At 75.3% G+C, this 57671-nt stretch carries 45 protein-coding genes (2 of these 45 cut by a window edge); 10 read left to right on the top strand and 35 right to left on the bottom strand.

Going from position 1 to position 57671, the window contains the following annotated elements; genetic code table 11:
- Both GYH36_RS00475 and GYH36_RS00470 read left to right on the top strand, forming a co-directional pair.
- On the top strand, positions 1–2217 hold the 3' portion of the coding sequence (locus GYH36_RS00475) for a glycoside hydrolase domain-containing protein (RefSeq protein ID WP_115943669.1). The gene continues 27 nt to the left of window position 1, outside the view; 2217 of the gene's 2244 nt are visible here — the last part of the coding sequence; the start codon falls outside the window, past its left edge; it ends in the stop codon at positions 2215–2217.
- A complete protein-coding gene (locus GYH36_RS00470) occupies positions 2214–3539 on the top strand; it encodes a glycosyltransferase (protein ID WP_024840205.1) in 1326 nt (441 codons plus the stop codon). The genes GYH36_RS00475 and GYH36_RS00470 overlap by 4 nt, the downstream gene beginning before the upstream one ends.
- Here the strand turns inward: GYH36_RS00470 and GYH36_RS00465 are convergent.
- The 27 genes from GYH36_RS00465 to GYH36_RS20175 form a co-directional block, all read right to left on the bottom strand.
- Positions 3511–4380 carry a nucleotidyltransferase domain-containing protein gene (locus GYH36_RS00465; RefSeq protein ID WP_024840204.1) on the bottom strand — a complete coding sequence of 290 codons (870 nt, stop codon included), beginning with the start codon at positions 4378–4380 and terminating at the stop codon, positions 3511–3513. The two genes, GYH36_RS00470 and GYH36_RS00465, sit on opposite strands and share 29 nt — an antisense overlap.
- A 377-nt stretch (positions 4381–4757) precedes the next feature.
- A complete protein-coding gene (gene pyk, locus GYH36_RS00460) occupies positions 4758–6188 on the bottom strand; it encodes a pyruvate kinase (protein WP_024840203.1) in 1431 nt (476 codons plus the stop codon).
- A 112-nt stretch (positions 6189–6300) separates the two neighbouring features.
- A complete protein-coding gene (locus tag GYH36_RS00455; RefSeq protein WP_024840202.1) occupies positions 6301–7767 on the bottom strand; it encodes a glutamate synthase subunit beta in 1467 nt (488 codons plus the stop codon).
- A complete protein-coding gene (gene gltB, locus GYH36_RS00450) occupies positions 7760–12343 on the bottom strand; it encodes a glutamate synthase large subunit (RefSeq protein ID WP_162288797.1) in 4584 nt (1527 codons plus the stop codon). Before gltB ends, GYH36_RS00455 begins: the two co-directional genes overlap by 8 nt.
- Positions 12344–12481: 138 nt before the next feature.
- Positions 12482–13495 carry a prolipoprotein diacylglyceryl transferase gene (gene lgt, locus GYH36_RS00445; RefSeq protein ID WP_034603912.1) on the bottom strand — a complete coding sequence of 338 codons (1014 nt, stop codon included), beginning with the start codon at positions 13493–13495 and terminating at the stop codon, positions 12482–12484.
- Positions 13492–14406: a tryptophan synthase subunit alpha gene (gene trpA / locus GYH36_RS00440; RefSeq protein ID WP_162288796.1), complete on the bottom strand. Its 915-nt coding sequence runs from the start codon at positions 14404–14406 to the stop codon at positions 13492–13494. Before trpA ends, lgt begins: the two co-directional genes overlap by 4 nt.
- A complete protein-coding gene (gene trpB / locus GYH36_RS00435; protein ID WP_312028443.1) occupies positions 14403–15671 on the bottom strand; it encodes a tryptophan synthase subunit beta in 1269 nt (422 codons plus the stop codon). Before trpB ends, trpA begins: the two co-directional genes overlap by 4 nt.
- A gap of 127 nt (positions 15672–15798) precedes the next feature.
- Positions 15799–16611, bottom strand: coding sequence for an indole-3-glycerol phosphate synthase TrpC (gene trpC, locus GYH36_RS00430; protein ID WP_162288795.1), 813 nt, complete (start codon positions 16609–16611; stop codon positions 15799–15801).
- A gap of 175 nt (positions 16612–16786) precedes the next feature.
- A complete protein-coding gene (locus tag GYH36_RS00425; protein WP_034603911.1) occupies positions 16787–17218 on the bottom strand; it encodes a DUF2752 domain-containing protein in 432 nt (143 codons plus the stop codon).
- Positions 17219–17228: 10 nt separating this feature from the next.
- Positions 17229–17804, bottom strand: a complete 576-nt coding sequence (locus tag GYH36_RS19965; RefSeq protein ID WP_162288794.1) for a DUF4190 domain-containing protein — start codon at positions 17802–17804, stop codon at positions 17229–17231.
- Positions 17801–18052 (bottom strand): HGxxPAAW family protein, encoded by a 252-nt coding sequence (locus GYH36_RS00415; RefSeq protein WP_162288793.1) that lies wholly within the window; start codon positions 18050–18052, stop codon positions 17801–17803. The genes GYH36_RS19965 and GYH36_RS00415 overlap by 4 nt, the downstream gene beginning before the upstream one ends.
- A gap of 108 nt (positions 18053–18160) precedes the next feature.
- Entirely contained in the window at positions 18161–18790 is a 630-nt protein-coding gene (locus GYH36_RS00410) for a Trp biosynthesis-associated membrane protein (RefSeq protein WP_162288792.1), read from the bottom strand.
- Positions 18787–20364, bottom strand: coding sequence for an anthranilate synthase component I (locus tag GYH36_RS00405; RefSeq protein WP_024840192.1), 1578 nt, complete (start codon positions 20362–20364; stop codon positions 18787–18789). Before GYH36_RS00405 ends, GYH36_RS00410 begins: the two co-directional genes overlap by 4 nt.
- On the bottom strand, positions 20361–20726 hold the full coding sequence (gene hisI / locus GYH36_RS00400) for a phosphoribosyl-AMP cyclohydrolase (protein WP_246209083.1): 366 nt from the start codon (positions 20724–20726) through the stop codon (positions 20361–20363). Before hisI ends, GYH36_RS00405 begins: the two co-directional genes overlap by 4 nt.
- 196 nt (positions 20727–20922) lie before the next feature.
- On the bottom strand, positions 20923–22794 hold the full coding sequence (locus tag GYH36_RS00395; protein ID WP_115942628.1) for an ABC transporter ATP-binding protein: 1872 nt from the start codon (positions 22792–22794) through the stop codon (positions 20923–20925).
- On the bottom strand, positions 22791–24692 hold the full coding sequence (locus GYH36_RS00390) for an ABC transporter ATP-binding protein (protein ID WP_115943671.1): 1902 nt from the start codon (positions 24690–24692) through the stop codon (positions 22791–22793). The genes GYH36_RS00395 and GYH36_RS00390 overlap by 4 nt, the downstream gene beginning before the upstream one ends.
- A gap of 290 nt (positions 24693–24982) precedes the next feature.
- On the bottom strand, positions 24983–25753 hold the full coding sequence (gene hisF, locus GYH36_RS00385) for an imidazole glycerol phosphate synthase subunit HisF (RefSeq protein WP_024840188.1): 771 nt from the start codon (positions 25751–25753) through the stop codon (positions 24983–24985).
- Positions 25750–26778 carry an FKBP-type peptidyl-prolyl cis-trans isomerase gene (locus tag GYH36_RS00380; RefSeq protein WP_312028439.1) on the bottom strand — a complete coding sequence of 343 codons (1029 nt, stop codon included), beginning with the start codon at positions 26776–26778 and terminating at the stop codon, positions 25750–25752. Before GYH36_RS00380 ends, hisF begins: the two co-directional genes overlap by 4 nt.
- 13 nt (positions 26779–26791) lie before the next feature.
- Complete coding sequence (gene pafA, locus GYH36_RS00375; RefSeq protein WP_024840186.1) at positions 26792–28153, bottom strand: Pup--protein ligase; 1362 nt, start codon at positions 28151–28153, stop codon at positions 26792–26794.
- 6 nt (positions 28154–28159) lie between these two features.
- Positions 28160–28957 carry a proteasome subunit alpha gene (gene prcA, locus GYH36_RS00370; RefSeq protein ID WP_024840185.1) on the bottom strand — a complete coding sequence of 266 codons (798 nt, stop codon included), beginning with the start codon at positions 28955–28957 and terminating at the stop codon, positions 28160–28162.
- Complete coding sequence (gene prcB, locus GYH36_RS00365; protein ID WP_024840184.1) at positions 28954–29889, bottom strand: proteasome subunit beta; 936 nt, start codon at positions 29887–29889, stop codon at positions 28954–28956. The genes prcA and prcB overlap by 4 nt, the downstream gene beginning before the upstream one ends.
- A 19-nt stretch (positions 29890–29908) precedes the next feature.
- On the bottom strand, positions 29909–30109 hold the full coding sequence (locus GYH36_RS00360; protein ID WP_024840183.1) for a ubiquitin-like protein Pup: 201 nt from the start codon (positions 30107–30109) through the stop codon (positions 29909–29911).
- Between the two features lie 151 nt (positions 30110–30260).
- On the bottom strand, positions 30261–31898 hold the full coding sequence (dop, locus tag GYH36_RS00355) for a depupylase/deamidase Dop (protein ID WP_034603909.1): 1638 nt from the start codon (positions 31896–31898) through the stop codon (positions 30261–30263).
- A gap of 143 nt (positions 31899–32041) precedes the next feature.
- Positions 32042–33700 carry a proteasome ATPase gene (gene arc / locus GYH36_RS00350; protein ID WP_024840181.1) on the bottom strand — a complete coding sequence of 553 codons (1659 nt, stop codon included), beginning with the start codon at positions 33698–33700 and terminating at the stop codon, positions 32042–32044.
- Between the two features lie 182 nt (positions 33701–33882).
- Positions 33883–34914 carry a tRNA (adenine-N1)-methyltransferase gene (locus GYH36_RS00345; protein ID WP_376739796.1) on the bottom strand — a complete coding sequence of 344 codons (1032 nt, stop codon included), beginning with the start codon at positions 34912–34914 and terminating at the stop codon, positions 33883–33885.
- A 206-nt stretch (positions 34915–35120) separates the two neighbouring features.
- A complete protein-coding gene (locus GYH36_RS20180; RefSeq protein ID WP_162288791.1) occupies positions 35121–36299 on the bottom strand; it encodes a site-2 protease family protein in 1179 nt (392 codons plus the stop codon).
- Between the two features lie 51 nt (positions 36300–36350).
- Positions 36351–39077, bottom strand: coding sequence for a helix-turn-helix transcriptional regulator (locus GYH36_RS20175; RefSeq protein ID WP_162288790.1), 2727 nt, complete (start codon positions 39075–39077; stop codon positions 36351–36353).
- A gap of 126 nt (positions 39078–39203) precedes the next feature.
- Here GYH36_RS20175 and GYH36_RS00330 point away from each other — a divergent pair, with 126 nt between their 5' ends.
- Both GYH36_RS00330 and GYH36_RS00325 read left to right on the top strand, forming a co-directional pair.
- Positions 39204–40298: a class I SAM-dependent methyltransferase gene (locus tag GYH36_RS00330; RefSeq protein ID WP_162288789.1), complete on the top strand. Its 1095-nt coding sequence runs from the start codon at positions 39204–39206 to the stop codon at positions 40296–40298.
- 40 nt (positions 40299–40338) lie between these two features.
- Positions 40339–42561, top strand: a complete 2223-nt coding sequence (locus tag GYH36_RS00325; RefSeq protein ID WP_162288788.1) for an alpha/beta fold hydrolase — start codon at positions 40339–40341, stop codon at positions 42559–42561.
- Between the two features lie 60 nt (positions 42562–42621).
- Here the strand turns inward: GYH36_RS00325 and GYH36_RS00320 are convergent, their stop codons facing one another.
- The gene (locus tag GYH36_RS00320; RefSeq protein ID WP_312028438.1) at positions 42622–43365 is read right to left on the bottom strand and encodes an HAD family hydrolase; all 744 of its coding nucleotides are present in this window, start codon (positions 43363–43365) and stop codon (positions 42622–42624) included.
- A gap of 151 nt (positions 43366–43516) precedes the next feature.
- Between GYH36_RS00320 and GYH36_RS00315 the strand changes: the two genes are divergently transcribed.
- Positions 43517–44383 carry a PAC2 family protein gene (locus GYH36_RS00315; RefSeq protein WP_024840174.1) on the top strand — a complete coding sequence of 289 codons (867 nt, stop codon included), beginning with the start codon at positions 43517–43519 and terminating at the stop codon, positions 44381–44383.
- Between the two features lie 79 nt (positions 44384–44462).
- On the opposite strand, the gene mshC is transcribed toward GYH36_RS00315, so the two are convergent.
- Positions 44463–45737 carry a cysteine--1-D-myo-inosityl 2-amino-2-deoxy-alpha-D-glucopyranoside ligase gene (gene mshC / locus GYH36_RS00310; protein WP_024840173.1) on the bottom strand — a complete coding sequence of 425 codons (1275 nt, stop codon included), beginning with the start codon at positions 45735–45737 and terminating at the stop codon, positions 44463–44465.
- A gap of 140 nt (positions 45738–45877) precedes the next feature.
- Complete coding sequence (locus GYH36_RS00305; RefSeq protein WP_115942633.1) at positions 45878–46753, bottom strand: undecaprenyl-diphosphate phosphatase; 876 nt, start codon at positions 46751–46753, stop codon at positions 45878–45880.
- 199 nt (positions 46754–46952) lie between these two features.
- Here GYH36_RS00305 and GYH36_RS00300 point away from each other — a divergent pair, with 199 nt between their 5' ends.
- The gene (locus GYH36_RS00300) at positions 46953–47921 is read left to right on the top strand and encodes an aldo/keto reductase (protein WP_024840171.1); all 969 of its coding nucleotides are present in this window, start codon (positions 46953–46955) and stop codon (positions 47919–47921) included.
- Between the two features lie 63 nt (positions 47922–47984).
- Here the strand turns inward: GYH36_RS00300 and GYH36_RS00295 are convergent, their stop codons facing one another.
- Positions 47985–48299, bottom strand: a complete 315-nt coding sequence (locus tag GYH36_RS00295) for a hypothetical protein (RefSeq protein ID WP_024840170.1) — start codon at positions 48297–48299, stop codon at positions 47985–47987.
- A 101-nt stretch (positions 48300–48400) separates the two neighbouring features.
- Here GYH36_RS00295 and GYH36_RS19435 point away from each other — a divergent pair, with 101 nt between their 5' ends.
- Positions 48401–48634 carry a DUF5703 family protein gene (locus tag GYH36_RS19435; RefSeq protein ID WP_024840169.1) on the top strand — a complete coding sequence of 78 codons (234 nt, stop codon included), beginning with the start codon at positions 48401–48403 and terminating at the stop codon, positions 48632–48634.
- A gap of 10 nt (positions 48635–48644) precedes the next feature.
- Positions 48645–49472, top strand: a complete 828-nt coding sequence (locus tag GYH36_RS00285) for a fructosamine kinase family protein (RefSeq protein ID WP_312028437.1) — start codon at positions 48645–48647, stop codon at positions 49470–49472.
- 10 nt (positions 49473–49482) lie between these two features.
- On the opposite strand, the gene GYH36_RS00280 is transcribed toward GYH36_RS00285, so the two are convergent.
- The 3 genes from GYH36_RS00280 to GYH36_RS19155 form a co-directional block, all read right to left on the bottom strand.
- Positions 49483–50859: a M20/M25/M40 family metallo-hydrolase gene (locus GYH36_RS00280; RefSeq protein WP_162288786.1), complete on the bottom strand. Its 1377-nt coding sequence runs from the start codon at positions 50857–50859 to the stop codon at positions 49483–49485.
- A 155-nt stretch (positions 50860–51014) separates the two neighbouring features.
- Positions 51015–52778, bottom strand: a complete 1764-nt coding sequence (locus GYH36_RS00275) for a multicopper oxidase family protein (RefSeq protein ID WP_081772277.1) — start codon at positions 52776–52778, stop codon at positions 51015–51017.
- Positions 52779–52958: 180 nt separating this feature from the next.
- Positions 52959–53579: a hypothetical protein gene (locus tag GYH36_RS19155; protein WP_203231434.1), complete on the bottom strand. Its 621-nt coding sequence runs from the start codon at positions 53577–53579 to the stop codon at positions 52959–52961.
- A 166-nt stretch (positions 53580–53745) separates the two neighbouring features.
- Between GYH36_RS19155 and GYH36_RS20170 the strand changes: the two genes are divergently transcribed.
- On the top strand, positions 53746–55008 hold the full coding sequence (locus GYH36_RS20170; RefSeq protein ID WP_024840164.1) for a sensor histidine kinase: 1263 nt from the start codon (positions 53746–53748) through the stop codon (positions 55006–55008).
- On the top strand, positions 55005–55712 hold the full coding sequence (locus GYH36_RS00260) for a response regulator (RefSeq protein ID WP_162288785.1): 708 nt from the start codon (positions 55005–55007) through the stop codon (positions 55710–55712). Before GYH36_RS20170 ends, GYH36_RS00260 begins: the two co-directional genes overlap by 4 nt.
- A 21-nt stretch (positions 55713–55733) precedes the next feature.
- Here GYH36_RS00260 and GYH36_RS00255 read toward each other — a convergent pair whose 3' ends face one another.
- Positions 55734–57671 carry the 3' portion of a M3 family metallopeptidase gene (locus GYH36_RS00255; protein ID WP_162288784.1) on the bottom strand. 216 nt of this gene lie beyond the right edge of the window, so the window shows 1938 of its 2154 coding nt (coding positions 217–2154); its start codon lies beyond the right edge, outside the window — the gene reads right to left on this strand; it ends in the stop codon at positions 55734–55736.

The raw sequence follows: 57671 nt of genomic DNA, 5'->3' as shown, positions 1-57671 counted from the left end.
GGCACGGCCGCGACCGACCTCCCGCCGCCGACCGGGCTCGCGGCCACGTGGTGGTCGCCCAAGCCCCTCGTCGGCAACACGCACCCGGGGGCGACCTACCCGCTGGGCATGGTCTCCGCGTGCGCCTACTCGGGCGCCTACCCGACGGGGTACGGCCGCTACGACCTCAGCACCGAGGGCGTGCCCTCGACGCTCTTCGACAATCCCGTCGCGTCCGGGTTCACGCACTTCCAGCAGTCCGGCACGGGCGCGATCCGCAAGTACTACAACTACGTGCGCGTCACGCCCATGCTCGAGCCGCTCGACGCGCTCGGGGCGCGGTGGGACCTGCTCGACGAGGAGGCGTCCCCCGGCCGGTACGCGGCGACGCTGGGCAACGGCGTGCGGTGCGAGATCACCGTCGGTCCCAAGAGCGCGGTGCACCGCTACACGTTCCCTGCGCACGCGGACGCGCGGCTCGTCGTCGACCTGTCGCTCGGGGGGCTCGCGATCGCGCACGGCGCCACGGTCCCGCTGCGGGCCCACCTCGCGACGCTCGGCCCGGGGACCGCGGCGGGCGAGGTCGTCGTGGAGGGAGCGCCCCTCGCCGTCCATGTCGAGTGCGACGCGCACCGCTGGCGGCAGATGCTCTGGTACGACCGCCGCCTCATGCCGGGCAGCACGCGCCTCGACCTCGGGGGCATCCGGCCCACGACGCTCCGGCCGTTCGGGCTGCTGTGGGCCGGCCCGACGACGGCGGGCCAGGTCGTCGAGGTCCGGCTCGGCTTCTCGCTGCGCGGGCCCGGCCAGGCGCGCACCAACCTCGCCGCCGACTGCGGCCCTGGCCCGGCGTCTTTCGACGCGCGGCACGCGGCCACGACCCGGGCGTGGGACGAGCACCTCGGCCGGATCGAGGTCGAGTGCCCGGACCCGGCGCGCCGCTCGGTGTTCGCGACGGCGCTCTACCACGCGTTGCTCAAGCCGTGCCTCGCGCCCGGCGAGAGCCCGTTCTGGCCCGGCGACACCCCGTTCGCGTTCGACCTGTCGACGATGTGGGACGTCTACCGCACGCAGCTCCCGCTGCTCACGACGTTCTGGCCGGACCGCGCCGTCGAGCTCGCGACGGCCCTGCTGCACGTCTGCGAGGAGGAGGGGAACTTCCCGATCGGGTACCGGATGGCGCGGGGCGCCGACCGGTTCTCGCGCCAGGCGAGCGCGCTCGCCCAGACGTTCCTCGCGGACCTGTGCGCGCTCGACGCGCCCGGCGTCGACTGGGACTGGGCGCTCGTGCACATGCACAACGACCTGCGGCGCACCTACGGCGAGGACTACCTCCTGCACGGCGTGGCGCACCCGGTCAGCCACACGCTCGACCTCGCGTTCGGCTACTGGTGCACCGGGCGCGTCGCGCGCCGCGTGGGCGACCACGCGCTCGCCGACGAGCTCGCGCGGTACGCGCGCGGCTGGACCGCCGCGTTCGACCCCGCGACCGGGCTCCTGCGCGACTCGACGTTCTACGAGGGCGGGCGGTGGAACTACTCGTTCCGGCTCGTGCACGACATGGCGGGGCGGATCGCGCTCGCGGGCGGCGACGAGGCGTTCGTCGCGCTGCTCGACCGCTTCTTCGGGTTCGGCGCGGCGCCGGTGGTCCAGCCGGGCGAGCGGCCGGACGCGGCCGAGATGGCCGCCGGGTATGCGCTCGACCGCTTCGAGGGCCTGAACAACGAGCCCGACATGGACGCGCCCTGGGCCTACCACTACGCGGGCCGGCCCGACCGGACGGCGGAGGTCGTGCACGGCGTGGTGCACCAGCGCTTCGGCACCGGGCCGGGCGGTCTGCCGGGCAACGACGACTCCGGCGCGCTCAGCTCCTGGTACGTCTGGGCGTCCCTCGGGCTGTTCCCCGTCGCCGGGCAGTCCCTCTTCCTCGTCAACGCACCGTCCTTCGCCGAGTCCCGCCTGCACGTGCCGGGCGGCGTGCTGACGGTCGAGACCACCGGCTTCGCCGAGCCCGGACCCGGCACCTCGCCCCGGTACGTCCGCGCCGCGTGGCTCGACGGGCAGCCCCTCGACCGGACCTGGCTCCCCGCCGCGCGCGTGCGCCGCGGCGGACGCCTGCTCCTCGAGCTCGGCCCCGAACCCGCCGGGTGGGGAACCGCGCCCGAGCACCGACCGCCGTCGTACCCCGACGGGACCGCAGCACCCCACCCGACCGACCCGACCTCGGAGACGCCATGACCCTCACGCCCCACGCCGCCCCGCGCCGCCTCGTCGTCGTCGTGCGCGCCGACCCCGTGATCTGCGGCCACTCCGGGGAGGCGCGCAACCTCGCCGAGGCCGCCCTGCGCCAGGGCTTCACCGAGGTCCGGATCGTCACCTGGCCCGTCGAGCGCCTCGCGACCGCCGGCCTCCCGCTCAAGCCCCTCGACTCGGTGCTGCCCTACAGCCCCGGCATCGAGGTCGAGCGGCCGGAGCCCGTCGGGGACGACAAGGTGCCCGACGGCCGGTACCTCGCCGGGCTCACCGGCCGCCTCGTCGAGCTGTTCACGGACGGCGTGCCCACCGTCTGCCTGTCGCTCTACCTCAGCCCCCACACGACCGCCGTGACCGACGCCGTCCGCGTCGCCCGGAGCACCGGGCTGCCCGTCGAGGTCGCGACCGTCGCGGAGGCGGTCGGCTCCGACGTGACGAACGTCGTCCGCTCGTGCGTCGCGGAGGGGCGGTTCGGCGCCGCCGCGCACGTCCTCGCGGGCTACCTCGCGAACGACCTGTGCGTCGCCGTCTCGCGGTACACGCGCGACCTCCTCGTCGCGTGCGCACGCCAGGTCGACGACCGGCACGGCACGTTCTTCGCCGAGCAGTGCGCGGAGCGCGTCCAGGTGTCCTACCCCGCGATCGACACGAGCGCGTACACCGACCTCGACCCGGCGGTCACGCACGACGTGCTCGCGCGGCGCGGGCTCGACGACCGGCCCTACGTGCTCTTCCTCTCGCGTCTGGCCGCGGCGAAGGGCGTCGACGACCTCGTCGACGGCTTCGCCCGCTCGTCGGCCGCGAGCGGTGCCCGGCTCGTCGTCGCGGGGCGCGGTCCGGCCGAGGCCCAGCTCCGCGCCCGCGCCGCCGCGAGCACGGCCGCCGACCGCGTCGTCTTCCTCGACGACGTCGACGACGCCACGAAGCCGCACCTCATGGCCGGCAGCGCCGCGTTCGTCCTGCCGAGCAAGCCGCGCCCCGAGTTCGTCGAGACCTTCGGCATCGCGCTCGCGGAGGCGATGCTCGCGGGCGGCGGACCGGTCGTCACGACCGACACGGGTGGCATCGGCGAGGCCGTCGGGCCGCACGCGACGATCGTCCCGCCGCGCTCCCCCGCCGCGATCGCCCGCGCGCTCGACGACGTCCTCGCGCTCGACGACGACGCCCGGCGGTCCCGCGCCGCCGCGGCCCGCGCCTACGCGCTGCAGTTCGACCGGACCGCCGTGCTCGACGCGATGCTCGCGCGCCTCGCCACCGCGCCCACGGCCCCGCGGTGGGTCAGCGACCTGCGCCCCGTGCGGGCGTGAGCGCGCCCCGGGCCGTGCCGGCCCGCGGCGCGGCCGGGCCGTACCGCGCGACCGCCGCCCGGAAGAACCGCGCGGCCTCCTCGCGCGCGGCCGCGCGCCCGGCGGCAGGCGCCGCCGCGACCGCGGACGCGCGCGCCAGCTCGTCGTCGACGAACGCCGCGAGCGCACCCGGCACCGGGCCGGAGCCGGTCTCGCGCGTCACGGCCTTGCGCGCGACGAGCGCCGACGCCTCCCGCACCACACCGCCGGGTGCCTCACCCTCCGCGAGCAGTGCGGCGAGGTCCATCGGCGGGACGACGTCGCCCGGACGCACCCGCAGCCACCGCAGCGTCGCCGCCGGACGCAGCGCGTAGAACACCTTCTTCAGCGGCACCTCCGACCCGGCCCACCACCGGTCGCGCTGCCCGAGCCCGACGTGCAGGTAGTGCCGCCGCAGCGCGTCACGGTCGACGACGCGCTCCGCGACCGCCAGCAGCTCGGCACGGAACGCGTCGTCGGCGCGGTACACGATCGGCGACCGCGCCCACTCGAGCACCGTCGCGTTGCCCTTCACGAGCAGCCGGACCGCCTTGAGCAGGTCCCACCCGTTCACGTCGAGCACCGCGTCGAGCGGGGTCTCGACGACGTCGCGCCGCGGCCACGGGTCGAGGTACTCCGCCTCCGCACGGACGTAGACGAACCGGCAGTCGTAGTCCGAGTCCGGTGACGGGAACCCCCACGCCCGGCTCCCGCTCTCCACCGCGAGCGGGACCGCGACGCGCTCGTCGCGCACGACGCCGTCCAGCCGCGCGTCGACCTCACGCACGACCGCAGGGTCCAGGGAGAACGGCACGGCACGCATCCCAGGAGGCTAGAGCCCGGACCCGCCGCACGTCTCCGTCTTTGCGGCGGGCCACAGCGGGCACGCGCGGGTCGCCGCGGGGTCGCCGGGACGACTCGGGTGCTCGGGCTTGCGCGCCCGTCGCCCCGGTCCGTCGTGCTCGTCCCGGAGCACGGCTCTGACGCGCTTCTCACCCGACCCGTCCGGCGGCGGCACCGGGCCGCCCACCCACAGCGTGCCCGCTCGACGGCGACGGGAGCAGGGCCCGCAGAGGAGGGGGGCGCCGCGGGAGGCGACCCCGGCGGACCCACCCCGGGGACGACGAACGGCGACGCCCCGGGAGGGGCGCCGCCGTCGGGCGTCAGGTGCCGGTCCGCGCCGTCAGGGGCGCGGGCGGGTCACTTGCGCAGGTCGGAGTGGTCACCGATCTTGTGCACGAGGATCGAGTTCGTCGTGCCGGGCTGGCCCACCGGGGCGCCCGAGACGACGACCACGAGGTCGCCGACCTCGGCGAGGCCGTTGGCCTGCAGGGTCGTGTCGACCTGGCCGACCATCGCGTCGGTGTTCTCCACCTCGGGCACCTGGTACGTCTGGGTGCCCCACGTGAGCGACAGGACGTTGCGCACGTGCTCGCGCGGCGTGAACGCGAGCAGCGGGATCGACGAGCGCAGGCGCGACATGCGGCGCGCCGAGTCGCCCGACTGCGTGAACGTCGCGAGGTACTTCGCGCCGAGGATCTCGCCGATCTCGGCGGCGGCGCGCGTGATGGCGCCACCGCGCGTGTGCGGGGTCGAGCCAAGCGGCGCGATGCGCTCGCGGCCGGCCTCCTCCGTCGCCTCGATGATGCGGGCCATCGTCTGGACCGTGAGGATCGGGTACTCGCCCACGCTGGTCTCGCCGGAGAGCATGACCGCGTCGGCGCCGTCGAGGACGGCGTTCGCGCAGTCGGACGCCTCGGCGCGCGTCGGGCGCGGCGAGTTCGTCATGGACTCGAGCACCTGCGTGGCGACGATGACCGGCTTGGCGTTGCGACGCGCGAGCTCGACGATGCGCTTCTGGACCAGCGGCACCTGCTCGAGCGGGAGCTCGACGGCGAGGTCGCCGCGGGCGACCATGACGCCGTCGAACGCGTCGACGATCTCGGCGAGGTTCTCGACGGCCTGCGGCTTCTCGATCTTGGCGATGACGGGGACCGTGCGGCCCTCCTCGTCCATGATCCGCTTGACGTCCTCGAAGTCCTTCGCGGACCGCACGAACGACAGCGCGATGATGTCCGCGCCGAGCTGGAGGGCCCAGCGCAGGTCGTCCTGGTCCTTCTCGGACAGCGCGGGCACGGAGACCGCGACGCCCGGCAGGTTGAGGCCCTTGTTGTTCGACACCGGGCCGGCGACCTCGACGCGCGTCACGACGCGCGGGCCCTCGACGGCGGTGACGCGCACGAGCACCTTGCCGTCGTCGATGAGGATCGGGTCGCCGACGCGCGCGTCGCCGGGCAGGCCCTTGTGCGTCGTGGAGACGAGTTCCTTCGTGCCGACGACGTCCTCGGTCGTGATCGTGAAGGTGTCACCCTCCTCGAGCCAGTGCTTCTCGTCACCGGCGAAGCGGCCCAGGCGGATCTTCGGACCCTGCAGGTCGACGAGCACCGCGACGGACCGGCCCGACTGGGCGGCGGCCTCGCGCACGCCGTGGTAGACGGCCGCGTGCTCCTCGGCGCTGCCGTGGCTGCGGTTGATCCGCGCCACGTCCATGCCCGCGTCGACGAGCGCGCGGAGCTGCTCCTTCGACTCGGTCGCGGGTCCGATGGTGCAGACGATCTTTGCTCTGCGCATATCTCCAGCCTCTAGTCTTCCGACCGGCCGGGAGCCGGTCGTCGCGGGGTGCCCCTCCCTAGGATGCCCCGCTCATCGTCCCGGCGCCGGACACCCGACGTCGGGGTGCACGTCAAGCGCGCAAGGACACGGTGCTCGCGCGCACGGGCGCGGGCAGCTCGGTCCCTCCCTGAAGGTAGGCGTCGACGGATGCCGCCGCCGCCCGGCCCTCGGCGATCGCCCACACGATCAGCGACTGCCCACGCCCCGCGTCGCCGGCGACGAAGACCCCGGGCAGCGACGACCCGAAGTCGTCGCCGCGCGCCACGAGGCCGCGCCCCGTGAGGTCCGCGCCGGTCTGGTCCGTGATGGTCGCCGTCTCCGGTCCCGTGAAGCCCATCGCGACGAGCACGAGGTCCGCGGGGATCTCGCGCTCGGTGCCCTCCTTGGGCACGCGACGGCCGTCAGGCAGGTACTCGGTCTCCGCGACACGCAGCGCGCGCACCGCCCCGTTCTCGTCGCCGAGGAACTCGACGGTCGACGCGAGGAACTCGCGCTCGCCGCCCTCCTCGTGGGACGTGGAGACCTCGAACACGATGGGGTCCGTCGGCCACGGCTGCGTCGCCGACCGCTCGAGCGGCGGCCGCTTGCCGATCGCGAGCGTCGTGACGCTCGCGGCGCCCTGGCGCAGCGAGGTCCCGAGGCAGTCCGACCCGGTGTCGCCGCCGCCGATGACGATGACGTGCCTGCCGGTGGCGGTGATCTGGTCGGGGACCTCGCGCCCGGCCACGACGGCGTTCGCCTGGTGCAGGAAGTCCATGGCGAAGTGGATGCCGTCGAGCTCGCGCCCGGGGATCGACAGGTCGCGCGGCACGGTCGCGCCCGTGGCGACCACGACGGCGTCGTACCGCGCGCGCAGGTCGTCCCACGTGATGTCGACGCCGATCTCGACGCCGGGGCGGAACCGCGTGCCCTCGGCCTCCATCTGGGCGATGCGACGGTCGATGTGGTGCTTCTCGAGCTTGAAGTCGGGGATGCCGTAACGCAGGAGGCCGCCGATCGCGTCGTCCCGCTCGTACACGGCGACCGTGTGGCCGGCGCGCGTGAGCTGCTGCGCGGCGGCGAGGCCGGCGGGCCCGGACCCGACGACGGCGACCGTGAAGCCGGTGAGGCGCTGCGGCACCTGCGGCGTGACGTACCCGCGGGCGAACGCCTCGTCGATGATCGAGACCTCGACGTTCTTGATCGTCACGGGCGGCTGGTTGATGCCGAGCACGCAGCTCGACTCGCACGGCGCCGGGCACACGCGACCGGTGAACTCGGGGAAGTTGTTCGTCTCGTGCAGGCGGTCGATCGCGTCGGCCCACTGCTCGCGGTAGACGAGGTCGTTCCACTCGGGGATGAGGTTCCCGAGGGGGCAGCCCTGGTGGCAGAACGGGATGCCGCAGTCCATGCAGCGGCCCGCCTGCTCCTTGAGGAACGGCTGCCCCTCCTCGAGGTGCGCGTGCACGTCCTTCCAGTCCCGCAGGCGCACGGCCACCGGGCGGTTCGGCGGGAGCTCACGCTCCCGCACCTTCAGGAATCCGCGGGGGTCAGCCACGGGCCACCTCCAGAATCTGGTCCCACACGCCCGGCGCCGCGGGGTCGAGACCGGCCGACTCGGCCTTCTCGAGCGCCGAGCGCATGCGGGCGAAGTCGGTCGGCAGGACGCGCGTGAAGCGCCGCACGGCCGCGGGGAAGTCCTCGAGGAGCTCGGCCGCGAGGGGCGACCCCGTCTCCTCGTGATGACGACGGACGAGCTGCTCGACGAGCGCCACCTCGGCGTCCTCGAGCGGGCTCAGACCGAGCTCGCCCGTCGCGAGCGCGCTCGTGTTCACGGCGCTCTCGCGCAGGTCGAGCACGTAGGCCGTGCCGCCGGACATGCCGGCGCCGAAGTTGCGGCCCGTCGGGCCGAGCACGACGACCGTGCCGCCCGTCATGTACTCGCAGCCGTGGTCGCCCACGCCCTCGACGACGAGCGTCGCGCCGGAGTTGCGCACCCCGAAGCGCTCGCCGACGCGGCCGCGCAGGAAGATCTCGCCCGACGTCGCGCCGTAGCCGATGACGTTGCCGGCGACGACATTGCTCGACCCGGTGAGGACGGCGTTGCGGTCGGGCCGCACGATGATCCGCCCGCCCGACAGGCCCTTGCCCACGTAGTCGTTCGCGTCCCCGAAGAGGCGCAGCGTGACGCCGCGCGGGAGGAACGCGCCGAGCGACTGGCCGGCGGACCCGGTGAGGGTCACGTCGATCGTGTCGTCGGGCAGGCCCGTGCCGCGGTAGCGCTTGGTCACCTCGTGGCCGAGCATCGTGCCGACCGTGCGGTTGACGTTGCGCACGGGCAGCGAGATGCGCACCGGCTCGCCCCGCTCGAGGGCGTCCGCCGCGAGCGTCACGAGCTGGTTGTCGAGCGCCTTCTCGAGACCGTGGTCCTGGGTCGTCGTGTTGCGCAGCGACGCGCCCTCGACGGGCACGGGCTGCTCGAGGATCGGGCCGAGGTCGAGGCCCTGCGCCTTCCAGTGGTCGACGGCCTTGCGCGCGTCGAGCAGCTCGACGTGACCCACGGCCTCCTCGATGCTCCGGAAGCCGAGGCGCGCCAGGTACTCGCGCACCTCCTCGGCGATGAACTCGAAGAAGTTCACGACGAACTCGGGCTTGCCCGTGAACCGGGCGCGCAGCTCGGGGTTCTGCGTCGCGACGCCCACCGGGCACGTGTCCAGGTGGCACACGCGCATCATGACGCAGCCCGACACGACCATCGGCGCGGTGGCGAAGCCGAACTCCTCGGCCCCGAGCAGCGCCGCCACGACGACGTCGCGGCCGGTCTTCATCTGCCCGTCCACCTGCACGACGATGCGGTCGCGCAGGTTGTTGAGCACGAGCGTCTGCTGGGTCTCGGCGAGGCCGATCTCCCACGGCGTGCCCGCGTGCTTGAGCGACGTCAGCGGGCTCGCGCCCGTGCCGCCGTCGTGACCCGAGATGAGCACGACGTCCGCGTGCGCCTTGGACACGCCCGTCGCGACCGTCCCGACGCCGAACTCGGAGACGAGCTTGACGTGGATGCGCGCGGCCGGGTTCGCGTTCTTCGCGTCGTGGATGAGCTGCGCGAGGTCCTCGATCGAGTAGATGTCGTGGTGGGGCGGCGGCGAGATGAGGCCGACGCCGGGCGTCGAGTGCCGGGTCTTCGCGACCCACGGGTACACCTTGTGCCCCGGGAGCTGACCGCCCTCGCCGGGCTTGGCGCCCTGGGCGAGCTTGATCTGGATGTCGTCCGCGTTCGTCAGGTACTCGCTGGTGACGCCGAAGCGGCCCGACGCGATCTGCTTGACCTTCGAGCGACGCTCCGGGTCGTACAGGCGCTCCGGGTCCTCGCCGCCCTCGCCCGTGTTCGACCGGCCGCCCAGGCGGTTCATCGCGATCGCGAGGGTCTCGTGCGCCTCGGCCGAGATGGAGCCGTACGACATCGCGCCCGTGTTGAAGCGCTTGACGATCTCGCTCACGGGCTCGACCTCGTCGAGCGGCACCGGCGGGCGCTCGCCCTCGCGGAGCTCGAGGAGGCCGCGCAGCGTCATGAGCCGCGACGACTGCTCGTCCACGCGGTGCGTGTACTGGCGGAAGATGTCGAACCGGCGCTCGCGCGTGGAGTGCTGCAGGCGGAACACCGTCTCCGGGTCGAAGAGGTGCTCCTCGCTGTCGCGGCGCCACTGGTACTCGCCGCCCGTGGTGAGACGCACGTGCGGGCGGTGGTTGCCCGAGCGGGGGTAGGCGTCGACGTGACGCGCCGCGACCTCGGCCGCGACGACGTCGAGCCCGATGCCGCCGAGGCGCGACGTCGTGCCCGTGAAGAACGCCTGGACGAGGTCGTGCGAGAGCCCGACGGCCTCGAAGACCTGGGCGCCCCGGTACGAGGAGATGGTCGAGATGCCCATCTTGCTCATGACCTTGAGCACGCCCTTGCCGAGCCCCTTGATGAGGTTCGCGACGGCCTTGTCCGGGTCGACCGCGAGGTACCCGCGGCGCGCGAGGTCCTCGACGGTCTCCATCGCGAGGTAGGGGTTCACCGCGGCGGCGCCGTACCCGATGAGGAGCGCGACGTGGTGCACCTCGCGCACGTCGCCGGCCTCGACGACGAGCGACACCTGGGTGCGCGTGTGCCGGCGCAGCAGGTGGTGGTGCACGGCGCTCGACAGCAGGAGCGACGGGATCGGCGCGTGCTCGGCGTCCGAGTCGCGGTCCGACAGCACGATGAAGCTCGCACCGGCGGCGACGTGCTCGTCGACCTCGGCGAAGATCTCCTCGAGGCGCTCGAGCAGCGCCTCTCCCCCGCCGCCCACGCGGTACAGGCCCCTGATCGTCACCGCGCGGAAGATGCCCGCGAGGTTCGGGTCCTTGTCGACGCGGATGATCTTGGCGAGCTGGTCGTTGTCGAGCACCGGGAACGGCAGCATGAGCTTGCGCGCGTGCTCCGGGGTGTCCACGAGCAGGTTCGGCTCGGGGCCGATGGCCCCGCCGATCGAGGTGACGAGCTCCTCGCGGATCGCGTCGAGGGGCGGGTTCGTCACCTGGGCGAACATCTGCGTGAAGTAGTCGAAGAGCAGGCGCGGTCGCTTCGCGAGGACCGCGATCGGCGTGTCCGTGCCCATCGCGCCGAGCGGCTCCGCGCCCGTGTTGGCCATCGGGGTGAGGATGACCCGCAGCTCCTCCTGCGTGTACCCGAAGGCGCGCTGGCGGCGCTCGACGGACGCGGGGCTGTGCGCGACGTGCTCGCGCTCGGGGAGCTGGTCGAGGTAGACCGCGTTCTCCGCGACCCACCGCGCGTACGGGCGCTGCGCGGCGAGCTGCGACTTGATCTCCTCGTCCTCGACGATCCGGCCCTGGCCGGTGTCGACGAGGAACATGCGACCCGGCTCGAGGCGGCCCTTGCGCACGATCGTCGCGGGGTCGAGGTCGAGCACGCCCGCCTCGCTCGCGAGCACGACGAGACCGTCCTCGGTCACCCAGTAGCGACCGGGGCGCAGGCCGTTGCGGTCGAGGACGGCGCCGATGAGGGTGCCGTCGGTGAAGTTGAGGCACGCCGGCCCGTCCCACGGCTCCATGAGCGTGGAGTGGTACTCGTAGAACGCGCGCAGGTCCGGGTCCATCTCGGCGTGGTTCTCCCACGCCTCGGGGATCATCATGAGCACCGCGTGCGGCAGCGAGCGGCCCGACAGGTGCAGCAGCTCGAGCACCTCGTCGAAGCTCGCCGAGTCGCTGGACCCGTCCGAGCACACCGGCAGGAGCGGCGCGAGGTCGCCGAGGGCGTCGCTCGCGAGGGTGCCCTCGCGCGCGGCCATCCAGTTGCGGTTGCCGCGCACCGTGTTGATCTCGCCGTTGTGCGCGATCATGCGGAACGGCTGCGCGAGCGGCCACGACGGGAACGTGTTCGTCGAGAACCGCGAGTGCACGAGCGCGATCTCGCTCGCGTAGCGCGGGTCCGACAGGTCGGGGAAGAACGGCTCGAGCTGCGCCGTCGTGAGCATGCCCTTGTACGTGAGGGTGCGTGCCGAGAGCGAGGCGAAGAACAGGTCGAGCTCGTTCTCCGCGCGCTTGCGCAGGCGGTAGGTGCGGCGGTCGAGCTCGACGCCGGACAGCTCGCGCGCCGGGTCGGCCACGACGACCTGCCGGAACAGCGGCATGGACGCCCGCGCGCTCGGGCCGACGAGGTCGGCCGTCACGGGGACGTCGCGCCAGGCGAGGACCTCGAGCTTCTCCTCCGCGGCGATCGCCTCGACCCCGCGCACGGCGGCGGCGGCCGCGTCCGCGTCCTGCGGCAGGAACGCCATGCCGATGGCGTAGTGCCCGGCGGGCGGGAGCTCGGCGTCGACGACGTCGCGCACGAACGCGTCCGGGATCTGCGTGAGGATCCCGGCGCCGTCGCCGCTGTTCTCCTCGGCGCCGACGGCGCCGCGGTGGTCGAGGTTGAGCAGGGCCGTCAGGCCCGCGTCAACGATGTCGCGTCCGGGCGTGCCGCGGAGCGTCGCCACGAAGGCCACGCCGCACGCGTCGTGCTCGGCGGCGGGGTCGTAGAGACCGGATGCCGTGGGAGGGGCGGACAGGGCGGGTGCCCGGTGCGCGTCCCGATACTGCGGCGTGGTCATCAACACCGTCCTCACAGGCGCCCGACCATGACGGCCGAGCTGGTTCCAGCTGGGGGGTTCGGGACGTCATCGGCCCTATGGACATGACAGAACCCACCGGGCGGTCGCCCGGCGGATTCGCCTATGAATGACGGACGCTCAGCGACCGGGGTCTGGTCGCGCGGCATCTGCCTGCTCGGACTCCTCCGAGTCGTCGGAGTCCTCGTGCTTCTCGGCGTCCTCGTCGTCGGTCGACTCCTCGACCGGCTCCTCGGACCCCGCGGTGGGCGCCTCGTCCGGCACGTCGAGGGACACGGTCTCCTCGCGCCCGGGGTGGCGACGCCCGACAACGATAAACGCTATCAACGCACCGACGCCGACCACGATCGAGGTCCAGACGTTCAGCCGGAGGCCGAGGACGAGCTCGGCCTCGTCGATGCGCAGCATCTCGATCCACACACGACCGAGCGTGTAGACGAAGACGTAGAGCCAGAATACCCGACCATGACCCAGTCGGAACCGACGGTCCAGATAGATCAGGAGAAGGGCAGCCCCGATGTTCCAGATCATCTCGTAGAGGAACGTCGGGTGGAACAGGGTACCCGGCGGGTAGCCGGCGGCGGCCGCGACCGAGTCGTCGACGCGCAGGCCCCAGGGGAGCGTCGTGGGCGCCCCGAACAGCTCCTGGTTGAACCAGTTGCCGAGCCGTCCGACGGCCTGCGCGAGCAGGAGACCGGGCGCGAGCGCGTCCGCGAACGCGGGGAAGCTCACGCGCTGCCGGCGGCACCCGATGTACGCGCCGACGGCGCCCAGCGCGACCGCCCCCCAGATGCCGAGGCCGCCCTCCCACACGTAGAGCGCCCGCACGGGGTCGCCGCCCGGGCCCCAGTACGGGTCGGGCGTCGAGAAGACGTGGTACAGCCGTCCGCCGACGATCCCGAACGGGACGGCCCAGAACGCGATCTCCAGGACGTCGTCGGCCTCTCCCCCGCGCTCGACCCAGCGGCGCCGCGTGAGCCACAGCGCGACGCCGATGCCCGCGAGGATCGCGAGCGCGTAGGCCCGGATCGGGAACGGGCCGAGGTACCAGGTGTGCTGCGGGGGGCTCGGGATCGCCGCGGGCAGGACGCCCACCGCCTCGACGAGCTGCCCGGCCGCCAGCGCGGCGCTCATGCGTCCACCTCTCCGGGGGTCGTGGGTGCGTCGGTGGTCCGCTCGGCGCCGGACCGCGCGGACCGCACGCCCGCGGCGAGCTCGGCACCCACGGCACGCACGGCCGCGAGGCGCTCGTCCCAGGGCGCGTCGGCCAGCATCGGGCGCACGAACGCCGAGCCGACGATGACGCCGTCGGCGTACCGGCCCACCTCGGACGCCTGGCGGCCCGTGGACACCCCGAGGCCGACGCACACGAGGTCGGCGCCCGCGGCGCGCGTGTCGGCGACGAGCCGCGCGGCCTGCGGGCCCACCTCCTCGCGGACGCCCGTGACGCCCATCGTCGACGCCGCGTAGACGAAGCCGCGCGACGCACGCACTGTCAGGGCCAGGCGCTCGGGCGTCGAGCTCGGCGCGACGAGGAAGACGCGGTCCAGGCCGTGCTCCTCGGAGGCGTCGAGCCACGCGCGACCCTCGTCCGGGATGAGGTCCGGCGTGATGAGCCCGGCCCCTCCGGCCGCGGCGAGGTCGCGCGCGAACGCGTCGACGCCGTAGCGCAGCACCGGGTTCCAGTACGTCATGACGAGCACGGGGACGCGCCCCCCGGTGCGCTCGGTCACGGCGGCCACGACGCGGAACACGTCCGCGACGCGCACGCCGCCGTCGAGCGCCGCCTGGGCCGCCGCCTGGATGACCGGGCCGTCCATCACCGGGTCCGTGTACGGGACGCCGAGCTCGAGCACGTCGACGCCCGACTCGACGACCGCGAGCGCCGCCTCGATCGAGCGTTCGACCGTCGGGAACCCGACCGGCAGGTAGGCCACGAGCCCGGCGCGGCCCTCCGCGCGGAGCTCGAGCAGACGGCGCGCGGTGACGGAGCCCGTCGCCGCGGTCGACGCCCCGGGGGCGTCCTGGGTCGGTGCCGCGCTCACAGCTGTCCCTCCGTGCCCGTCGCCGTCTCGGCGATCGCCTCGTCGTCCACCAGGTCGAACCACCGTGCGGCGGTCGCGACGTCCTTGTCCCCGCGCCCGGACAGGTTGACCAGGATCACGTGGTCCGTGCGGCCGGCCTCCGCCGCCGCACGGCCGACGCGCAGCGCGCCCGCGAGCGCGTGCGCCGACTCGATCGCCGGGATGATGCCCTCCGTGCGGCACAGCAGCCGGAACGCCTCCATCGCCTCGGCGTCGGTGACCGGCTGGTACGTCGCCCGCCCGAGGTCGTGCAGCCACGAGTGGGCCGGGCCGACGCTCGGGTAGTCGAGCCCCGCCGAGACCGAGTGGCTCGGGAGGGTCTGGCCGTCGTCGTCCTGGAGCAGGTACGAGCGGGCGCCGTGCAGCACGCCCGGCGCGCCGCCGCTGAACCGGGCCGCGTGGCGGCCCGTCTCGATGCCCTCGCCGCCGGCCTCGAAGCCGTACAGCTCGACGCCCTCGTCGTCGAGGAACGCGTTGAACAGCCCGAGCGCGTTCGACCCGCCGCCCACGCAGGCCGCGAGGGCGTCCGGCAGGCGGCCGATGCGGTCGAGGATCTGCGTGCGGGCCTCCTCGCCGATGACCCGGTGGAACTCGCGCACCATCTCCGGGAAGGGGTGCGGGCCGGTCACCGTGCCGAGGAGGTAGTGCGTCGTCTCGACGTTCGCGACCCAGTCGCGCAGCGCCTCGTTGATCGCGTCCTTGAGCGTGCGCTGGCCGATCGTCACGGGCACGACCTCGGCGCCGAGCAGGCGCATCCGCGCCACGTTCAGCGCCTGGCGCCGCGTGTCCTCCTCGCCCATGTACACGACGCACTCGAGGTCGAGCAGGGCCGCCGCGGTGGCCGTCGCCACGCCGTGCTGCCCCGCGCCGGTCTCGGCGATGACGCGCGTCTTGCCCATGCGCTTCACGAGCAGCGCCTGGCCGAGCACGTTGTTGATCTTGTGCGAGCCCGTGTGGTTGAGGTCCTCGCGCTTGAGGAACACGCGCGAGCCGCCCGCGTGCTCCGCGAAGCGCGGCACCTCGGTGAGCGGGCTGGGACGCCCGGTGTACTCGCGCTGCAGGCGCGCGAGCTCGCCTACGAACGCGAGGTCGTCGAGGGCCTTGCGGTACTCGGTCTCGAGCTCGTCGAGCGCCGCGACGAGCGCCTCGGGGACGTAGCGTCCGCCGAACTCGCCGAAGTACGGGCCCTCCTGGGTCGCGAGGGATCGCGTCAGGTCGGCGCGCACCGAGTGCTCGGCGCCGCCGGGGGTGGTCGATGAAGTCAGGTCGGGCACGGGGCCGGTCCTCCTGCGTGATGGGGTGTGCTGGGCCGGGGCGCGGCCGCTGGGGCGTGACGGACGGTGCCGACGTGCCTCAGGGCCGCACGGACCACAGCGACGGGTGCGACCCGGCCGCGACGAGGTCGGCGACCGACGCGCGCGGCGCGTCGTCGGTCACGAGCGCCTCGCCCACGAGCACGGCGTGCGCGCCGGAGCGGGCGTAGTCCATGACGTCGTGCGGGCCGCGCACGCCGGACTCGGCGACGCGCACCACCTCGTCCGGGATCGCGGGCGCGAGGCGCGCGAAGGTCGTGCGGTCCACGTCGAGGGTCTTGAGGTCGCGCGAGTTCACGCCGACGACGCGCGCCCCGGCGTCGAGCGCGCGCGACACCTCGTCCAGCGTGTGCACCTCGACGAGCGCGGTCATGCCGAGCGAGTGGACGCGCTCGACGAGCGACGTGAGGACCGTCTGCTCGAGCGCCGCGACGATGAGGAGGACGATGTCCGCCCCGTGCGCCCGGGCCTCCCAGACCTGGTACGGCGTGACGACGAAGTCCTTGCGCAGCACCGGGACGTCGACCCGTGCGCGGACGGCGTCGAGGTCGGCGAGGCTGCCGTTGAACCGCCGCTGCTCGGTGAGCACGGAGATCGCGGCGGCGCCGCCCTTCTCGTACTCGCCCGCGAGCTCGGCCGGGTCGGAGATCGCCGCGAGCGCGCCCTTGCTCGGGCTCGAGCGCTTGACCTCGGCGATGACGGCGACGGCGTCGTCCGCCTTGAGGCGGCTCACGCACTCGAGGGCGCCGGGGACTCGGGCAGCACGTTCCTTCAGCTCGTCGAGCGAGGTCGCCGCCTGGCGCACCGCGATGTCCTCGCGCACGCCGGCGACGATGTCGTCCAGAACCGTCATCGTCCCACCACTCCCCGTGTCGTCCTGCCCCCCGGCCGGGCCGGTCGGCCGTCGTGCACCCACAGGTTCGGCCGACCCGTTGACAGGGAGGTACCTGCCATCGTAGGGCCGCCCCCGAGTGACGATGACCACGGTTCGAACCCCGAGACGAGCGCCGCGGGCCTTCCTGAGCGCGTCAGGACGCGACGGGGCCGAGCCAGGGCACGAGCGCGGGCACGTTCCGCAGCACCCCGAAGACCACGAGGACGCCGAGCGTCGCCCAGGCGACGCCGGCCGGGACGCGCGGCGCGGGGCGCCCGCGCCAGGCGCGCACGAGCCACACCGCCCAGAGGGCGACGAGGAGCGGCGCGGCGACGACCCAGAGCGGGTTCATGGACCACGCGCCCACGAGGTCGAGGTGCGCGAGGTCGTGCGTGGCGCGCAGGCCGCCGCACCCCGGGCACGCGAGGCCGGTCAGGGCGAGCAGCGGGCACGTGACGTAGTGGCCGGGACGGTTCGGGTCGACGACCGCGACGTAGACGGTCGCCGCGGCCACGAGCGCACCGACGGCGAGCGGTGCCCGCGCCGCGCGCGGCACCGGACGACGTCGCACCGCCTCGGTCGCCACCGATGCTCCGTCAGGACTGGTCGGGGATGGTCCCGACCCATGCGAACAGGGCCGGGAAGAAGACGAGGAGCAGCAGCAGGCCCACCGCGGAGAGCCCGATCGCGACCCAGCCCAGCACGATGCCGGCCGTCGCCATGCCCTCGTTGTCGGCCTGGCCCTCGGCGACCGCGCGCTTCGCCGCGTTGCCGACGATCACCGCCGGGATGCCCGTGACGAAGCCGCAGCTCAGCACGAACGACGCGATGCCCAGCACGAGCGACCAGACCGCGAGGCTGTTCTTCGGGTAGTACGGCGGGGCGTACGCGCTCGCCGGGTAGGCGCCGGCCGCGTACGGCGGCTGACCGGGGCTCTGCGGCTGACCGGTGTACGGCTGGCCCCCGTACCCGGGCTGGCCTGCGTACGGGGGCTGGCCCGACGCCTGCGGGGAGCCGTACGGCCCTGCCGGGTACGGCTCGCCGGCCGGGACTCCCGGGCCGCCGGAGGGGTGCTGCGGGGAGCCGCCGGGCTCCGCCGCGCCGTACGGCGCCTGCGACCCGTCGCCCGGGTTCGCGGGGTCGTACGGGGCGGGTCCCGGCGGCTGCGTCACCGCGAGACCTGCTTCTGCCCGTATCCCATGTTGCGGAGCACGAGGCCGCCGACGAGGGCCAGCGCGACGACGCCCATGCCGACCCAGAAGAGCCAGACCGCGGGGATGACGACACCGACGGCCGCGACGACCGCGCCCAGCATGATGCCGATCATGGTGAACCATGCGGCGACGGTGTGGCCGTGGTTCGTGGGCGGTGCCGCGGGCGGCAGGTACGCGATCTCGGTGGTCTTCTGGTTCTCGGCCATGAGGGTCGTGCCTTTCGTGAAGATGTGGTCAGAGCCTATCGGACCGGGCCGGTGCGCGTGGCCCCGCAGCCGCGGCCTCCCCCGCCCGCGCGGGGACGTCGGTGCTGCTCAGCGGTCGGTCGGGTCCTCGCCGCGCGACAGCGCGTCCCACGCGTCGTGGTCCGTGATCTCGTCGGCCGTCGTGGCCGTGCCCGCGCCGGGCGCGGGCTGCCCCGCGGTCCCGGTGGCGGCGTCGGTCGACGTCGCGCGCTCGTGGCGTGTCGAGGCCCCGCTCCACGACCGCGAGCCGACGGCGACCCAGACGACCGTGAGCACGGTCGCGACGCCGAGCACGGCCGCGAGCCACGGCGCGACCGTGAGCGTGACCGGCGCGGTGAGCTCGGTCACGCCCGTCGCGTCGGCCACCGCGGAGCGCGCGCTCGGCTCCGGGTCGAGCGCCACGCCCAGCGCCGAGACGGCCGCGACGACGCCGCTCGCCGCCGCGACGGTCAGGACGACCCAGCGGCCGACCCGGCCGACGAGCCCGAGCGCGAGCGCGGCCGCCACGAGCACGAGCGCCGAGGCGCTGACGCCGGGCGCGGCCGCCGTCCCGGCGACGGCGACCTCGACCTGCGGGTCGAGCGGCGTCGCGCCGGTCGTGCTCAGCCACGTGGGCACGGCCGCCGCGAGGGTGGCGCCCCCGAGCAGGAGGAGCACCCAGATCGCGGTCCGACGGCTCGGGCCGGCCGTCCGGCTCATGCGAGCCCCTTCAGCCGCGCGGCCACCTGCACGGCGCGCACCGCGGCCGCCGCCTTGTTGCGCGACTCGGCGTACTCCAGCGCGGGCACCGAGTCGGCGACGATGCCGCCGCCGGCCTGGACGCTCGCGCGACCGTCGCGGATCAGCGCGGTGCGGATCGCGATCGCCATGTCCATGTTGCCGTCGAAGTCGAAGTACCCCGCGGTCCCACCGTAGATCCCGCGCGACGCCGGCTCGAGCTCGTCGATGAGGGCGATCGCCCGCGGCTTCGGTGCGCCCGAGAGCGTGCCCGCGGGGAACGTCGCCCGGAACGCGTCGAGCGCGGTCGCGCCCTCGCGCAGCGTCCCGACGACCGTCGAGCACAGGTGCATGATGTGGCTGAACCGCTTGGTCGCCATGAACTCGACGACCTCGACGGTCGTCGGCTCGCACACCTTGACCAGGTCGTTGCGCGACAGGTCGACGAGCATGATGTGCTCGGCGAGCTCCTTCGGGTCCTGCAGGAGCTCCTCGCCGAGCGCGACGTCCTCCTCGGGCGTCGCGCCGCGGGGCCGCGAACCCGCGATGGGGAACGTCGTGACGCGGCCGTCCTCGACCTTGACGAGCGTCTCCGGGCTCGACCCGACGACCGCGAAGTCCCGCCCGTCGGCGTCGGTGAGCTGGAAGTAGTACATGTACGGGCTCGGGTTGATCGTCCGCAGCGCGCGGTAGACGTCGAGCGGCTCCGCCGGGCAGTCGAGGTCCAGGCGCTGGGAGAGCACCACCTGGAACACCTCGCCCTCCCGGATCGCGTCCTTGCCCGCGACGACGGACGCCTCGAACTCCTCGCGCGTCGAGCGGAACTCGAGCTCCGGCTCCGCCGCGTCCGGAGCCACGACCGACGCGACGTGCGCCCCGCCCGCGACGAGCCGCGCCTGCATCGCGTCGAGGCGCGCGACCGCGTCCGCGTACGCGTCGTCGACGCGCTCGTCGGTGTCGTCGAAGTTGATCGCGTTCGCGACGAGCCACACGCTGCCCTCCGCGTGGTCGACGACCGCGAGGTCCGTCGCGAGGCACAGCGTGAGCTCCGGGACGCCGAGCTCGTCGGGCGCGTCCGACGGGAGCGTCGGCTCCCAGTGGCGGATCACGTCCCAGCCGATCGCGCCCGCGAGGCCGCCCGTCAGCGGCGGCAGGCCCGCGACCGCGGGCGTGCGCAGCACGTCGAGGGTGGCCTCCAGCACGTCCACGACGTCGCCCTCGAGCGGGACGCCCGCGGGCACGTCGCCCGACCAGACGGCGCGGCCGTCGCGCGCGGTGAGCGTCGCGCGCGACGCGACGCCCACGAACGAGTACCGCGCCCAGCGGCCGTCCGACTCGGCGGACTCCAGGACGAACGTGCCCGGTCGCCCCTGCGCGAGGGTCCGGTACAGCCCGACGGGCGTGACGTCGTCGGCGAGGAGGCGACGGACGACCGGGATCACCCGGCGCGACGCGGCCAGCGCACGGAAGCCGTCGAGCACGGGCCACGTCTCGCCCCACGCGGGACCGCCCGCGGGGACGACGGTGGTCTCGGCCGGGTCGACGGTCGCGCTCACTGGTTCTCCTCCTCGGGGTCGGGGTCGGGCGCGGCCGGGGCGTCGTCGGCGCCGGCGGGCAGGTCGCCGACGACGGCGCCGAGGTCTCCCCCGGCCTCGAAGCACGTCCGCGTGCCGGTGTGGCACGCGGCCCCGACCTGGTGCACGCGCACGAGCAGCGCGTCGCCGTCGCAGTCGAGGGCGACCGAGCGCACGACCTGCACGTGCCCGGACGTGTCGCCCTTGCGCCAGTACTCCTGCCGCGACCTGCTCCAGAAGGTCACGCGCCCGCTCGTCAGCGTCCGGCGCAGCGCCTCGTCGTCCATCCAGCCGAGCATGAGCACCTCGCCCGTGTCGTGCTGCTGGACGATCGCCGCGACCAGTCCGGCGTCGTCGCGCTTGAGGCGCGCGGCGACCGCGGGGTCGAGGGCGGTTCGGTCCGGCGTGTCGGTCGTGGGTCCGGTCGTGGAGTCGGGCACCCGAGAATCCTGCCAGACGCCGGGCCCGGCCCGGTCCGCCGTCTCGCCGGGCGCCCGGCCCGGGAGGGTCCGGCGGGGCCGGGCGACGACCCGCGGCCGCTCAGCGGGTCTGGGACACCCAGGCGTCGTGCATGCGGGCGTAGACGCCGCCGGCGCGCGCGAGGTCGTCGTGGTGGCCGACCTCGACGACGTGGCCGGCGTCGACGACGACCACGAGGTCCGCGGCCTCGGCGGTCGAGAGGCGGTGCGCGATCGTCAGGGTCGAGCGGCCCGCCGTGAGCGACGCGAGGGCGCGCGCGATGCGGACCTCGGTCGCGGGGTCGACGGCGGAGGTCGCCTCGTCGAGGACGAGCAGGTCCGCCTCGGCGAGGTAGGCGCGCACGAGGGCGACGAGCTGGCGCTCCCCCGCGGACAGGGACTCACCGCGCTGTCCGACGGGCGTGTCGAGCCCGTCCGGCAGGTCGGCGACCCAGTCGGTGAGCCCCAGCCGCTCGACGGCGGCCTCGATCCGGGCGCGGCGCGCGGCCGGGGGCTCGGTCTCGGCGTCGCCGCGCAGGCCGTAGGCGACGTTGTCGGCGAGCGTGCCGTCGAAGAGGAAGCCCTCCTGCGGCACGAGGACGACGCGCTCGCGCAGGGACGCGACGGACAGGTCGCGCAGGTCCGTGCCGTCGAGCAGCACGCGCCCGGCGGTCGGGTCCATGAGCCGCGTGACGAGCTTGGCGATCGTCGTCTTGCCCGAGCCCGTCGCGCCCACGACCGCGACCGACGCGCGCGCCGGGAGGTCGAGGTCCACGCCGTGCAGGACCTCGGGCCCGTCGGGGTAGGCGAACCGGACGCCCTCGAGGCGCACGTGGGCGGGGCCGCGCGGGCTGCGCTCGCCGTCGTCGCCCTTGTCGACGACCTCGACGGGCGTCTCGAGCACCGCGAGGACGCGCCGCCACCCCGCCACGGCGTTCTGGAGCTCGTTGAGGATCTCGGTCGCCATCTGCACGGGGCCCGTGAAGAGCTGGACGAGGAAGAGGAACGCGAGGAGCTGCCCGACCGTGACGTCACCGGCGACGCCCAGGAGCGACCCGACCACCACGACGACGGCGAGCACGAGGTTCGCGACGAGGACGCCGCTCGAGAAGACGACCGCGACGAGCTTCTGCGCGCGGACCATGGCGCGCCGGGTCGCGTCGACGGCGCCGTCGATCCGGCGCGCGGTCCGCGCCCCGGCGCCGTAGGCGCGGATCGTCTCCGCGCCGACGATCGACTCGGAGATCGCGCCGAGCATCGCCCCGACGCGCGCGCGGACCTGGGTGTACGCGTCGTTGACGCGTGCCTGCGCGGGGCGCAGGACGAGGAACAGCGGCACGAAGCACGCCCACACGACGAGCGTGAGCTGCCACGAGTACACCGCCATGAGCGCCGTCGCGACGCCGATCTGCAGGACGGAGACGAGGAGCATGATGCCGCCCCACTGCACGAACAGCGAGATGGTGTCGACGTCGCTCGTGACGCGCGAGACGAGCGAGCCGCGCCGCTCGGTGTTCTGCGTGAGGACGGACAGGTCGTGCACGTGGCGGAACGCGCGCACCCGCAGCCCGGCGAGGCCGGCCTCGGTCGAGCGGAAGAGCCGGACGTTGACGAACGCCGAGCACAGGCCGGCGAGGACGATGACGACGGCGGCGACGCCGACGAGCAGGGCGACGCGCGTCGTGTCCGGGCCGCCCTCGGCGAGGACGCCGGTGTCGACGGTCTGCTGGACGGTCACGGGCACGACGACCCGGCCGAGCGCCGCCGCGACGGCGAGCCCGAGCGTGATCCAGACGCCGTCGAGGATCTGGGGCGAGACCTGCACGCCGCGGCGCAGCGTCGCGAGGACGCCGAGCGTGCTCGCGGACGCGATGCGCGCGTCGGCCGCGCGCGTCGCCGTGCCGGCCCCGGTGGCGGCCGCACCGGCGGCGGGTCGTTCGGTGGTCCGGGTCATTCCTCCAGCGCCCCCGTCTCGACGTGCCGCACGACGTCGTCCTCCTCGGTCTCCTCGCGCCGGGCGAGGTCCTCGCCCCGGCGGTCGTCCTGCTCGGCGTCCCGCGCGTCCCGGGCCGCGTCGTCGACGGCGTCCGCGCGCTCGGCCTCGCGTCGCTCGGCCTCGCGCGCGTACGCGGTCGCGAGCTCGCGGTACCCGGGGTCGCGCGCGAGCAGCGCGTCGTGCGTCCCGACGTCCACGACCCGGCCCGACTCGACGTGCACGACGAGGTCGGCGAGCGCGACGCTCGACATGCGGTAGGCGACCATGACGACGGTCGGCCGGTCGGCGCCCTCGCGCGCGAGGCCCGCGAGGATCTCCTGCTCGACGCGCGGGTCGACGGCGGACGTCGCGTCGTCGAGGACGAGCAGGCGCGGGCGGCGCACGAGCGCCCGCGCGATGGCGAGGCGCTGCCGCTGGCCGCCGGACAGGTTCGCCCCGCGCTCCCCCAGCGGCGCGTCCAGCCCCTCGGGGAGGCGCGCGACGACGTCGTCGACGCGCGCGAGGCGCAGCGCCTCCCAGACCTGCGCGTCGTCGGGGCCGGCGTCGCCCTCGTCCACGAGCGTGACGTTGGCGCGCACGGTGTCCTCGAAGACGAACGCCTGCTGCGCGACGAGCGCGACCTGCGCGGTGAGGTCGCCCTCGCGCACGTCGCGCACGTCGGTGCCGTCGAGCAGGACGCGCCCCCGCGTGGGGTCCGAGAGCCGCGCGAGGAGGGAGACGAGCGTCGTCTTGCCCGCGCCCGTGGGACCCACGACGGCGACGGTGGTGCCCGGCGCCACGTCGAGGTCGACGCCGTCGAGCAGGGTGATCTCGCGTCCGCCCGCGCGCACGTCGACGCCCACGCCCTCGAGCCGGACGCCGAGCCCGGACCTACCGGCGGGCAGGGCGCCGCTCCCCGGGCGCAGCACGCCGCCCGCGTCGACGACGCGGCTGATCCGCTCGTACCCGACGAGGGCCCGGGGAAGCTCGCCGAGGACCCAGCCGAAGGCGCGGACGGGCACGGCCATGATCGTCAGGAGGTAGGCGGCGGTGACGATGTCGCCCGCCGCGACGTCGCCCGCGGTGAGCCGGACCGTCCCCACGGCGAGCACGAGGAGCGTGCCCAGCGAGGGCAGGAGCTCGATCACCGGGTCGAAGAACGCGCGCACGACGCCGACGCGCACGTTCGCCGCGCGCAGCTCGTCGGTGCGCCGGGCGAACCGGCGCTCCTCGCGGTCGGCCGTACCGAGCGACGTGACGAGCAGCGCGGCCTCGAAGCTCTCGTGCGCGACGTCGGCCACCTCGGCGCGCAGCTGCTGGGCCCGGGTGATCGCGGGCGACATGTACCGCTGGAAGACGACGTTCACCGCGATCGCGACGGGGATGACGACGAGCGCCGCGCACGCGAGCCACACGTCCACGCGGAGGAGCATGACCGCGGCGACGCCGATCATGACGACGACGCCGAGCGCGAACGGCAGCGGGTTGAACACGCCCGTCGCCGCCTCGACGTCCGAGCTCGCGTTCGACAGGAGCTGACCGGCCGGGTGCGACCGGTGCCACGACATCGGCAGGCGCAGGTACTGGCGCGTCACGGCCGTGCGGTGGCGGGCCTGGAGCGCGGCGAAGCCGTTGCCCGCGAAGATGCGGCGCGCGGCGACGCTCGCGGCGAGCGAGACCGCGATCCCGGCGAGCACGAGCCCCGCGACCCAGATGCGGCCGCGCGCCGCGGGGTCGCCCGCGACCGCGGGGACGACGACCTCGTCCGTCACCGTGCCGATCGCGCTGCTCACCGCGACGGTGAGCGCGCCGAAGAGCGCGGAGGAGCCGATCGCGAGCGCGTACGTGCGCGGCTCGTCGCGGATGCCGCGACCCATGAGGGCGAGCGAGCGGCGGACGCGCGAGCCGGTCAGCGCGTGCGGGCGCCGCACGGTCGGCTCGGCGGGCAGCCCGTCACGGGGCTCCGGCCGGCGCTGCGGGTCCGGCGGGTCGGTCGGGGCGGGCGGGGCGTCGGCGCCGGTGGGGCGCGTCCTGCTGCCGGGCACGGGACGGTCCTCGTCTTTCGTTCAGGGGGTTGCACGATCCTCTCACGCGCCCCCGACACCACCGACGGGTCTCCCCCGCCGCCCCGCGCACGGCCCGCCGCACCGGCCGGGCGAGGACGGGCTCAGCGCACCTCGACGCCCGCCGCGCGCATCGCGTCCTTCACCTGGCCCACCGTGAGGGCGCCGAAGTGGAACACGCTCGCGGCGAGCACCGCGTCGGCGCCCGCGCGCGCCGCGGCCACGAAGTGCTCGGGCGTGCCCGCGCCGCCGCTCGCGACCAGCGGGACCCGCACCTCGGCGCGGACCGCGGTGAGCATCTCGAGGTCGAAGCCCGCGGTCGTGCCGTCGGCGTCCATCGAGTTGAGCAGGATCTCGCCCGCGCCGAGCCCCGCCGCACGCGCCGCCCACTCGACCGCGTCGATGCCCGTGCCCCGGCGCCCGCCGTGGGTCGTGACCTCGTACCCGGAGTCCGTGCGGACGTCGCCCGTGGTGCGGCGCGCGTCGACGGACAGCACGAGCACCTGGCTGCCGAAGCGGTCCGCGATCTCCGCGATGAGCTCCGGCCGCGCGATCGCCGCGGTGTTCACGCCCACCTTGTCCGCTCCCGCGCGCAGGAGCCGGTCCACGTCGTCGGCGGAGCGCACGCCGCCGCCCACGGTGAGCGGCACGAAGACCTGCTCGGCCGTGCGCCGCACGACGTCGTAGGTCGTCTCCCGGTTGCCCGACGACGCCGAGACGTCGAGGAACGTCAGCTCGTCAGCCCCCTCCGTGTCGTACCGCGCGGCGAGCTCGACCGGGTCGCCCGCGTCGCGCAGGTTCTCGAAGTTCACGCCCTTGACGACGCGTCCGGCGTCGACGTCGAGGCACGGGATCACGCGGATCGCCACGGTCATGAGGACTCTCCTTGGTCGGCCGGCGCGTCGCCGGTCGTGTCGGTACCGGCACCGTCCGTGCCCTCGGGCACGGCCTCCTCGGTCACCGGGAACTGGGCGTCGAGGATGTCCACGACGTAGACGAGGGTCTCCCCCGCGAGGGGGTTGGTCGTGGCGCCGTACGCGAGGTCGGGCGGCACGACGAGCAGGACCTGGCTGCCCACGGACTGCTCGAGCAGGCCCTGCTCCCAGCCCTCGATCACCTCGCCGATGCCGATCATGATCGACAGCGGCGCCGCGCCGGCGGTCCACGAGGAGTCGAAGACCTCGCCGTCGGACCAGCGCACGCCCGTGTAGCGGACGGTCACGACCTGCCCCACCTCGACCTGGCGGCCGTCGCCACGGACCAGCGGCTGCACGACGAGCCCTGCGGGCGCGGGGGTGTCCGGCGGGACGACGACGGTCGGCGCGCCGTCGTCCGCGAGCGTCACGGTGGGCAGGCCCTCCACGGGCGGGACCGCCTCCCCCGACGCGCGCGTGGGCAGCACGTCCACGACGAGCGCGACGGGCACGCCGTCGTCCTCCTCGAGGCGCAGCAGGCGAGCGCCGACCCGCTGGCCGCGCAGCAGGTCGCGCAGGTCGCGGCCGACCGACTCGTCGGTGAGCGCGCGCCACCGCGGCGCGTCCGTGTACGTGTTCTGCAGGACCGTCCCGTCCCGCAGGTCCTCGGCGTAGAGGTTGAGCAGCAGCGGGCCGCCGTCGGCGAGCTCGGCGCCCGCACCGGGCCACACGACCTCCGAACTCGCCGCGGGCACGTCGAGCGGCGCACGGTACTGGAGGTCGGGCGGCGCGCCCGACGACCCGGCGACGGTGAGGTCGGTGTTGAGCGGCGTGGGCGTCGCGTCCTCCGGCTCCGTGCACGCACCGAGGAGCAGCGCGGCGACGAACGCCACGACGAGCGCGAGGGTGCCGCGCGGCGCGCGCGCACGACGACGGACGGGCCGGGCACCCGGGGGGCGCCCGACCGCGGGGGCCAGGTTCGTCACATCACGTCCCGCGTCACATCGACTCGATGAGGCGTTCGACGCGCTCGTCGACGCTCCGGAACGGGTCCTTGCACAGCACGGTGCGCTGCGCCTGGTCGTTGAGCTTGAGATGGACCCAGTCGACCGTGTAGTCCCGCCGCGCCTCCTGCGCGGCGCGCACGAAGTCGCCGCGCAGCTTGGCACGGGTCGTCTGCGGCGGGACGGCGGTCGACTCGAACACCTCCAGGTCGGTCGTCACGCGCTCGACCATCCCGCGGGCCGCGAGCAGGTTGTACAGCCCCTCGGTGCGCGAGATGTCGTGGTACGCGAGGTCGAGCCGCGCGATGCGCGGGTCGTCGAGCTCCAGCCCGTGCTTCGCCTGGTAGCGCTGGATCAGCCGGTACTTGATGACCCAGTCGAGCTCGCGGTCGACGAGCGACAGGTCGCCCGTCTCCAGGGCGCGCAGCCCGCGCTCCCAGAGGTCGAGCACCTGCTTGACGACGGGCGTGGGCGACACGTCCTGCTCGACGAACTCCTTGACGCGCTGCAGGTACTCGCCCTGCAGGTCGATCGCCGTGACCGTCCGGCCGCTCGCGAGCTGCACCGGCTGCTTGCCCGTCATGTCGTGGCTGATCTCGCGGATCGAGCGGATCGGGTTCTCGAGCGCGAGGTCGCGCATCGGCACCCCCGCCTCGACCATGCGCAGGATGAGGTCGGTCGAGCCGACCTTGAGCATCGTCGTCGTCTCCGCCATCGACGAGTCGCCCACGATGACGTGCAGGCGCCGGTAGCTCTCGGCGTCGGCGTGCGGCTCGTCGCGCGTGTTGATGATCGGGCGCGAGCGGGTCGTCGCGCTCGACACCGCCTCCCAGATGTGGTCCGCCCGCTGCGACAGGCAGTAGACCGCCCCGCGCGGCGTCGCGAGGACCTTGCCCGCCCCGGTGAGCACCTGGCGCGTGATGAGGAACGGCACGAGGACGTCGGACAGGCGCGCGAAGTCGCCCTGCCGCCGCACGAGGTAGTTCTCGTGGCACCCGTAGGAGTTGCCCGCCGAGTCCGTGTTGTTCTTGAACAGGTGGATGCGACCGGGAAGCCCCTCGTGCTCGAGGCGCTGCTGCGCGTCGGCGACGAGACCTTCGAGGATGCGCTCCCCGCCGCGGTCGTACGCGACGAGCTGCCGCACGTCGTCGCACTCGGCGGTCGCGTACTCCGGGTGCGAGCCGACGTCGAGGTACAGACGGGACCCGTTGCGCAGGAAGACGTTGGACGACCTGCCCCACGCCACCACCTTGCGGAACAGGTAGCGCGCGACCTCGTCCGCGGACAGCCCGCGCCCGTCGTCCGACGCGCACGTCACGCCGTACTCGGTCTCGAGCCCGAAGATCCTGCGGTCCATGCGGTCCTACCCCTCGTCGGTCGCGGCGCCCGCGCCGCTCGCGTCGTCCGGCGCGCCGTCGGACGGGCCGCCGTCGGACGGCGCGCCGTCGCCGGTGGTCGCGTCGTCGCCCGCCGCGAGGAGCTCCTCGAGCGCCGAGCCGGAGAGCCGGCGGAACGCGCGGCGCGGACGGGTGCGGTCGAGGACCGCGACCTCGAGCTGCGCGGCCGGGATGGCCCGCGTCTCGTCGCCGTCGCCGCCCGAGCCGAGCGCGCGCACCGCGAGGCGCAGCACCTCCCCGAGCCCGAGGCCCGGCTGCCACGCGTCGCGCAGGACGCTGCCCAGCTGGTCGGCCTGGCCGCCCATGACGACGACACCCTGCTCGTCGGCGACCGAGCCGTCGTACGAGATCCGGTAGAGCTGGTCCTGGGCGGCCGTGCGGCCCACCTCGGCGACGACGAGCTCGACCTCGAGCGGCTTGGACTCCGTGGTGAAGACCGTGCCGAGCGTCTGGGCGTACGCGTTCGCGAGGCCGCGCGCGTTGACGTCCGTCCGGTCGTACGAGTAGCCGCGCAGGTCCGCGTACCGCACGCCCGCGACCCGCAGGTTCTCGAACTCGTTGTACTTGCCGACCGCGGCGAACGCGATGCGGTCGTAGATCTCCGAGATCTTGTGCAGCGCGCGCGACGGGTTCTCCGTCGCGAACGCGATCCCGTCCTCGTACGCGAGGACCACGACGGACCGGCCGCGCGCGATGCCCTTGCGCGCGAAGTCCGCCCGGTCCTTCATGAGCTGCTCGGGCGAGACGTAGAAGGGCATGTTCACTCGGCGTCACCTCCCGACGCGGGGCCCTGCGACAGGTCGTGCGGCTGGTCGTGCGGCACCGCCTCGGCGTTGGTCACCGCGGGTCGGCGACGCGGCACGCCCGTCCCCGAGCGCTCCGCCACGATCTCCTCGACGACGGCGGCGAGCTCGTCGTCCGGGACGCGCTCGTAGCCGTCCCGGGTCACGACCGCGACGACGGGCCAGATCCGGCGCACCGGGTCCGGGCCGCCCGTCGCGGAGTCGTCGTCCGCCGCGTCGTACAGCGCCTCGACCGCGACGCGCACCGACGCGGCGCGGTCGAGCTCCGTGCGCCACAGCTTCTTCAGCGAGCCGCGCGCGAACACCGAGCCGGACCCCACCGAGTGGTAGGCGCGCTCCTCGTACCGGCCGCCGGTCACGTCGTAGGAGAAGATGCGCCCGGCGCCGCGGTCCAGGTCGAAGCCCGCGAACAGCGGCACGACGGCGAGGCCCTGCATCGCGAGGCCGAGGTTCTGCCGGATCATCGTCGACAGGCGGTTCGCCTTGCCGTCCAGGGACAGCAGCGCGCCCTCGATCTTCTCGTAGTGCTCGAGCTCCAGCTGGAACAGGCGCACGAGCTCGACCGCGATGCCCGCCGTGCCGGCGATCCCCACCGCGGAGTACTCGTCGGCCGGGAAGACCTTCTCGATCTCGCGGTTCGCGATCATCGAGCCCATCGTCGCGCGGCGGTCGCCCGCCATCACGACGCCGCCCGCGACGCCCTCCGCGCCGAACGTCAGCGCGACGATCGTCGTCGCGTGCGGCGCGTCGGGCGCCGTGCCGCCGACGCCGTGCGCCGCGACGCGCTGCGACGGCAGCAGGTCGGGCGCGTGCCCGGCCAGGAAGTCCAGGAACGACGACGACCCCGGGGTCGTGAACGCGTCGGGCAGTCGCCCGGGCTGGTCGGTGCTCATCGAGTTGCCGTCACCCTTCCTACTCGCCGCCCTTCTGCACGAAGCCCCGGACGAAGGACTCCGCGTTCGTCTCCAGCACCTCGTCGATCTCCTCGAGGAGGGCGTCGACCTCGGCGTCGCGCGACTGCGCCTGCGGCGCGGTCGGGACCTCCGGGCCCTCGGGCTCGTCGTCAGGACGCCGGTCCTCGTGCGACGCGTGGGTGCGTTCGGTGCCCGCCATGACTGCCTCCTCGTCCGTCGGCCCGGTGCCGCGCCGACGCTCTGTCCGTTCCAACCCGGTCCGGGCTCGCGCCCTTCCCGGCCCTGCTCGCACGCGGCGCCCGTTCCACGCGGGGCGGGCGCCGTCGTGCGTCCAGCCTAGTCGCCGCGGCTCAGGACGGGCCCGCCAGACCCGCCAGGAGGGACGCCGCGTCCGGGCTCGCGTCGAGCAGCGCGCCGATGTGCGCGCGCGTCCCGCGCAGCGGGTCCATCATCGGCACGCGCTGCAGCGACGGCGCGCCCGGCACGTCGAAGATCACGGAGTCCCAGCTCGCCGCCGAGACCTGGTCGCCGTAGCGCGCCATGACCTCGCCGCGGAAGAACGCGCGCGTGTCCTCCGGGGCGTGGTGCACCGCCGCGCCGACCTCGCGCTCCGTGACGACCCGGTCCACCGCGCCCGCCGCGAGGAGGCGGTGGTAGATGCCGCGCTCGGGGCGCACGTCCGACCACTGCAGGTCCATCGCCGCGAGGCGCGGGTGGCCCCAGTCGAGCCCGTCGCGCTCCCGGAGCCGGTCGAGCAGCCGCAGCTTCGCGACCCACTCCACGTCGCGCGCGCACGCGTCGCGGTCCGTCGCGAGGCGGTCGAGCACCGAGCGCCACCGCGCCAGCACGTCGCGCGTCGGGGCGTCGACGCCGTCCGTCCCCGCGAGCCGCTCGGCCGCGTCCTGCGCCACGTCCAGGTACTCGCGCTGGACCTCGATCGCCGTCAGCCGGCGCCCGTCCGCGAGCGCGAGCCGCGTCGTGAGGTCGAGGTCGCGGCTCACGCGCTGCACGTCCCCGACGGGGTCCGCGAGGCGCAGCGCCGCGAGCCGCGTCCGCACCGCCGCGCCCAGCTCCTCGAGGTGCTCGACGACGAACAGCACGAGCGACGTCGTGCCCGTCTTGAGGTACGTCGCCGTCTCGAGCATGTTGGCGTCGCCGATGATGAGGTGCAGCCGGCGCCAGCGCTGGCGGTCGGCGTGCGGCTCGTCGCGCGTGTTGACGATCGGGCGGCGCAGCGTCGTCTCGAGCCCCACCTCCGCCTCGACGTAGTCCGCGCGCTGCGAGACCTGGAACCCGTGCTCCTCGCCCGTCGGGCCGAGGCCCACCCGCCCCGAGCCGGCGAAGACCTGCCGGGTCACGAGGAACGGCGTGAGCATCTCCACGAGCACCCCGAACGGCACGGAACGGTCCACGAGGAAGTTCTCGTGCGTGCCGTAGCTCGCACCCTTGCCGTCGACGTTGTTCTTGTACAGCACGACCGAGCCGCCCGGCACCTGGTCGAGCTCGCGCGACGCCGCGAGCATGACCCGCTCCCCCGCGACGTCCCAGCCCACCACGTCGTGCGGGACCGTGACCTCCGGCGACGAGTACTCCGGGTGGGCGTGGTCCACGTAGAGCCGCGCGCCGTTCGTGAGGATGACGTTCGCCGCGCTCGGGTCGTCGTACTCCTCCGTCGTGGGCCGCGCGACCTCCTGGAACGACCCCTCGGCGGGCTCGTGGGCCCCCGCCTCCGCGACCGGGCCCGACGGCGCCGGGCGCGTCGGGTCGTCCGTGAGCAGCGACGGGTGGGCCGACGCGCGCGGCACGTGGAACCCGCGCGCGTCCTGCAACGGGTCCTCGTCGTCGTAGTCCCACCGCGCGCGCCCGCGCGCCCCGTCGCCGCGCGCGACGAGCGCCCGGTACGTCGTGACGACCTGGCTCGACAGGAGCATCGGGTTCGCCATCGGCTTCCCCGGCTGCAGGACGCCGTACTCGGTCTCGATCCCCATGACCCGTCGAACGCTCACGCGCTCACCCTATGCCGGTCCCCCGACGCCCCGCGGCGCCGTCCACCGCAGGCACCGCCCGGCGCCCCGACCGCACGACGACGCCCCGGCGCGTCGGGCGGACGGGCCGGGGCGTCGGGGACGGGCTACAGGTACTGGCCGGTGTTGGTGACCGTGTCGATGGTGCGCGGGGAGCCGCCCTCGCCCTTCTTCTGGACGATCGTGCGGATGAAGACGATGCGCTCGCCCTTCTTGCCGCTGATGCGCGCCCAGTCGTCGGGGTTGGTGGTGTTGGGCAGGTCCTCGTTCTCCTTGAACTCGTCGACGCACGCCGCGAGGAGGTGGTCGACGCGGATGCCGCGCTGGCCGGTGGCGAGGAAGTCCTTGATCGCGGACTTCTTGGCGCGGTCCACGACGTTCTGGATCATCGCGCCGGAGTTGAAGTCCTTGAAGTACAGGACCTCCTTGTCGCCGCTGGCGTACGTGACCTCGAGGAACTGGTTCTCCTCGTCCTCGGAGTACATGCGCTCGACGACGGAGCGGATCATCGCGTCGAGGGCCTCGCGCTGGTTGCCGCCGTGCTCGGCGAGGTCGGCGGCGTGGATGGGGAGGTCCTCGGTGAGGTACTTGGCGAAGATCTCCTTGGCGCCCTCGGCGTCGGGCCGCTCGATCTTGATCTTCACGTCGAGGCGGCCCGGCCGCAGGATCGCGGGGTCGATCATGTCCTCGCGGTTGGACGCGCCGATGACGATGACGTTGTCGAGGCGCTCGACGCCGTCGATCTCGGCGAGGAGCTGGGGCACGATCGTCGTCTCGACGTCGGACGACAGGCCGGTGCCGCGCGTGCGGAACAGCGACTCCATCTCGTCGAAGAACACGACGACGGGCGTCCCCTGGGACGCCTTCTCGCGGGCGCGGGCGAAGATGAGGCGGATGTGCCGCTCGGTCTCGCCCACGTACTTGTTGAGCAGCTCGGGTCCCTTGACGTTGAGGAAGTAGCTGCGCGCGGCGCCGGAGCCGTCCGCGACCTGCTCGCCGCGCGCCTTGGCGACGGTGTGCGCGAGCGAGTTGGCGACCGCCTTCGCGATGAGCGTCTTGCCGCACCCGGGGGGCCCGTAGAGCAGGACGCCCTTGGGCGGGTGCAGGCCGTGCTCGCGGAACAGGTCGGGGTGGGTGAACGGGAGCTCGACGGCGTCGCGGATCTGCTCGATCTGCGGGCCGAGGCCGCCGATGTCCTCGTACGCGATGTCCGGGACCTCCTCGAGGACGAGCTCCTCGACCTCGGACTTGGGGATCACCTCGAACACGAAGCCGCTGCGCGTGTCGATGGTGAGGGAGTCCCCGACGCGCAGCGTGGAGTGCGCGACGGATCCGGCGAGCCGCACGACCCGCTCCTCGTCGGCGCGGCCGACGACGAGCACGCGGTCCGCGTCGAGGACCTCCTTGACGGTGACGATCTCGCCGGTGCGCTCGTAGCCGCCCGCGGCCACGACGGTCATGGCCTCGTTGAGCTTGACCTCCTGGCCGGGGCGCAGGCGCTGGACGTCGAGGCTGGGGCTCGCGCCCACGTGCATCTTGCGCCCGGCGGCGGACACGTCGACCGACCCGTCCGGGTGCGCGGCGAGGAACACCGCGTACGTCCCCGGGGGCTTGGCGAGGTCGTCGATCTGCCGCTTGAGGTCGAGGATCTGGTCGCGCGCGGCACGCAGCGCCTCGGCGAGCCTCTCGTTCTTCGCGGACAGCAGCGCGAGCTCTCGCGCGCTGCTCTGCGGGGCCTCGTCGCTACGGCCGAATGTCTCGCTCATCGGGTGTCCCCTCTCGCCGGCGCTCGGCCGACCGCGCGGTGGACGGCGGACGGCGGACCCGCGGAGGGCACCCGTGCCGACCACCGTCCGGCGGTCGGGTGTAGACCTTAGGCACAATTCTGGCCCGTGCACACGGACGACACCCAGGGTGAGACGACCGGGTCCCGATCGTTACCCGACCGTCACGACCCCGACACGTCGGGCGCGCTCCCGGCCTGCTCGACGCCGTCCCCGGGCTCGCCCGCGGCGGCGTCGACGGCGGGGTCTGCGGATGCCGTCGCGGCGTCCTGCTCGGGCGCCTGGCCGACGTCGCGGCGCACGCGGCGGATCTTCTTCTCCGACACCGGGCGCTCGCCGAGCTCCTCGGGCGACCACTGCTCGGCGTCGGTCGGGTACGCGCCCTTCGCAGGGCGGCGCTTGCGCTCGGGCGGGGCGACGCCGTCGGCGAGGCGTCGCGCGGTGAGGAGGAAGCCGGTGTGCCCGATCATGCGGTGCTGCGGCCGCACGGCGAGTCCCTCGAGGTGCCAGCCGCGCACCATGGACTCCCACGCGACGGGCTCGGCGTAGCGGCCGTCGGCGCGCAGGTCCTCCGCGAGGCGCGAGAGCTGCGTCGTGGTCGCGACGTAGCAGACGAGCACGCCGCCGGGCACGAGCGCGCGCGCCACGACGTCGAGGTTCTCCCAGGGCGCGAGCATGTCGAGGACGACGCGGTCGACGGTGCCGTCCTGCGCGACGGTCGGCAGGACGTCGGCGAGGTCGCCGACGGACAGCGTCCACGCGGGGTGGGGGCCGCCGAAGAACGTCTCGACGTTGCCGCGCGCGATCGCGGCGAAGTCCTCGCGGCGCTCGATCGAGTGCAGCTCGCCCGCGTCCCCGACGGCGCGCAGGAGCGACATCGTGAGGGCGCCCGAGCCCACGCCCGCCTCGACGACGCGCGCGCCGGGGAAGATGTCGGCCATCGCCACGATCTGCCCCGCGTCCTTGGGGTAGACGACGGCGGCGCCGCGCGGCATCGACAGCACGTAGTCCGCGAGGAGCGGACGCATCGCGAGGTACTCGATCTCGGCCGTGTTGCGCACGACGCTGCCCTCGGGCCGGCCGATGAGGTCGTCGTGGCGCAGGTAGCCCTTGTGCGTGTGGAACGTCGCGCCGGGGGCGAGCGTGATGGTGTGCAGACGCCCGCGCGGGTCGGTGAGCTGGACCTTGTCGCCCACGCGCAGCGGGCCGCGGCGCTCGTCGGCGCCCGTCGCGGCGGGTCGGTCGGACGCGGCGCGCGCCGGGGCGGCGGCGTCCCCCGGTCCGGGCGTCGGGGTCGGGGGGCCGGGCGTGGGGGTGGGCTCGGAGGTCACGGGCGACCATCCTACGGGCCGCGGCGGCGGTGGCGCCGGGCCCGGCCCGGGGCCGCGGGACGACGCCGCGCTCAGCGGCCGCGCTGCGCGTCGCGCAGGGCCGCGACGACCCGGGCCACCTCGAGCGCCCCGACGACGCGGCCGCCGTCGGTCACGACGACGACCGCGGCCTCGCGCCCGACGCGGGACAGCGCCGCGAGCATGTCCTGGCCCTGCAGTGCGGCGTCGATCGTCGCGCCCGCGGGCACCGGGACGGCGACGGCGCCGACGGGCGTCGTCTCGGCGGCGTCGGGCGGCACGGCCGCCGCCGCGGACGGGTCCGCGTACCCGACGGGGCCGCCCGCGCCGTTGACGAGGACGGCGACGACGTGCGGACCGCCCGCGAGCGCCACCGAGCGCCCGACGGCGCCCACCGTGGCGGTCGACGGGACGGCGACCGCGGGACGGGCGAGGCCCCGGACGGTGAGCCCCGAGACGGCCTCGCGCGTGCGGCCCACCGCGATGGCCTGGCCGGCGCCGCTCCAGAGGAACGCGCCGATGAGCGCGGCCCACGCGACGGTCCACAGGTCCGGGCGCGCGCCGTACGACAGCGGCCACAGGAGCGCCCACGCCACGACGCCGACCGCGACGGCGCGCCCGACCCAGCCCGCGGCGACGGTGCCCTTGGTCCGCGAGCCCGTCGCGGCCCACACGGCCGCCTCGAGGATCTGGCCGCCGTCGAGCGGGAGCCCGGGCAGGAGGTTGAAGAAGCCGACGAACGCGTTGGAGAACGCGGCCGCGTACAGCAGGAGCGCGGGCACGGTGAACGTCGGCTGCGCCTGGAACGTCAGCCAGAACACGACGGCGAGGGCGAGGTTGGTCAGCGGGCCGACCACGGAGATGAGGAACCCGTCGAGGGGCCGCGACGCGGTGCCGGAGTAGGCCGTGTGCCCGCCCCAGAGCGTGACGGCGAGCTCGGTGACGTGCTGTCCCCGCGCGCGGGCGACGACCGCGTGCGCGACCTCGTGCAGGAACACGGACGCGAAGAGCAGCAGCACGAACGCGAACGAGACGAGGTAGATCTCGGCGTCGAGGTGCGGCGCGAGCCGCTGCACCGTCGGGGCGAACAGGACGGTGAGGATCGCGGCGGCGAGGAACCACGACGGCGTGAGGATCACCGGGGCGCCGACGACGCGGCCGATGACCCAGCCCTTCGTGCGCGGGCCTGCCGGTGCGGGCGTGCGGGGGGCTCTGGGCTCGGGTCCGTCCACCCGGGAAGCCTAAGCGCTCGTGCGCGGCCGCGGCGACGCGGGCGGCGCGGCTCATCCCGCGTCCGCGAGGACCGCCGCGAGCTCGTCGCGCGAGTGGATGCCGAGCCGCGTGTACACCTTGCGCAGGTGGTACTCGACGGTCTTGGGGCTGAGGAAGAGCGCGGCGGCCGTCTCGCGCGTCGTGCGGCCGTCGGCGAGGAGCAGGCACACCTGGAGCTCCTGGGGCGTCAGCGCGCCGGGCCCGTGCCGCTCGCGGGGCACGACGTGCTCGCCGGTCGCCTCGAGCTCGGTCCGCGCGGTCGCGCCCCAGAGCTGCGCGCCGAGGCCGTCGAACGTGTCCCACGCGTCGCGCAGCGCGGCCCGTGCGGCGACGCGCCGTCCGCTGCGCCGCAGCCGCATCCCGTGCGCGAGGTGCGTGCGCGCGCGCTCGAACACGTCGCGCGTGCGCGCGTGGTGCGCGAGCGCCGAGGCGAAGAGCCGGTCGGCCTCGTCGTCGTCGGGCACGACGAGCGCGAGCGCGCGGTCGGCGCGGGCGCGTGTCCACGGCCGGCCCGTGGCCGCGGCGGCGTCCGCGAAGCGCTCGGCGACCGTTCGGGCCGGCGCGGGACGACCGGTCCGCAGGAGGGCGTCCACGAGCTCGGGGCCGGGATGCAGGTCGGGGTCGCCGATCCCCCGCTCGTCGAGCGTCGCGGCGAGCGCGGTGAGCCGGTCGACGGCCTCGCCGGACTCCCCCTCGGACAGCGCGAGGTCGCCGAGCGCGAGCTCGCACCAGACGACGCCGAAGCGCATCGACCTCTCCTCGCAGAGGACGGTCGCGTCCGCCGCGTGCTCGCGGCACGCCGCGCCGCGGCCCGCGCGGGACTCGAGGCTCGCGAGCCCGGCGAGCGCCATTGCGAGCTCGCCGCCCTGCCCGGTCTCGCGCGCCAGCCGCGCGGCCTCGTCGTAGTTGGCGGCGGCCCGGTCCCACGCGTCCGACGTCGCCTGGTCGCGCGCCACGTGGAAGAGCACGTCCGGGAGCGCGCCGACGCCGACGCGCGTGCGCACCTCGTCCACGAGCGCCCGCAGCTCGGCGCCGCGCTCGCGGTCGCGCAGGAACAGGGGTGCGAGCATGAGCCAGGGCAGCGCGGCGGGGTGCGCGAGCGGGTCGACGGCGGCGAGGCGCCCGACGGCAGCGGCCAGCCGGTCGGTCGTGTCGCGGCCGAGCAGGACCCCGGTGGCGCCGGACGCGGCCAGGCCGACCGCCCCGGACACCGGGCTCGTCGCGGCGGGCAGCGCGGCGGCGAGCCGCTCCTCGACGCGGTGCAGGGCGACCGTGTCCACGAGGTACATGGAGGCCCGGCACGCCTCGGCGAGGAGCAGGACCCGGTCGTCGACGTCCGCGAGGTCCGCGGCACGTTCGAGCAGGTCCAGGCCGTCCCGCACCGAACCGGCGCGCAGCGCGACGGTCGCGCGCAGCTGGGCGCCGGCCACCGACCACGGGCCCGCGGGCGGCTCGGCCTCGTCGAGGAGCGCCAGGGCGCGGCCGGGCTGCCCGCCCGACCACGCGGCGCGCGCGGACGCGACGAGCCGGGACCGTGCGTCCCCGGCGTCGGGGCTCAGCCGCGCGGCGCGCTCGTACGCGGTGGACGCCACGGTGAACGCGGTCCGCGCCGAGGCGCGGTCGCCGACGGCCGCGAGCGCCCCCGCGACGCCCTCGTCGAGGCCGGTCGCGGCGGCTGCCCGGTGCCAGGCGCGGCGGTCCTCGTCGCCGGGCCCGAGCTCGTCCGCGAGCGCGCGGTGGACGCGGCGGCGCAGCGCGGGCTCGGCGTCACCGTGCACGACGGCGCGCAGCAGGGGGTGGCGGAACACGACGCGCCCGTCCGCGGCGGAGAGCAGCCCGGCACGCTCCGCGTCGTCGAGGCGCGCCGGGTCGAGGTCGAGGCGCGCGCACACGGCGCGCGTCAGGCGCAGGTCGCCGTCGGCCGCCGCGGCGACGAGCGCGGCCGCCCGTGCCTCGGCGGGGAGCGCGTCGAGGCGCCGCGCGAACGCCCGCTGGAGCCGCGCGGGCAGCGCGCGCGGGAGCCCGGGGGCGTCGAGCCCCGCGGCGGCGTCCACCGGGTCGCCCGCGAGCTCGAGGAGCGCGAGCGGGTTACCGCCGGTCTCGCGGTGCAGGACGTCCGGTGCGCGCGCGGTCCCGGCCGGGAAGGCGGCGGCGAGCAGCGTCGCCGTGGCGCCGGGGTCGAGTCCGGCCAGGTGGAGGCGGGGCAGCGCGAGGACCGCGTCGGGGAGCTCGTCGCTGCGGCCCGCGACGAGGACGGCGACGGGGTCGTCGCGCAGGCGGCGGGCGGCGAACGCCAGGGCGTCGACCGACGGGCGGTCGGCCCACTGCACGTCGTCCAGCACGAGCACGACCGGGCCGTCCTCGGCGAACCGGCTGAGCAGGCTGAGGGTCGCGGCGCCGATGGCGAACCGGTCGCGTCCGCTCCCGTGCCGCAGGCTCAGCGCGGCGCCGAGCTCGGCCGCCTGCGGGGCCGGGATGTCGTCGAGCAGCCCGAGAGCGGGGCGCAGGAGCGCGTGGAGCACCGCGAACGCGAGGTCCTGCTCGGTCTCGGCGGGCGTCGTCCCGAGCACCCGGACGCCGCCGTCGGCGCCCGCCCCGTCGAGCGCGTCGGCGAGCAGCGCCGACTTGCCGACGCCGGGCTCGCCCGCGACGACGAGCGCGCCGCCGCGGCCCAGCCGCGCGGACGCGAGGAGACGGGCGAGCGTCTCCTGCTCGGTGGCCCTGCCGACGAGCACCACCCGGCCAGTCTAGGAGCGGGCGGCCGCAGGACCAGGGGGGGGCACCTGACGCGGGCGCCGGGCGCCGGTCCCTACGTTCGGCGGTGTCGGCACCCCGCCGGCACCGGACACGACAGGAGACCTCCGATGAGCCAGTCGACCACCACCGCGACCACCCCGCCCCCCGCGCTCGACACCGACGCCCTCATGGGCTTCGTGCTCCGTGCGGTCGACGAGGTGGGCGCGACCCTCAACGCCGCGCTCGTCGTCCTCGGCGACAAGCTCGGGTACTACCGCGACCTCGCCGCGCACGGCCCCACCTCGTCGGCCGAGCTCGCCGAGCGCACCGCGACGGCCGAGCCGTACGCCCGGGAGTGGCTCAACGCCCAGGCCGCGGGCGGCTACGTGACGTACGACCCGGCGTCGGGCCGGTACACCCTCCCCCCGGAGCAGGCCGTGGCCCTCACGGTCGAGGACAGCCCGGCGTTCCTGCCGGGGCTCTTCCAGCTCGCGCTGGGCACCGTGCACGACGTCGACCACGTCGTCGACGCCGCGCGCAGCGGCGGCGGCTACGGGTGGCACGAGCACGTCACCGACGTCCACGTCGGGTGCGAGCGGTTCTTCCGCCCGAGCTACCACGCCCACCTGGTCGCCGAGTGGCTGCCCGCGCTCGACGGCGTGGTCGACAAGCTCGAGCGCGGCGCGCGCGTCGCGGACGTCGGGTGCGGCCACGGCGCCTCGACGATCCTCATGGCGCAGGCGTTCCCGCGGTCGACGTTCGTGGGCTCCGACTACCACCCGGAGTCGATCGCGGTCGCGCGGCAGCGGGCCGCGGAGGCGGGGGTCGCGGACCGGGTGCGGTTCGAGGTCGCCCCGGCCCAGCAGCTGCCCGGGACGGGCTTCGACCTCGTGACGATGTTCGACTGCCTGCACGACATGGGCGACCCCGTCGGGGCCGCGGAGCAGGTCCGGCGCGCCCTGGCCCCGGACGGCACGTGGATGGTCGTCGAGCCGATGGCCGGGGACCACGTCGAGGACAACCTCACCCCGGTCGGCCGGGCGTACTACGGCTTCTCGACGCTGCTGTGCACGCCCGCGTCGCTGTCCCAGGACGTCGGCCTCGCGCTGGGCACGCAGGCGGGCCCCGCCCGGATCCGGGACGTCGCGACGGCGGGCGGGTTCGGGCGGTTCGCGTCCGTCGCCGAGACGCCGTTCAACCGCGTGCTGGAGATCCGGCCCTGACTCCGGGCCGGCAGTCGCCACGAGCGAAGGAGGGGTGGGCATGAGCGCCGCACCGGAGGAGACTGCACGGATGACGGGCCGTCGTGAGCCGGAGGGCCGTCCCTGGCCCGCTCCGGTGCGGCCGCCCGACCGGACCGGCGTCGTCGTCCGGGACGGCGTCGCGCTCCCCTGGGCCGTGCACGGCACCTCGGGGCCGACCGTCCTGCTGCTGCCCACGTGGTCGCTCGTGCCGTCACGGTTCTGGAAGTCCCAGGTCCCCTTCCTCGCCCGGCACCTGCGCGTCGTCACGTTCGACGGCCGCGGCAGCGGGGCCGCCGGACGCCCCGAGGGCGCCGCGGCCTACGCCGACGTGCAGTACGCCGCCGACGCGGCCGCCGTGCTCGACGCCACGGGCACCGAGCGGGCGGTCGTCGTCGGGTACTCGAGCGGCGCGGCGTGGGCGGTGCACCTCGCCGCGGACCACCCCGACCGCGTGCAGGGCGTCGTCGCCATCGCCGCGTCGTGCGACCTCGCCGTCGCCGCGCCGGAGCGCGAGCGGTACGCCTGGGACACCCGCCACGACACCACCGAGGGCTGGGCCAAGTACAACCGGGCGTACTGGCTCGGCGGCGGGTACGACGACTACGTCGACTTCTTCGCCCGGAGGATGTTCACGGAGCCGCACTCCACCAAGCAGGTCGAGGACGTCGTCCGCTGGGCCCACGAGATCAGCCCGCGCACGCTCGCCGACACGACGGCCGGCCGGCTCGGGCTCGACGGCGCGACCCGCACGCCCCTCGAGCCCGTGTGCGCGCGGGTCACGTGCCCCGTGCTCGTCGTGCACGGGGAGCAGGACGCGATCCGGCCGGCCGCCGTCGGGGAGCGGCTCGCCGAGCTCACCGGGGGCGAGCTCGTCCTCGTCGAGGGCGCGGGGCACGGCCTGCCCGCACGCGACCCGGTCCGGATCAACCTGCTCCTGCGCGAGTTCGTGGAGCGGACCGTCCCCGCCGCGACGGTCCCCCGCGCCCGCCGGCGCACGTGGACGCGCGCGCCGAGCCGCCACCGGCGTGCGCTCTACCTGTCCTCCCCGATCGGGCTCGGCCACGCCCGCCGCGACCTCGCCGTGGCCCGCGCGCTGCGCGAGCACCACCCGGACCTCGAGATCGACTGGCTCACCCAGCACCCCGTGACCCGCGTGCTCGCGGACGCCGGGGAACGCGTGCACCCCGCCTCGGCGCGGCTCGCGAACGAGTCGGCCCACGTCGAGGACGAGTCCGCCGACCACGACCTGCACGCCTTCCAGGCGATCCGCCGGATGGACGAGCTCATGGTGAGCAACTTCATGGTCTTCGCGGACGTCGTCGAGGAGGGCCGCTACGACCTCGTCGTGGGCGACGAGGCGTGGGACGTCGACCACTTCCTCCACGAGAACCCGGAGCTCAAGCGGTTCTCGTTCGCGTGGATGACGGACTTCGTCGGCTGGGTGCCGATGCCGGACGGCGGCGCCGCGGAGGCCGCGCTCACCGCCGACTACAACGCCGAGATGATCGAGCAGCGCGCCCGCTACCGGCGGGTCCGGGACCGGTCCGTGTTCGTCGGGAACCCGGCCGACGTCGTCGACCTCCCGTTCGGACCCGGCCTGCCGGGGATCCGGGAGTGGACCGAGGCGAACTTCGACTTCGCCGGGTACGTCACGGGCTTCGTGCCCCCGACGGCGGACGAGCGCGCGGCACTGCGGCACGGGCTCGGGTACGGCCCGGACGACGTGCTGTGCGTGGTCACCGTCGGCGGGTCGGGCGTCGGCGCGCCGCTCCTGCGACACGTGCTCGACGCCGTCCCGCCCGCGCGCCGGATGGTCGACGGGCTGCGCGTCCTCGTCGTGACCGGACCGCGGATCGACCCCGCGAGCCTGCCGCGGCGGCGCGGCGTCACCTACCGCGGGTACGTGCCCGACCTCCACCGGTACCTGGGCGCGTGCGACCTCGCCGTGGTGCAGGGCGGCCTGACGACGTGCATGGAGCTCGCGGCCGCCGGGCGCCCGTTCCTCTACGTGCTTCTGCGGCACCACTTCGAGCAGAACGTCCACGTGCGCCACCGGCTGGAGCGGTACGGCGCGGGCCGGTGCGTGGAGTACGCGCAGGCGTGCGACCCGGACGCCCTCGCCGCGGCCATGGCCGCCGAGCTCGCGACGGGGCGCGCCGGCGGTCCGCTTCCCCGGACCGTCCTGCCGGTCGAGACCGACGGGGCCGCCCGCGCCGCCGCGATGCTGGCCGAGCTGCTGTAGGCCGCGCCGCGTGCGCCGGGCGGGTCCCCGGCCCCGTCGAGGTCGCCGCCGGCGTCGGCGTCAGGGGGCGACGGCCTCCGGCACCGCGTCGTCGGCCATGAGGTCGACGACCTCGCCCGCGACGAGCCGCGTGAGCAGGTCGAGGTCGACGCGCTCGAGCGACGGCGTCCGGCTCAGGCCGGGCGCCGCCGGCACGGGGACGACGGCCTGCACGCCGAGCGTGGCGGCGCCGGACGCGCGCGCGGACGCGATGCCCGCGGGCGAGTCCTCGACCGCGACGCAGCGCGTGACGTCGACGCCGAGCCGCCGCGCGGCGAGCAGGTACGGCTCGGGGTCGGGCTTGCCGCGCTCGACCTCGTCCCCGCACACGAGCACCTCGAACGCGCCCTCGGGGGCGAGGTCCGCGACCGGGGCGGCGAGCTCGCGGTAGGACATGGTGACGAGCGCGCACCGCACGCCCGCGTCGCGCAGCGTGGCGAGCAGCTCGCGCGCGCCCGGCTGCCACGGGACCTCGACCCGCACCTGGTCGATCACGCGACCGATGAGGAACGCGACGATCTCGTCGACCGGGAGGTCGACGCCACCGCGGTCGCGCAGCACCTTCGCCGACTCGCGCAGCGGGTTCCCGACGAGCGACATCGCGTCCTCGTGCGTCCACGTGCCGCCGTGGGCCTCGACGAGCTCGTGCTCGGCGGCGATCCAGTAGGGCTCCGTGTCCACGAGCGTGCCGTCCATGTCCCACAGCACCGCCTGCGGGAGCGTGCGGTCGGCGGGGGCGGTCTCGGCAGGGGCGTGCGACGTCACGGTGGAGCTCCAGGGAACGGGGGTGAGAGGGGCGCGGGCGGCGACCGCCCGGCTCCTCCACCCTACGCGGGCGGCGCCGCGCGCCGACGTGGGCTACGCCACGCGCGAACCCGCCCCGCCGTCGCCGGGCCCGGCCGCATAGGCTGGGGCGATGACCGAGAACGCGACCGAGGGCACCCGGCAGACCGTGATGATCGCGGCGTTCGAGGGCTGGAACGACGCGGGGAGCGCCGCGACGGCCGCGCTCCAGCACCTGCACGAGGTGTGGGGCGCCGAGGACGTCGACGAGCTCGACCCGGAGGAGTACCACGACTTCCAGGTGAACCGCCCCGTGGTGACGACCGACGACGAGGGGCGCCGCGAGATCACGTGGCCGACGACGACGATCGCGTCCGCGGTGCTGTCCCCCACGGGGCGACGCGTCGTGCTCGTGCACGGCATCGAGCCGTCGATGCGGTGGCGCCGGTACTGCCGCGAGCTCCTCGACATCGCGGAGGAGCACGGCGTGCGCACCGTCGTGACGCTGGGCGCGCTGCTCGCGGACGTGCCGCACACGCGCCCGATCCCCATGACGGCGACGTCCGAGAGCGTGGGCCTGCAGGCCGTGCTCGACGTCGAGCCGAGCACCTACGAGGGGCCGACCGGCATCGTGGGCGTGCTGCAGCACGCCGCCGCGGAGCGCGGGCTGCAGTCGGTGTCGCTGTGGGCGGCCGTGCCGCACTACGTCGCGCACCCGCCGTCGCCCAAGGCGACGCTCGCGATCCTCGCGCGCATCGAGGAGCTCCTGTCCGAGCCGATCCCGCTCGGGGACCTGCCGGAGGACGCCGAGGCGTGGCAGCACGGCGTCGACGAGCTCGCGGCGGAGGACGCCGAGATCGCCGAGTACGTGCAGCAGCTCGAGGAGGCCAAGGACACGGCCGAGCTGCCCGAGGCGAGCGGCGAGGCCATCGCGCGCGAGTTCGAGCGCTACCTGCGCCGTCGCGACCGCGGCAACCCGGGCAAGGGCCCGACCGTCTGACACCCCGGGCGCGATCCGGGGACGCCCCGGTCGCGGGGACCGCGCCGCCCGCCCTCGACGACGGCGGGCGCGTGCGGCCTCAGAGCCGGACGCCCAGCAGCGCGTTCACCGCGCGCGCGACGACGCCGGGAGCCCCCTCGTCGTCGCCGGACGTGTCCCGGCCGGGGCGCAGCGACTCGGCGGCCCACGCGTCGACGGCCGCGAGCGCCGCGGGCGCGTCGAGGTCGTCCGCGAGCGCGGCGCGCACGGCGGCGAGCGTCGCCGTCGCGTCGGGCCCACCGTTGCCGGAGACGGCGTCGCGCCAGGTCTCGAGACGGCGCGCACCCGCGGGCAGGTCGTCGTCGGTCCACTCCCACTCGCCGCGGTAGTGGTGCGCGAGGAGGGCGAGGCGGATCGCCATCGGGTCGACGCCCGTGGCGCGCAGGGTGGACACGAGCACGAGGTTGCCGCGCGACTTGCTCATCTTCTCGCCGTCGTACGCGACGAGGCCGGCGTGCACGTGCGCGCGCGGCGCCCCGCCCCCGGACAGCATGCGGTCGTGCGACGACGACATCTCGTGGTGCGGGAACAGCAGGTCCGCTCCCCCGCCCTGGACGTCGAACGGGAGGCCGAGACCGTCGCGCGAGATCACGGCGCACTCGACGTGCCAGCCGGGACGCCCGGTGCCGAGCGCGCCGCCGTCCCACGCGGGCTCGCCCGGCCGCTCGCGCCGCCACAGCAGCGGGTCGAGCGGGTCCTTCTTGCCCTCGCGGTCGGGGTCGCCGCCGCGCTCGGCGAACAGGTGCTGCATGACGTCGCGCGCGAGGCGCGAGACGGAGCCGAAGCCGGCGTCCGCCGAGAGGTCGGCGTACACGTCGCCGAGGCCGGGGTCGGTGCCGCCCGCGCCGGGCTCGACGGGGACGCGGTAGGCGAGCCCGGCGTCGAGGAGCTGCGTGACCGCCTCGACCACAGCGGGGATCGTCTCGACCGCGCCCTCGTAGACGTCCGGCGGGACGACGCCGAGCGCCGTCATGTCCTCGGCGAACAGCGCCGTCTGCTCGACGGCGAGCGCGCGCCAGTCGACGCCCGTCGCGGCGGCCCGCTCGAGCAGGGGGTCGTCGACGTCGGTGACGTTGGACGCGTAGCGCACGGTGTGGCCGGCGTCCTTCCACGCGCGCACGAGGAGGTCGAACGCGACGTACGTCGCGGCGTGGCCGATGTGGGTCGCGTCGTAGGGCGTGATGCCGCACACGTAGAGGGTGGCGTCCTCCCCCTGCGCGGCGACGACGAGCTCGCGGGTCGTCGAGTCGTGCACCCGGACCGGGAGGCCTCGTCCGGGGAGCTCGGGGATCTGCGGGGCGGGCCAGCTGTGCACGCGTCAACCTTAGCCGTCGGGCCGCGCGCGCCGGGCCGCCGTCCGGCTCGCGGGCGAGCGACCCGCGCCGCCCGCCGCGCGCCCGCGCCGGTGGGCCGCGGCGCGCGCGGCTCGGGGCGTGACGAAGCCCACTCGCGGGGTCAGGGGGTCGACGCGGCCGTCCCGCCGGGCTCGAGCACGCCGGCGAGCAGGAGCACCACGACGAGCGCGGCGAGCACGAGCCGGTACACGACGAACGGCACGTAGCTGAAGGTGGAGACGATCTTGAGGAACGCGATGATGACGAGGTAGCCGACGACGAACGCGACGAGCGTCGCGATGAGCGTCGCGCCCGCGCCGGGCGCGCCCGGGGCCGGCTCGTCCGCCGACTTCGCGAGCTGGTAGAACCCGGACCCGAGGACCGCGGGGATCGCGAGCAGGAACGAGTAGCGCGCGGCCGCCTCGCGCGTGAACCCCATGAGGAGCCCGGCCGTGATCGTGCCGCCGGAGCGCGAGACGCCGGGCACGAGCGCGAGCGCCTGCGCGAGGCCGAACGCGACCGCCTGCCCCGGCGAGAGCTCGCGCAGCGAGCGCCGCTTGGCGCCGACCCGGTCGGCCCAGCCGAGCAGGAGCGCGAACACCGCGAGCATGAGGGCGGTGAGGTAGAGGTTGCGGAACGTGTTCTCGATCGCGTCCTGGAACAGCAGTCCGAGCACGACGATCGGGACGGAACCGAGCGCGATGAACCAGGCCATCGCGGCGTCGTGGTCGTGGCGCCCGAGCCGGTCGCGCCAGTGCGCGCCGTGCTCGCCGCGCAGCGACCGCCACCAGGCGGCGCAGATCCGCGCGATGTCGCGGCGGAAGTACAGCAGCACCGCGGTCTCGGTCCCGATCTGGGTGATCGCCGTGAAGGCCGCCCCCGGGTCCTGCGAGCCGATGAGCTCCCCCACGATGCGCAGGTGGGCGCTCGAGGAGATCGGGAGGAACTCGGTCAGGCCCTGGACGAGGCCGAGCAGGACGGCTTCCCACGCGTTCACGAGCGGTCACGATACCCGCTCGGGTCCCACCGCCCCGGACCTCGCCGGGCGGGTCGGGCGGCGTCCGGAGCGGCGTCCGGGGGCGACGGGGCGGGCGGCGCCGCGTGGCGGTCGCCCGGCGGGTGAACCTCGCCGGGTCCCGGCCCCGCGCCGCGCGCCCCGGTCGCCCCGCGAGGCCGCGCCGGTACCCTCGGCTCCCATGGAGAACCGCCACCTCGGCAGCACCGGCCTGCGCGTGTCCGAGCTCGGGCTCGGCACCATGACGTGGGCGCGGGACACGGACGAGCTCGACGCCGCCGAGCAGCTCCGCGACTTCGTCGACGCCGGCGGGACCCTCGTCGACACCGCCGCGTCGTACGCCGACGGCGACGCCGAGTCGCTCCTCGGCTCCCTCCTCGGGACGAAGGTCGACCGGCGCGACGTGCTCCTGTGCACCAAGGCGGGCGTGCGCCACACCGCGCAGGGCCCGGTCGTCGACGCGTCGCGCGGCGCGCTGCTCGACTCGCTCGACGACTCGCTCGCGCGGCTCGGGACCGACCACGTGGACCTGTTCCTCGTCCACGCCCCCGACCCGAGCACGCCGTTCACCGAGACGCTCTCCGCGCTGCGCCACGCGGTGACCTCCGGTCGCGCGCGCTACGTGGGCCTGTCCAACCACCCCGCGTGGTCGACGGCGCGCGCCGCGACCCTGCTCGGCGGCACCGACGACGTGGGCCTCGCCGCCGTCGAGCTCGAGTACTCGCTGCTCCAGCGCGGCGCCGAGCGCGAGGTCGTCCCGGCGGCGGAGGCGCTCGGGCTCGGCCTGCTCGCGTGGTCCCCGCTCGGCCGGGGCGTGCTCACGGGCAAGTACCGCCGTTCCCTACCCGCGGACTCGCGCGGCGCGTCGCCGCACCTGGCGGCGTTCGTCGAGCCGTACCTGGACCAGGCGTCGTCAGGGGTCGTCGAGGCGGTCGTCACCGCGGCCGACGGCCTCGGCCGGGCACCGCTCGACGTCGCGCTGTCGTGGCTGCTCGGGCGCCCCGCCGTCGCGAGCGCGATCGTCGGGGCACGCACCCCGGCGCAGCTGCGGACGTCGCTCGCCGCGACGGACCTCGTGCTCCCGGACGCGGTGCGTGCGGCGCTCGACGACGTGAGCGCCGTCGAGGTCGGCTACCCCGAGCGGTGGTGACCGCCGCCCGCGACCGGGCCGGGTGCGGCACGGCGGGCAGGACCGCCCGGGCGGTGCGGGGAGTCAGCGCGCGCCGTCGGTCTCCAGCTCGCCGGTGAGGACGTCGTCGTCGTCGAGCGCGTCGTCGAGGTCGTCGTCGAGCGCGTCCTCGTCCTCCTCGTCGTCGTCCTCGTCGTCCTCCTCCGCGAGGTAGAACGGCGTCGCCTCCCCGTGGACCTGTCCGAGCGCCTCGTCGTAGACCTCGAACGCGTCCGCGAGCACGTAGTAGGCGTCGTCGACGGCGGGGTCGTCCTCCCCGCGGCGTGCGGCGACGGCGTTGTAGTGGGCCTCGAGCGCGGCGATGAACCGGTCGAGCGCGGCACGCGGGTCAGCGGTCATACCCTGACGGTAGCGCCGGAAGGGGCACAATGGCACTCGTTAGCCGGGCTCGTTCTCCCGCCCGGCCGACGACCAGGACAGGCGAGAGAGGACGGTGGCGCGTGGAGGAGAGGCCGACGTCACGCCGGCGGTCCGGTTGGGCCACGAACGGCGGGCAGTACGAGTACCGCGTCCTGACGATCGACCGCTCCACGAGCCGGTCGGACGCGCGCAGGCTCCTGACCGACGAGGCCGAGTACGGGCGCTGGGAGCTCGCCCGCACGCGGCTCTACGTCGGGGGCGAGCGCCGCGTCTGGCTGCGGCGCAAGATCATCCGGGTCAGCTCGACCCTGTGAGCCCGTGCCGGTGACCGACCGGGACGGCCCAGGGCCGGGAGTCTTCACCAAGGCGCGCACCGACGCGCCCCGGGGCTTCTTCCGCTGCGAGGCCGCGGGTCTCGCGTGGCTGCGCGTGCCCGGGGGTTCGCGCGTCGTCGAGGTCCGCGCCGTCGCGGAGACGCACCTCGACCTGGAGCGTGTGACGCCCGCCGCACCCACGGCCGAGGCGGCCCGCGCGTTCGGCCGGTCGCTCGCCGTCGTGCACGACGCCGGGGCTCCGGCCTGGGGCGCGGCGCCGCCCGGCTGGACGGGCGACGCGTTCTTCGGTCCTCTCGACGACCCGCTGCCGATGCCGACGGGCGCGTGGCCGGACTGGCCGTCGTTCTACGCCCAGGCGCGGCTGCTGCCCGTCGCGCGGCAGGGTCGTGACCGCGGCGCGCTCGACGCCGAGGACGTGCGCCTGCTCGAACGGCTCGGCGAGCGCCTCGCGGACCTCGCGCGGCCCGCGCTCGACGACGGGCCGGCGCGACTGCACGGCGACCTGTGGTCGGGCAACGTGCTGTGGTCCGCGCGCGACGCCACGGACGACGGCCCGCGCGTCGAGGCGGTGCTCGTCGACCCCGCGGCGCACGGCGGGCACCGCGAGGCCGACCTCGCGATGCTCGCGCTGTTCGGCGCCCCGTTCCTCGACGACGTGCTCGCCGGGTACCAGGAGGTGCACCCGCTCGCACGGGGGTGGCGCCACCGCGTCGTGCTGCACCAGGTCTACCCGGTCGCGGTGCACGCCGTGCTGTTCGGCGGCGGGTACCGGGCGCAGCTGCGCTCGTCGGTCCGGACGCTGCTCGGCGAGGCCTGACGCCGCGCGGTCAGCAGGTGCGCAGGAGCCGGTCCAGCACGCGCACCCCGAACCGGAGCGAGTCGACGGGCACGCGCTCGTCGACCCCGTGGAACATGCCGGAGAAGTCGAGGTCCCCGGGCAGGCGCAGCGGCGCGAACCCGTACCCGGTGATGCCGAGCCGCGCGAGCGACTTGTTGTCCGTGCCGCCGGAGAGCGTGTACGGCAGCACCGTCGCCTCGGGGTCCTCCGCGAGGAGCGAGTCGACCATCGCGTCGACGAGGTCGCCCTCGAACGGCACCTCGAGCGCGATGTCGCGGTGGATCTCCTCGACCCGCACGTGCTCGCCCGCGAGCGCCCGCAGCGTCGCGAAGCCCTCGTCCTCGTGGCCGGGCAGGAGGCGGGCGTCGATCGCCGCCTCGGCGCGGCCCGGGACGACGTTCGCCTTGTAGCCCGCGGAGAGCTGGGTCGGGTTCGAGGTGTGCCGCACCGTCGCGCCGACGAACCGCGACGCGGGGCCGAGCGCCGCGACGAGCGCCTCGACCGAGGTCGGGTCCTGCGGGTCGTAGCGGAGCCCCGTGAGGTCGGCCACGCCCCGCAGGAGCCGGTCGACCGTGGGGGTGAGGGTGTTCGGCCAGTGGTGGGCGCCGATGCGCGCGACCGCCTCGGCGAGGCGCGTCACCGCGTTGTCCTCGTTGACCTGCGAGCCGTGGCCGGCGCGGCCCTCGGCGACGAGGCGCAGCCACGCGATGCCCTTCTCGGCCGTCTGCAGGAGGTAGGCGCGGCGCCCGCCGACCTCGACGGAGAACCCGCCGACCTCGCTGATCGCCTCGGTCGCGCCCTCGAACAGCTCGGGGCGGTGGTCGACGGCGTGGCGCGCCCCGTAGACGCCGCCCGCCTCCTCGTCGGCGAAGAAGGCCACGACGACGTCGCGCGCGGGCTTGCGTCCCTCGCGCGCCATCTGGCGCACGACCGCCAGGATCATCGCGTCCATGTCCTTCATGTCGACGGCGCCGCGGCCCCACAGCAGGCCGTCGATCTCCTCGCCCGCGAACGGGTCGACGGACCAGTCCGACGCCTGCGCGGGCACGACGTCGAGGTGCCCGTGCAGCACGAGGGCCGGCCGGCTCGGGTCGGCGCCCTCGAGCCGCACGACGACGCTCGCGCGCCCCGGCGCCGACTCGAACAGCTCCGGCTCGAGCCCGACCTCGTGGAGCAGGCCCATGACGTGCTCCGCCGCGGCGCGCTCCCCCGGTCCGGACCCGTCGCCGAAGTTGGACGTGTCGATCCGCAGCAGGTCCTGGCAGATCCGCGCCACCTCGTCCTCCGCGCGCGGCACCGGGCCGGGGGCGTCGACGGTCGCCGGGGTGCGGGCGCTGGCCAGGGGGTCCGGGTGCGGAACGGTCATGAGCGACACCGTACCCGCCGCCGTCGTCCCGGCCGACCGCCCCGGCCCCCTGCCCGCATCCCGGACATGCCGAGGTGTCATCGCCCGCACCGGCCGAGCATGCGGTTGTCGCTCGTCCGGCACCCGGATCGGGCGGCAACCGCATGCTCGGCCGGTCAGTGGCCGTGGCCGTCGAGGTCGACGCGGCGGGGGCCGGTGCCGTCGCCCGGCGCGGCGTCGTCGTGGCCGTCCCCTCCGCGGTGGCCGTCCCCTCCGCCGTGCCCGTCGCGACCGTCACCCGGCGCGCCGTCGTCGTGCGCGACGCCGTCGGGCACCTCGATGCGGTCGGGGGCCTGCTCCCCCGGGGCGACGACGACGAGCTGGCCCATCATGCCCTGGTCCTCGTGGGTGAGGAGGTGGCAGTGGAACATGTAGGGCGTCGTCGGGTCGGTCGTGCCCTCGGCGGCGTCGAACCGCACGAGGAGGCGCGTGACGTGGCCGGGCTCGACGTACACGGTGTCCTGCCACCCCGCGAGGTCGGGGCCCGGCGGGCGGCCCGCGACGTCGAGGACGCGGAACTGGACGTCGTGCACGTGGAAGCTGTGCGGCGTGTCGTCGAGGCCGGTGACCTCCCAGACCTCGGTCTCGCCCGTCGTGACGACCTCGTCGACGCGCGCCATGTCCATCGTGCGCCCGTTGATGGACCGGCCGGAGAGCTGGAACGTGCGCGTGCGCACGGCGTCGCCCTCGTCGAGGACGTCCGCGGGGTCGGTACCGAGGGCGTCCGGCACGGCGGGACTGGGCGCGAGCTCGTCCGCCGCCCGCAGCTCGAGCAGGTCGAACGTGTCGTCGCCGCCCGAGAACCGCTCGAACAGCGGGTTGACGCCCAGGTCGGGCGGGAAGCTGCGCAGGACGGCGCGTTGCCCGGGGGTCATGGTGACGACGACCTCGGCGCGGTCGCCGGGCGACAGGCGCACGCTCTCGACCGTGCGCGGGGCGGGCAGGAGCCCGCCGTCGGTGCCGACGAGCTGGACCGAGGAGCCGTCGGCGAGCCCGACGTCGTACACGCGCGAGTCGGACCCGTTGAGCAGCCGCAGCCGCACGCGCTGCGTCGTGACGTCGAGGTACGGACCGGGCGTGCCGTTGACGAGGACGGTGTCGCCGAGCGTCCCCACGGGCGAGAGGAAGCTCGGCGAGTCCTCGAGCCGGCCGTCGGGCCGGAAGCTCTTGTCCTGCAGGATCAGCGGGACGTCGTCGACGCCGTACTCGTGCGGCAGGTCGCCGGCCGGCCCGTCGGCGGCGGCCGGGTCGTCGAGGAGGAACATGCCGGCGAGACCCCGGTACACCTGGCTCGCGGTCTGCCCGTGCAGGTGCGGGTGGTACCAGAGCGTCGCGGCGGGCTGGTCGATCGTCCACGTGGGCGACCACGTCTCTCCCGGCTCGACCATCTGGTGCGGCCCGCCGTCCATCGCGGGCGGCAGATGCATGCCGTGCCAGTGGAGCGTCGTGGTCTCGTCGAGCGCGTTCGTCACGTCGACGCGGACCCGCTCCCCGCGCGCGGCGCGCAGCGTGGGGCCCAGGTGGTCGCCGTTCAGCCCGAGGGTGGGGGTCGGCGCGGACGCGCCGAGGTCGGCCACGCCCTCACGCGCCTCGAGCTCGAACACGCGCACGCCGTCCTCGACGCGCGACTCGGCGAGCGGCGGGACGGCGAGCGGCCGCGTGAACTCCACCGCGCCGACGGTGCTGGTCGACGCGCGCGCCCACGCGACCGCGACGACGGTGACGACCGTGCCGACGAACAGCGCGGCGACGACCCCGAGCACGACGAGCACACGGACGACCGGGCTGCGGCGACGACGGGACCGACCGGCCGGCGGGGTCGGCGGCTCTCCGCCGGCGGGCGGCGTGACGGGGTACGGGGTGGTGGACGGGGCGGTCATCGGCATGTGCTCCAGGTGGACGACGGCGGTCGGCGGGCGGGTGGGCGGCGGCGCCCCCGGGTGCGCGGGGCGTCGTCGACGCTAGGGACGGGGAGGGGCCGGGCGCGTCCGCGCGGGCGCGTACCCAGGCCCGGACCGGACCCTGAGCGCGGCGTGCCGCGCCTCGGGGTGCTCCCGGGCTCAGCGGCGGCGCGCGGCGAGGAGGCCGTGCGCCACGAGGCCCGCGAGCGCGCCCCACACGGCGTTGGTGAGCAGCATCGGCAGGATCGCCACGGGCCGGGCGACGGGTCCCTGGAGCTCGCCCGTGAGGATCGGCGACAGCACGGCGCTGATGACGAGCGCGAGCACGGCGTAGGTCAGGCCGACGGCGACGCCCGTCGCGACCGGGTGGGCCGGGCGCGCGGCGACGATCGCGGCGACCCAGACCACGGTGAGCACGAGCGTAACGAGGAGCGGCGCGGCGGGCCGCCCGATCGCGTCGTCGACGCCCGTGACGCTCAGGAGCGGGCGCACGAGCGCGAGCGCCCCGAGCCCGAGGACGAGCGGCCAGCTGAGCGAGCGGACGACGTCCGCGAGGCGCGGCGAGGGCGGGGAGGGCGGGGGCGGTCCCGGCCGGACAGGTCCGCCGGTCGGTGCGGGAGCCCCGGCGTGCGAGCGCGCGGCGTCGGGCGGGTGCGGCCCACCGGTCGGGTACGGGGCGCCGGTCGGGTACGGCGCACCGGTCGGGTCGGGCGCGCCGGACGGGGACGCGGGCGGGACGGGACGGTCGGACGGGTCCGGCGGGACGGGGTTCGTGGTCATGTCCACGACGCTAGGGAGCGGGGCCGCACGGCCGCGTCCGGCCCGGTGCCCGACCGTCTGCGCCGTCGCGCGCGGCTCAGGTACGCGTCTGGACGTACGCGACCCCGAGGTCGTGCCGCCTCCGGACGGACGCGCGACCGCAGGCCCGTTCCTAGACTCGGGAGGCGTGACGACCTCCGAGCTGCCGCCGACGCCGCCCGCGGGCGCGCCGCGCCCCGCGCCGCCGCCGTGGCTGATCGACGCGCTGCTCGGCTTCGCGGTGCTCGACGTCGTCGCGTTCGCGATCGCCGCCGACGTGGGTGGTGGCCGCACCGACCCGTGGCTCGCCTACCCGATCGCGGTCGTGCTCGGGCTCCTCGTCCTCGGGCGGCGCCGGTTCCCCGTCGGCGTGCTCGTCGCGACAGCGCTCGTCATCTGCGCGTACTACACGCTCGACCTGCCGCCCATCGGGCTCGCGCTGCCGGTCTCGGTCGCGCTCTACTCGGCGGCCGTCGCCGGCCGCCTCTGGTGGTCCGTCGGGGTCGCGGCCGCGCTCGTCGTCGCGTCGACGTACTTCCGGCTCGCCGAGGGCGACGACGCGGGGTACGTCCTCGGGTACGAGCTCGCGACGACCGTCGCGCTCATGGCGGCCGCGATCGCGCTCGGGCACGGCGCGTTCGCGCGGCGCCAGCGCGACGAGCAGCGGCGGCACGCGGACGCGCTGCGCGAGCAGACGCTCGAGCTCGAGGCCGCCGACCGGCTCGCGCGCGACCGCGAGGCCGTCGCGCGCGACCTGCACGACGTCGTCGGGCACCACCTCGCGGTCGTGTCCCTGCACGCGAACGTGGCGCGCGAGGCGCTCGACGACGCCGTGAGCACGCGCGACGACGTGGCGCTCGCGACCGCGCGTGCCGAGCTCGACCAGGTGCGGGCCTCGACCACGGCCGCGCTCACGGACCTGCGCGCCACGGTGCGCGCTCTGCGCGGCGCCGGCGCCCCGGCGGGCGTCGCGGACCAGGCCCGCATCGACCGGCTCGACGACCTCGCGCGCACGGCCCGGGCGGCCGGGCTCGACGTGACCCTCGACGTCGACCTCCCGGCCGGGACCGCGGACGGCAGCGCCGCGGGTGCGGCGGTGTACCGGGTCGTGCAGGAGGGGCTGACCAACGTGCTGCGCCACGCGAGCGCGTCCTCGGCGCGCGTGCGCGTCGCGCTCGACCCGCCGGGCGACGCGCTCGCGGTCGAGGTGCGCGACGACGGCCGCGCCGCCGCGGGTCCGCCGGGCGACGGGTTCGGGCTGCGGGGGCTGCGCGAGCGCGTCGCGGTGCTGGGCGGGACCGTGACGACCGACGTGCCCGACGGCGGCGGGTTCCGGCTGCGCGCCCGCGTGCCCGTCCCGGAGGGGTCGGCGGGCGCGGTCCGGCGCAGCGGCGACGGGGGCGCGCCGTGATCCGGGTCGTGCTGGTCGACGACCAGCCGCTCGTGCGGACGGGGATCCGGGCGCTGCTGGAGCGCGCCGACGACGTCGAGGTCGTCGGGGAGGCCGCCGACGGGCGCGAGGGGGTCGCGCTCGTGCGGCGCGTCCGGCCCGACGTCGTGCTCATGGACCTGCAGATGCCGGTGCTCGACGGCGTCGAGGCGACGCGGCAGGTGGTCGACGGCGCCGCGCGCCCCGGCCCGGGCACGCCGCCCGGGGACCCCGCGGAGGGGCCGCGCGTCGTCGTGCTCACGACGTTCGACGACGACGCGAACCTCTTCGCGGCGCTGCGCGCCGGGGCGTCCGGCTTCCTGCTCAAGGACGCGAGCCCGGACGAGCTGCGCGCGGCGGTGCGGACCGCGGCCGCGGGCGACGCGCTGCTCTCCCCCGCGGTGACGTCGCGCGTCGTCGCGCAGGCGGTGGACGCGACGCGCCGCGACGAGGACCTCGCCCGCGTGGTCGCCGAGCGGCTCACGGAGCGCGAGCGCGAGGTGCTCGCGCACGTCGGCCGTGGCCTGACGAACGACGAGATCGGCGCGGCGCTGTTCATGAGCCCCGCGACGGCGCGCACGCACGTGGGCCGCGTCCTCGCCAAGCTCGGGGTGCGCGACCGGGCCGGTCTCGTCGTCGTGGCGTACGAGACCGGCCTGGTCCGCCCGGGCGCCCCGCCCGGGTAGGTCCGGGGCGCCGGGACCGCGTCAGGCGTCGAGCCCGCGGCGCGCGAGGAGGGGCGCGATGTCGGCGTCGCGGCCGCGCAGCTCCCGGAACGAGGCCAGCGGGTCCTGCGAGCCGCCCCGGGCGAGCAGCACGCGGCGGAAGCGCTCGCCGTTCTCGCGCGACAGCCCGCCGTTCTCGCGGTACCACTCGACCGTGTCGGCGTCGAGCACCTCCGACCAGATGTACGAGTAGTACCCGGCCGAGTACCCGCCGCCGAACACGTGGTTGTAGTAGGTGGTGCGGTAGCGCGGCGGCACGGGCGCGAACGCGACGCCCGCGGCGTCGAGCGCGGCGGCCTCGAACGGCACGACGTCCTTCGCGGACGCCGGCACCTCGTCCGGGCCGACCTGGTGCCACGCCTGGTCGAGCAGCGCCGCGGCGAGGTACTCCGTGGTGCCGAAGCCCTCGTTGAACTGGCGCGAGGCGAGCATCGTGTCGACCCACTCGGCGGGCATCGGCTCGCCCGTGACGTGGTGCACCGCGTACGAGCGCAGGACCGACGGCTCCCACGCCCACATCTCGTTGACCTGCGACGGGTACTCGACGAAGTCGCGCGGCACCTCGGTGCCGGACTGCGACGGGTACCGCACGTCCGAGAACAGGCCGTGCAGCGCGTGCCCGAACTCGTGGAACAGCGTGATGACCTCGTCCCACACGAGCAGCGTCGGCTGGCCCGCCGGCGGCTTGACGATGTTGAGGTTGTTCACCACGACCGGCTTCTGCCCGAGCAGGTGGTTCTGGTCGACGAGGTTGTTCATCCACGCCCCGCCGCGCTTGGACTCGCGCGTGTACCAGTCGGCGAGGAACAGCCCGAGGCCCTGGCCGGGCTCGCCCGGCGTCTGCGCGTCGAACACCTCGAAGACGCGCACGTCCGGGTGGTAGCCGACGAGGTCGTGGCGCTCGGCGAACGAGATGCCGAAGAGGCGGTTCGCGGCGAGGAACACGCCGTCGTGCACGACGCGCTCGAGCTCCAGGTACGGGCGCAGGAGCGCGTCGTCGAGCGCGTAGCGGTCCTTGCGCACGCGCTCGGCGTAGAACGACCAGTCGGACGCCCGCAGCGTCGCCCCCGGCTCGTCCGCCTGGAGCGCGGCCTCGAGGTCCGCAGCCTCCCGGCGCGCGTTCGCGACCGCGGCGGGCGCGAGGCGCGACAGCATCGCGTTCACGGCCTCCGTCGTCTTCGCCGTCGCGTCCTCCGCCACGTACGCGGCGTGGTGCTCGTAACCGAGCAGGCGCGCGCGCTCGGCGCGCAGGCGCACCGTCTCCAGCACGATCTCGCGCGTGTCGTGGTCGTCGCCGGTCGCGCCGCGCGACTCCGACGCCTGCTGGACGCGCTCGCGCACGTCCCGGCGCGCGAGCGCGGCGAGGACCCCCTGCTGGGTGGGCAGCTGCATCTCCAGGAGCCACGCGCCCTCGTGGCCGCGCGCCGCGGCGGCGGCCGCCGCGCCCGCGACGGCGTCCTCGGGCAGCCCTTCGAGCTCGGCACGGTCCGTGACGAGCACGCTCGCCGCGTTCGCGCCCGCGAGCAGCGCGCGGCCGAACGCGGCCTCCAGCGTCGTGAGCCGCCCGTTGAGCTCGCGCAGGCGCTCCTGCTGCGCGGCGTCGAGCTCGACGCCCGAGCGCCGGAACCGGACGAGCAGCGTGTGCAGCAGCCACGCGGCGTCGGGCTCGAGCGTCTGCTCGCCCGCGTCCACGGCGTCCTGGAGCGCGCGGGCGCGCGCGTACAGGCGCGCGTCCATGTAGATCGCGTCGTGGTGCGCCGCGAGCTCCGGGGCGAACTCCTCCTCGATCTGCTCCAGGCCCGGCGTCGCGTCCGCCGAGAGCTGGTTGTAGAACGCGTTGAGCACGCGCGCCAGGTCACGGCCCGAGCGCTCCAGCGCCGCGAGCAGGTTGTCCTCGGTCGGGGGCGCGTCGTCCGTCGC

It is taken from the genome of Cellulosimicrobium composti (genome assembly GCF_010287905.1).
Classification (GTDB): domain Bacteria; phylum Actinomycetota; class Actinomycetes; order Actinomycetales; family Cellulomonadaceae; genus Cellulosimicrobium; species Cellulosimicrobium composti.
This window is presented reverse-complemented; position numbering and strand designations above follow the sequence as displayed.

What these genes read in the sequence shown, in the direction of transcription:
- GYH36_RS00465 (WP_024840204.1), bottom strand. Translation starts at nt 4,380, where the DNA reads ATGCGTGCCGTGCCGTTCTCCCTGGACCCTGCGGTCGTGCGTGAGGTC.
- GYH36_RS19155 (WP_203231434.1), bottom strand. Translation starts at nt 53,579, where the DNA reads ATGACCACGAACCCCGTCCCGCCGGACCCGTCCGACCGTCCCGTCCCG.
- GYH36_RS00330 (WP_162288789.1), top strand. Translation starts at nt 39,204, where the DNA reads ATGAGCCAGTCGACCACCACCGCGACCACCCCGCCCCCCGCGCTCGAC.
- GYH36_RS00390 (WP_115943671.1), bottom strand. Translation starts at nt 24,692, where the DNA reads ATGGGTCGCGGCATCCGCGACGAGCCGCGCACGTACGCGCTCGCGATC.
- GYH36_RS00410 (WP_162288792.1), bottom strand. Translation starts at nt 18,790, where the DNA reads ATGAGCCGGACGGCCGGCCCGAGCCGTCGGACCGCGATCTGGGTGCTC.
- GYH36_RS00315 (WP_024840174.1), top strand. Translation starts at nt 43,517, where the DNA reads ATGACCGAGAACGCGACCGAGGGCACCCGGCAGACCGTGATGATCGCG.
- GYH36_RS00470 (WP_024840205.1), top strand. Translation starts at nt 2,214, where the DNA reads ATGACCCTCACGCCCCACGCCGCCCCGCGCCGCCTCGTCGTCGTCGTG.
- gltB (WP_162288797.1), bottom strand. Translation starts at nt 12,343, where the DNA reads ATGACCACGCCGCAGTATCGGGACGCGCACCGGGCACCCGCCCTGTCC.
- prcB (WP_024840184.1), bottom strand. Translation starts at nt 29,889, where the DNA reads ATGAGCACCGACCAGCCCGGGCGACTGCCCGACGCGTTCACGACCCCG.
- GYH36_RS00395 (WP_115942628.1), bottom strand. Translation starts at nt 22,794, where the DNA reads ATGACCCGGACCACCGAACGACCCGCCGCCGGTGCGGCCGCCACCGGG.
- pafA (WP_024840186.1), bottom strand. Translation starts at nt 28,153, where the DNA reads ATGGACCGCAGGATCTTCGGGCTCGAGACCGAGTACGGCGTGACGTGC.
- GYH36_RS00275 (WP_081772277.1), bottom strand. Translation starts at nt 52,778, where the DNA reads ATGACCGCCCCGTCCACCACCCCGTACCCCGTCACGCCGCCCGCCGGC.
- GYH36_RS00325 (WP_162288788.1), top strand. Translation starts at nt 40,339, where the DNA reads ATGAGCGCCGCACCGGAGGAGACTGCACGGATGACGGGCCGTCGTGAG.
- GYH36_RS00295 (WP_024840170.1), bottom strand. Translation starts at nt 48,299, where the DNA reads ATGACCGCTGACCCGCGTGCCGCGCTCGACCGGTTCATCGCCGCGCTC.
- hisF (WP_024840188.1), bottom strand. Translation starts at nt 25,753, where the DNA reads ATGACCGTGGCGATCCGCGTGATCCCGTGCCTCGACGTCGACGCCGGA.
- GYH36_RS00415 (WP_162288793.1), bottom strand. Translation starts at nt 18,052, where the DNA reads ATGGCCGAGAACCAGAAGACCACCGAGATCGCGTACCTGCCGCCCGCG.
- GYH36_RS00300 (WP_024840171.1), top strand. Translation starts at nt 46,953, where the DNA reads ATGGAGAACCGCCACCTCGGCAGCACCGGCCTGCGCGTGTCCGAGCTC.
- lgt (WP_034603912.1), bottom strand. Translation starts at nt 13,495, where the DNA reads ATGAGCGCCGCGCTGGCGGCCGGGCAGCTCGTCGAGGCGGTGGGCGTC.
- GYH36_RS00280 (WP_162288786.1), bottom strand. Translation starts at nt 50,859, where the DNA reads ATGACCGTTCCGCACCCGGACCCCCTGGCCAGCGCCCGCACCCCGGCG.
- trpC (WP_162288795.1), bottom strand. Translation starts at nt 16,611, where the DNA reads ATGACGGTTCTGGACGACATCGTCGCCGGCGTGCGCGAGGACATCGCG.
- dop (WP_034603909.1), bottom strand. Translation starts at nt 31,898, where the DNA reads ATGGGGATCGAGACCGAGTACGGCGTCCTGCAGCCGGGGAAGCCGATG.
- pyk (WP_024840203.1), bottom strand. Translation starts at nt 6,188, where the DNA reads ATGCGCAGAGCAAAGATCGTCTGCACCATCGGACCCGCGACCGAGTCG.
- arc (WP_024840181.1), bottom strand. Translation starts at nt 33,700, where the DNA reads ATGAGCGAGACATTCGGCCGTAGCGACGAGGCCCCGCAGAGCAGCGCG.
- GYH36_RS00360 (WP_024840183.1), bottom strand. Translation starts at nt 30,109, where the DNA reads ATGGCGGGCACCGAACGCACCCACGCGTCGCACGAGGACCGGCGTCCT.